The sequence below is a fragment of the Curtobacterium sp. 9128 genome (assembly GCF_007673775.1).
Lineage (GTDB): Bacteria > Actinomycetota > Actinomycetes > Actinomycetales > Microbacteriaceae > Curtobacterium.
Map to the genome: position 1 here is coordinate 342,489 of NZ_VEAF01000001.1, position 57,671 is coordinate 400,159.

A 57,671-nucleotide genomic window follows, 5' to 3' on the forward strand; every position below is an offset into this window, starting at 1 on the left:
GCCCGGCGGGACGACCTTGAAGTCCTCGAACGCGGTCTGGCCCCAGCGCAGGAACTGGTAGCGCTCCCCGTTGCGCTCGTACTCCAGGTCGGTGTTGCGCTGGAGCGCGTCCTCGCGACCGAACAGGTCGGCGATGACGGAGTGGTCGATGACCATCTCGGCCGGCGACAGCGGGTTGATCTTGTTCGGGTCGCCGCCGATCTCGGCCATCGCCTCACGCATCGTGGCGAGGTCGACGATGCACGGGACGCCCGTGAAGTCCTGCATGACCACGCGGGCCGGCGAGAACTGGATCTCGGTGTCCGGGTCGGCCTCGGGGCGCCAGGACCCGAGCGAACGGATCTGGTCAGCCGTGACGTTCTTGCCGTCCTCGGTGCGGAGGAGGTTCTCGAGCAGCACCTTCAGGCTGTACGGGAGCTTCTCGTGGCCGGGGACCGTGTCGATCCGGTGGATCGCGTAGTCGACACCCCCAACCGACAGTGTGTCCTTCGAGCCGAAGCTATTGACTGCAGCCACCGTGCCGCCTCCCTACTGATCGGTTTGCCCTCATCTTCGCGGGCCGGGGACCGTCCCACCAGCAAGGCAAACCTAAACCCCCGACGCTGCGGTGCCCCGGGGAAAGTGTCTTGATGTCAAGACAACGCTACACCGCGGCGGGACCCTCGTCGCGCCGGAACACGGTCCGGACCAGCAGCCACGTGACCCAGAGCAGCGCCGCGTAGAGCGGCACGCCCGTGATGAGCTTGATGCCGGCGAGCAACTCCACCTGGGCGGTGAGGTACAGCGGGATCTCGATCACCAGCCGGAGGGCGAACAGGCCCGCCCACATCCAGGTCGCGACCGTGAGCACCCGGCGCTTCGCGGGGTCGGATCGCCAGTCCATCGGCCCGCCGTCCTCCCCCTGCGCGAGCAGGCCCACGACCAGCCCGATGAGCGGCCGTCGGATCGCCAGCGTGACCAGCAGCACGAGCAGGCACACCAGGTTGATGACGATGCCCGGGATGAAGTTGCTCTCGGCCTTCCCGGTGATCAGGGCGAGACCGGCCGAGATCGCCACGCCGAGGATGCCGGCGAAGGACATCGCCAGCGACTGGCGCTGCACCAGCCGCAGCACCACGAACACCAGGCCGACGACGACGGGGATCACGACGCTCGGGACGAGTTCCTTCGTGACCGCGTACACGACGAGGAACGCGAACCCGGGCAGCACCGACTCCGCCAGGCCGCGCGCACCGCCGACCGCGGTGAGCAGCGCCCGGCCGGACGGCGCCTCGCCTGGGGCGACCTGGCCGATGCCGGCCTTCCGAGCGGCGGCGCGGAGCTGGGCCGTCAGCGACAGCTGCTCCTCGGACTCCGCCTGGTGGTCATCGTCGTGCTCGGGCACCTGGCGCTCCAGATCGTCGGCGGAGGGTGTCAGATCGCGGACTGCGTCGACTTCGGCATGTGCAGCGGGATGAGGTCGCGCGGCGGCATCGGGGTCCCGCCACGGACCACGACGACGCTCCGGAAGAGCTCCTCGATCTCCTCGGCGTCGTCCGGGTCGTCCGCGGCCTTGCCCGCGATCACGCCGCGGAGGAACCAGCGGGGACCGTCGACGCCGATGAAGCGGGCGGGACGAGCCGCGGCAGCGGGGCCGTCGCCGCCGTCGACGACGACGGGCACCGACGCGCGGAGCTCCGGACCGAACGGCCCGTCCACCTCGGTCACGTCGCCGCCCTGACGCTCGATCTGCTCGGCGATCTGCGCGCGGATCTCGTGCCAGAGCCCGGTCGACCGCGGCGCCGCGAACGGCTGGACCTGGAGCGTCGAGTCGTCGAAGTCGAGCCCGACCGCGACGACGCGCTGCGAGCCCTCCTCGACCTCGAGCCGGAGGTGCAGGCCCTCGCGCGGCAGGATCTTCACGCCGCCGAGGTCCACGTACGGACGGACCGGGTTCGCCTCGGTCTCGTCGAGCGGGCCCGCTTCCTCGCGGTCGACGGGAGCGGACTTGCCGGTCGGGGCGAGTGCCACGACCTCGTCGAGTCCCGCGTCAGCCTCGTCGGCGAGGTCGACCTCGGGGCTGGTGTCCGCGACCTCGATGTCGGCGGCGACCTCTGCGGCCACCTCGACCTCGTCGCGCTTGCGTCGGCCGATCCTCATCGCTGCGTTCCTTCCTGCTGGTTCGTGTCACCGTAGCCCGAGGAGCCGAATCCGCCCTGGCCGCGGACGCTGTCCGGCAGCGCGTCGACGCGGGAGAACGTCACACGGGGCACCGGGAGCACGATCATCTGTGCGATCCGGTCGCCCACGCGGACCTCGTACGGCTCGGTGGCGTCGGTGTTGAGCAGTGCGACCTTGACCTCGCCGCGGTAGCCGGCGTCGACGGTGCCCGGCGCGTTCACGATCGTGATGCCGTGCTTGGCGGCGAGGCCGCTGCGCGGGACGACGAACGCCGCGTGGCCCTCGGGGAGCGCGATCGCCAGACCGGTCCCGACCAGGCGACGCTCACCCGGCGCGAGCACGAAGGCCTCGGTCGAGACGAGGTCGGCACCGGCATCACCGGGGTGGGCGTAGCCGGGAGCGTTCTCCCCGGTCCAGAGGACGTCGACTGGTTCGGTCACGTGTCGAGGGTAGTGCAGACCGTGACCGTTCCGTGACCTGCCCCGAGTCGTGATCGAATGGGGTCGTGACCCTGTACCGCGAACGACTCTGGGCGCCGCCCGGTCTCTACCTGGCGACCGCGCTCGTCATCCCCGCGAGCCTGCTCGTCTTCCTGCCGATCAACGCCACGACGGGCGTCGTCGTCGCCGCCTGCATGGAGGCCGCCGTGCTGGTCCTCCTGTGGTTGCTCGCCCCCGTCATCGAGGTGACGGAGACCGAGTTCCGCGCGGGACGGGCGCACCTGCCCCGGAACCTCGTCGGCGAGGTGGCCGCCTTCACCGGCGCCGAGGCGACCACGCAGCGCGGACCGAAGCTGGACGCGCGGGCGTGGACGCTGTTCCGCGGCTACGTCCGGGGCGTGGTGCGGGTCGAGGTGCGCGACGACGCCGACCCGACGCCGTACTGGCTCGTCAGCGCACGCCACCCGCAGAAGATCGTCGAGGCGCTGCGGTCCTGACGCGCCCGCGCCGGTCGTCCTGCGACACCAGGTCGTGTCCGTCGAAACGTCTCCGCCGGGTCGTCTCCGCCGGAGCGACGAACGGCCCGCCTCCCCGTGTGGGGAAGCGGGCCGTTCGTCGTTCGCTGCGCCCTACAGGGCCGCGCACTCCGCACAGACCGGGCCGAGCTTCGACTCGTGGTCGAGCTGCGAGCGGTGCTTCACGAGGAAGCACTCCACGCACGTGAACTCGTCGACCTGCGGGGGGAGCACGACGACGTCGAGGTCCACGTCGCTGAGGTCCTGCCCGGCCAGCTCGAAGCTGCCCGGGTTGTCGGAATCATCATCGACGACCCCCGACATCTTGTCGGGCACGCGCTCCTTGAGGGCCTCGATCGACTCCGAGTCGGAGTTGTCGTCGGTCTTCCGGGGGGCGTCGTAATCGGTGGCCATGCCCATCCATTTCTCGTATCGAGAGGTCGTCGCCGGAGATCGGCGGCGACAGTATCCAACACGCGCCGCCCCGATGCAAACTGAACGTCCGAGTGGCTCGTCGTGCCCGTCCAACCCGCCGTCGACGTCTTCCATTCCCGCCGGTCGAACGCACTGCGGCTCGTGGACAGGACCCGTGTCCGGCTGATGACGGCGCGCGGCGCGCGCCTCCCCGGGATCCGGCCGCTCGCGCTGCATACTTCCCGGGTACGAGGCACGACCGTGCGACGCTGGGAAGGCGGAACCATGCAAGACGTCAGAGTCATCGGGGTGGAATCCGGGGCACTCCTGCTCGCGACCGACGGCGGCAGCGAGTTCCGGTTGCCCGTCACCTCGGCGCTGCCGGGACAGGTCCGACAGGCGAACCCGGACGGTACGCCGCAGAAGCGCGTCTCCCCCAAGGACGTCCAGGCCCGCATCCGCGGTGGTGCGGACGCCGCCGACGTCGCCGCAGCGCTCGACGTGGACGTCGAGTACGTCCGGCGCTTCGAGGGTCCCGTGCTCGCCGAGCGCGCCTTCATCCTCGACGCCGCCCGCCGCGTCCCGGTCACCCCGGTCGACGACACCACCCCCGACGTCTTCGGCGAGGCCATCGCCGCCCGCCTCGAGGCCGGGGACGCCACCGACGTCGCCTGGTCGAGCTGGAAGCACGTCGAGAACGGCTGGGTCGTGCAGGTCCGCTACACCGCCGCGGAGGTCGAGCACGACGCCCAGTGGCTCTTCGACCCGAAGACGTCGACACTGACGGCGGACACGAGCGACGCGCACCGACTGTCCCACACCGAGGACGAGGGACTCGCGCCCCGGCTCCGCGCGGTCGAGTTCGACCAGCAGGACACCGACGGCACCCGGTTCGACTCCGGTGCGTTCCGGGTCGACGAGCCGGACGAGTCCGTCACGAACCCGGAGGTCGCCGAACGCGCACCGCTGCGTGCGCCGCTCCCTCGCATCGGTGCGGCGGCGATCGAGGAACGTGCTCCGGGGAACGAGACCGCCGACCTGCTCGAGGCGCTCCGTCGTCGCCGCGGCGAACGCGAGTCGGTGTCGATCGCAGACCAGCACCAGGACGAGACGCGCGGGTCCGTCAGCGTCGTGGACATCCCGCTGCAGGGCTTCGAGGACCAGTCGGACACCGCGCCGCAGCCCGACCAGCGGCCCTCCTCGGCACCGGACGGCGAGAGCCGTCAGGAGCGCAAGAAGCGCGCTCGCCGGTCGATGCCGAGCTGGGACGAGATCGTGTTCGGTACCCGTCCCGACGACGACATGGCCTGACCCCCGGCCGCCTGGAGGCTCGTCAGGACCCCGCCACGCACCTTGCGTGGCGGGGTCCTGACGTTCCGGCGCGGCGCGCCGGTGCAGGCGACGAGGCGCCGGCTCAGTTCGCGAAGGCGCCGGCGAGGCGCAGCGGCACGCCGGTCTCCTCGTCCGTCATCGCACCGTGCTGACCGACCATCCGGCTCGGCGTCCGGCGCGGATCGAGGTCGCGGTCGTCGTTGAACGCCCACGAGCCGCGCGCCACCACGACGACGTCGCCGATCCGCGGCAGCACCTGCTCCGACACCGGGCCGAACCAGTTCGCGTCGATCGCCTCGTCCTTGCTCGCCACCCAGGCGCGCTTGCCGACCGCCGCACGCCAGGCCTCGACGAGCGCCGGCACGTCGGTCCCCGGCGCCACGGTGAGCTGGCGGCAGCGGGGGTCCCCAGCGACCCCGACGACGTCGGCGAGGAGCTCGGGGGCGATCGTTACGTTCGACTCCGCGGGGACGTCGAGGATGCCGTGGTCGGCGGTCACGAGGACGCCGACGTCCCGGGCGACGCCGGTGTCGAGGCGCGCGAGCTCGCCGTCGAGCGCCTCGAGCGCCGCCGTCCAGCGGTCCGACTGCCATCCGTGCTTGTGGGCGATCGAGTCGAGCTCGGGCACGTAGAGGTACACGAGCGACCGTCCGCCCGCCGTCTCGGCGATCGCGGCGTCGACCCGTTCGGGGATGCCGTCGGCAGCGACGTACCGGGCACCGCCGAGCACGTTGGCGGTCATGCCGGACGTCCGGTACCGCGTTGGGCCGACGACGACGGGGTCGATCCCCAGCGCGGCGGCCTCGGTGAACAGCGTCGGGGTGAGCAGCCAGCCCGCCGGCACCTCCGAGTCCCATCCGCCGAGGAGGTTCATGACGGTCCGGGTGTCGGGGTTCCACCCGCTGTAGCCGACCACGCCGTGGACGCCGGGAGCGCGACCCGTCGTCAGGGTCGTCAGCGCCGCGGCGGTCGTCGTCGGGAAGCCGCTCCGCAGCCGCTTCCTGGTGCCCGTGAGGAACCGCGCGTGCCCCGCGCGCGCGCCGAGCGCGCCGGCTCCCAGGCCGTCGACCAGGACGACGACCGCGGAACGGGCGGGACGGAGGGCGATCCGGGCCTCCAGGCCGTTCGCGCGCACCCACGCCGCGTCGGCAGCGCCGAGCGCCACCAGGCAACTCGGGAGCACGTCGGCGAGGTTCGCGGAGTCGTCGGGGGCCGTCGGTAGGCTCTGTGTCACCTCCCGATCCTCCCAGAAAGGTCCCATGGCACGCACGGACGCAGTCGGTCTCCCCGACGGTGAGCGCATCGAGGACGTCGACGTCTCCGAGGAGATGCAGGGCTCCTTCCTGGAGTACGCGTACTCGGTCATCTACTCGCGTGCCCTCCCCGACGCCCGGGACGGCCTGAAGCCGGTGCAGCGACGGATCCTGTACCAGATGTCGGAGATGGGACTCCGGCCGGACCGCGGCCACGTGAAGAGCGCCCGTGTCACCGGCGAGGTCATGGGCAAGCTGCACCCGCACGGAGACGGCGCGATCTACGACGCCCTGGTGCGGATGGCGCAACCGTTCACGATGCGCGTCCCGCTCGTCGACGGCCACGGCAACTTCGGCTCGCTCGACGACGGCCCCGCCGCGGCCCGGTACACCGAGGCGCGCCTGGCCGAGCCGTCCATGGCGATGACCGAGGGCCTCGGCGAGGACGTCGTCGACTTCGTCCCGAACTACGACAACCAGATCATGCAGCCGGGTGTGCTCCCCGCCGCGTTCCCGAACCTGCTCGTCAACGGCGCCTCGGGCATCGCGGTCGGCATGGCCACGAACATGGCCCCGCACAACCTCGGCGAGGTGGTCGAGGCGGCGAAGCACCTGCTGATGAACCCGCAGGCGCCCCTCGAAGAGCTCATGGAGTTCGTGCCGGGGCCCGACCTGCCGTCCGGTGGCACGATCGTCGGGCTCTCCGGCGTGCGCGACGCCTACGCCACCGGTCGCGGCACCTTCCGCACCCGGGCGAAGGTAGCCGTCGAGAACCTCACGCCCCGCAAGACCGGCCTCGTCGTCACCGAGCTGCCGTACCTCGTCGGCCCCGAGCGGGTGATCGAGAAGATCAAGGACGGCGTCCAGGCGAAGAAGCTCGTCGGCATCTCCGACGTCAACGACCTCACCGACCGGAACCACGGTCTCCGGCTCGTCATCGGCATCAAGTCCGGGTTCAACCCGACGGCCGTGCTCGAACAGCTCTACAAGCACACGCCCCTCGAAGAGGGCTTCGGCATCAACAACGTCGCCCTGGTCGGCGGGTCCCCGAAGACGCTCGGGCTCCGCGAGCTGCTCGACGTGTACGTGCAGCACCGGCTGGCGGTCGTGACCCGACGCTCCGAGTACCGACTCGCCCGGCGTCGCGAACGCCTGCACCTGGTGGAGGGCCTGCTCGTCGCGATCCTCGACATCGACGAGGTCATCGAGGTCATCCGGTCCTCCGACGACTCCGAGGCCGCGCGCACCCGACTGCAGGACGTCTTCGACCTGTCCGAGGTGCAGGCCGAGTACATCCTCGAGCTCCGACTGCGGCGCCTGACGAAGTTCTCGCGCCTCGAGCTCGAGGGCGAGCGCGACCAGCTCCTCGCCGACATCGCCGCGCTCGAGGAACTGCTCGCGTCCGACGAGCGGCTCCGGGCGCAGGTCGCGCTCGAACTCACCGAGGTGTCCGACCGGTTCGCCACGCCGCGCCGCACGCTCCTGACCGAGGCGGACGCCCCCGTCCGCGGTGGGCGCAAGGCCGTGGTGGACCCGGAGGACCTGCAGGTCGCCGACTCGCCGTGCCGGGTCCTGCTCTCGACCACCGGGCGGCTGATCCGGGTCGACATCCCGACGTCGGAGCTCGGCATCGTCCGGGTCCCGAAGCGCTCGAAGCACGACGCCGTCCTCGCGACCGTGGTCAGCACGGTGCGCGGACAGGTGGGGGCACTGACCTCGACCGGGCGTATCGTGCGCTTCTCCCCCGTCGACGTCCCCGCCGTCCCACCCGCCGCGGTCCGGCTGGACGCCGGGGTGCGGATCAACGACTACCTCGGCATCCCCCGGTCCGAGGCCGTCGTGGCCATCGTCGACCTGTCCGGCGCGACCGAGCACTCCCTGGCCATCGGCACCGCGCAGGGCGTCGTGAAGCGCGTCGTCCCGGGGGCGTGGCCGGACAAGCCCGAGTTCGTCGCCATCGGACTCAAGGCGGGCGACACCGTCGTCGGCGCCGCACAGTCGCCGGAGTCGGACGACCTGGTCTTCATCACCTCGAACGCACAGTTGCTGCGCTTCGGCGCCGCGCTCGTGCGCGCCCAGGGGCTGCCGGCCGGCGGTGTCGCCGGGGTCTCCCTGGCCGCCGGTGCCAGCGTGATCTGGTTCGGGGCGGTGGCTCCCTCCGAGGACGCCGTCGTCGCCACCGTGTCCACGTCGTCCGCGGCGCTGCCCGGTACCGACACCGGGCGGGCGAAGGTCTCCTCGTTGTCGGAGTTCCCCGCGAAGGGCCGGGCGACCCAGGGCGTCCGGGCGCACGCGTTCCTGAAGGGCGAGGACGGGCTGACCGTCGCGTGGGCCGGCATCGCTCCGCCGCACGCGGTCGGCGCGGACGGCGCTGCCCGGACGCTGCCGGACTGGCTGTCGAAGCGCGACGGGTCCGGGAGCCCGCTCGAGGCCGTCATCGGCTCGATCGGCGGCAGCGCGGCGACGCTCGACGGCACGCGCGGCGAGGCGTAGGGCGCGCCGGCGCAGGGCGCCTGGCGCCGGCGCGCCTTCAGCGTCGGTGAGCGCGACGAGTCGCCGCCGGCGCTAGGCGTCGATGCGGTCGTGGTCGAGGCCCTCGCCCGCCAGGATGAACTCCTTGCGCGGGGCCACGTCGTTGCCCATCAGCAGCTCGAACACCTTCGCGGCGCCCTCGGCGTCGGACACGTTCACGCGCCGGAGCGTCCGGTGCGTGCGGTCCATCGTCGTCTCCGCGAGCTGGTCGGCGTCCATCTCGCCGAGGCCCTTGTACCGCTGGATCGGCTCCTGGTACTTCTTGCCCGACTTCTCGAGCTTCTTCAGCACCGACTGCAGCTCCTGCTCCGAGTACGTGTAGAGCGTGTCGTTCGGCTTGCCGCGGTTCACCACGACGACCCGGTGCAGCGGCGGGACCGCGGCGAAGACCCGACCCTGCTCGATCATCGGCCGCATGTACCGGAAGAACAGCGTCAGCAGGAGCGTCCGGATGTGGGCACCGTCGACGTCGGCGTCGGACATGATGATGACCTTGCCGTAGCGGGCCTGGTCGAGCTCGAACGTCCGGCCGGACCCGGCACCGATGACCTGGATGATCGAGGCGCACTCGGCGTTGCCGAGCATGTCCGACACCGAGGCCTTCTGCACGTTGAGGATCTTGCCGCGGATCGGGAGGAGCGCCTGGTACTCGCTGTTGCGCGCGAGCTTGGCGGTCCCGAGGGCGGAGTCCCCCTCGACGATGAAGAGCTCGGTGCCCTCGACGTCGTTCGATCGGCAGTCGGCGAGCTTGGTCGGCAGGGAGGAGTTCTCGAGGGCGTTCTTCCGCCGCTGGGTCTCCTTGTGCGCCCGGGCGGAGATGCGCGACTTCATCTCCGAGACGACCTTCTCGAGCAGTGTCGCCGCCTGGGCCTTCTCGGTGCGCTGCGTCGAGGTGAGGATCTCCGTCATGCGCTTCGACACGACGGAGTCGACGATCTTCCGGACCGCCGGGGTCCCGAGGACCTCCTTCGTCTGGCCCTCGAACTGCGGCTCCGGCAGCCGGACGGTGAGCACGGCGGTCATGCCGGCGAGGACGTCGTCCTTGTCGAGCTTGTCCTGCCCGACCTTGAGCTTGCGGGCGTTCGCCTCGACCTGCGCACGGACGGCCTTCATCACGCCGCTCTCGAAGCCGGCCTGATGGGTGCCGCCCTTCGGGGTCGCGATAATGTTCACGAAGCTCCGGAACACCGTCTCGTAGCCGCCACCCCATCGGAGCGCCAGGTCGACCTCGCACGAGCGCTCGACGTCGGTGGAGACCATGTGCCCCTTGTCGTCGAGCATCGGCACGGTCTCGGTGAACGTCCCCGTCCCCTGCACGCGCCAGACGTCGGTGATCGCGCTGTCCGGGGCGAGGTGCTCGACGAACTCGCTGATGCCGCCCTCGTACCGGAAGCGCTCGACGACCGGACCGGACTCCGCCGCCGTCCCGGTGGCCTCGGCGCGAGCCGCCGCGGCCTCGATCGCGGCGGGGCGTTCGTCGGTGATGGTCAGCCCGAGCCCGGGGACCAGGAACGCGGTCTGCCGCGCACGGTTCACCAGGTCGCTCATGCTGAACGCGGCGTCCTTCGTGAAGATCTGCCGGTCTGCCCAGTAGCGCACGCGCGACCCGGTGACGCCCTTCTTCACCTTGCCGACCACCCGGAGCTCGCTGCCCGACGTGAAGGGGCTGAACGGCGCGTCCGGGCCGATGCCGTCGGAGTCGTCGAAGATGCCGGGCTCACCGCGGTGGAACGACATCGCGTATGTCTTGCCCCCGCGGTCGACCTCGACGTCGAGGCGCTCGGACAGCGCGTTCACGACCGAGGCACCGACGCCGTGCAGGCCACCCGAGGCCGCGTAGGAACCGGACCCGAACTTGCCGCCGGCGTGCAGCTTCGTGAACACGACCTCGACCCCGGTGAGCCCGGTCTTCGGTTCGACGTCGACCGGGATGCCGCGTGCGGTGTCGGAGACCTGGACGGAGCCGTCCGGGAAGAGCCGGACGCCGATCTCGTCACCGTGTCCGGCGAGGGCTTCGTCGACGGAGTTGTCGATGATCTCCCACAGGCAGTGCATGAGCCCGCGGGAGTCGGTCGACCCGATGTACATACCGGGACGCTTCCGTACTGCCTCGAGTCCTTCGAGGACGGAGAGATGGCGTGCGGAGTAGTCGGAGCTCACCTCCCGAGCCTACCCAGCACCGACGACACCACCCGGCTGACACTCGCACTGGGGATGATCGGTCCGCGCTGAGCGAAATGGGCGCACACAATGCCGCACATCCAGGCACCACGTGTTGAAATGGTCCGACCATCAAGCGCCACCTGCAATCCGTGAGGAGCACAGCAATGACCCAGACCGTGCAGGACCTCTCCATCGACGACGTCAGCAACCACCAGCTCACCGCTGCCGACCGGTGTGACAGCTGCGGGGCGCAGGCCTACATCCGAGCCACCATGGCGAGCGGCGAACTGTTCTTCTGCGCGCACCACGGTGCCGAGTTCAAGGACAAGCTCGCAGCGACCGCCATCGAGTGGCACGACGAGAGCAGCCGACTCCACGAGTCGAAGTAGTCGCGCCCGACGCGACCACCGAACGGACGGGAGGCCCGGTACCAGCTGGTACCGGGCCTCCCGTCATGTGTGTGGCCGGCTCAGGCGATGCGCTTGAACGCCTTGTCGACGTAGCGGTCGACGGTGGCGCGCGCCTCGCGCGCGTAGCGGTCGATGTCCGCGGTGCGCTGCGGGTCCGGCGCGTAGTCGCGGCCGACCCGCGTGGTGGCCGCCGCGAGCACGGCGTCGGTCAGCGCCGGGTTCAGCGGCAGGAGCGGGCCCTGCGTGTGCGTCCCGAACGAGTTCCGCACGATCGCACCCTCGACGGGCGACCCCGCCTGGTTGCCACCGCCGGACACGACGTCGGCGAACGGCGAGACGCCGGCGCCGAGCTCGATCCGCGTGGCGTGGTCCTCGAAGCCGGCGAGACGCTTCGCCGCGCCGGGCAGGAGCGGGTACCGGGTCTCGAGCACGAAGTAGTTGACCCGACGCTCGGCGCCGCGGACGGCGCGGGCGTCGAAGACGCCGAACCCGGTGACCGGTGCGCCCTCGGTCGGGACGACCTCGTTGGTGGCGAGGTCGAATCCGCCACCGAGCGCGACGACGGGGACGCCGGCCGCGGCGAAGTCGCGGAGCGGTCCGGCGACGCGCTCGACGTCGGCACCGAGGGAGCGCATCGCGCTGAGCGGTCCGTTGCCGATCACGACGACGTCGGCCGCGGTGGGAAGCATGTCCCCGGGGGCGTACTCGACGACCTCGGTCGGGAGGTCGGCGGCGTCCGCACGGCGGGTCAGGGCGACCACGTTGCCGCGGTCCCCCGAGACCCCCATCTGGCGCGGGTAGACGTGCAGGATGGTCAGGCGATCGGCCGTCATGCGGTCTTCTCCAGGTCCGGGTGGCCGAGGGCCTTCCGGGCGATCATCATGATCTCGTAGTTGACGATGAAGTTCTTCGTGCCCGTCGTCGTCGTGCCGAGGCCCTGCATGAGCCGGATCGCGCGCTCGACGTCGGGTTCGACGGTCCCGATGCGGACGCCCGCGTGCTCGAGCGCGATGGCGATCTGCCAGGCCTTGTCCCCGGAGACGACGTCGACGTGGTCGAGCTTCGAGAAGTCGATGTCGTAGATCCACGAGATGTCCGGCGTGCCCTCGTCGATCGCCATGAGCACCTGCTCCGGACGGTCGGGCAGCGCGTCGAGGTTGAGCTGCAGGCTCGCGGCGTTCTTGAACATCGTGAACTCGGCCGACTCCCCCGCGATCGGGAGCCGTTCACCGCGGCCGTACGCCGGCTTCATCGTGGTGAACGCCCGCGTCACGGCGTCCGTGCGGAACTGAGCACCGAGCGCGGCACTGGCCGTCGCGGTCGCCGCCGCTGCGTCCACCGCGTAGTGCAGGCCGCGCGCCGGGAGGCGGACCGGGATCGACGCTCCCTCGAAGGCGATCGTCGCCGCGTCGCCGCGGTTCTCGACGACCTCGGCGTCCGCGGTGGTGGTCGCCCGGTCGGCACGAGCGAAGTCGTCGGCGTTCTGCAGACCGTTCGGCGCGGCCGCCACGACCTCGGCGCTCGCACCGAAGCGGAGCACACGCTGGCCGTCCACGCCCGCGTACGCGTCGAGGAACTGGTCGTCGTGGTTCGTGATGACGTTCGCGCTCGACAGCGCCGCGGTGTCGAGCATCATGGTCGCCACACGCTCGGTCTCGAAGAACCGGTACAACTGGTCGACCTGCACGTTGAGCATCGTCACCGTCGACGGCGACAGGATGCCCGCGAGTTCGACGGCGAACGCCTCGTCCACCTCGAGGATGCCGATGTCCGCCTTGAGACGACCGGTCAGCGACACCTCGGACAGGAGTGCCGACGCGATGCCCTGGGGCAGGTTCGCGCCGGAGGGGTTCGTGAACACGCGGAGACCGTGCGCACGGACGATCTCGGAGATCATGTGCGTCGTCGTCGACTTGCCGTTCGACCCGAGGACGAAGACCACGCCGTTCGGGAACTGCTCGGTGACGCGCTGCAGGAAGTCGGGGACGAGCTTCAGGACGATGAACCCGGGGTACGCGGACCCCCCGCCCCTCGCACGTGCGAGGGCGCGGAGGATCCGCCCGATGAGGATCGGGATGAAGAAGCGCACGTGCGGCCTACTCGAGGTAGTCGCGCAGCGACTGCGACCGCGACGGGTGACGGAGCTTCGCCATCGTCTTGGACTCGATCTGCCGGATGCGCTCGCGCGTCACCCCGAACGTGTCGCCGATCTGGTCGAGCGTCTTCGGCTGACCGTCGCCCAGGCCGAAGCGCATGCGGATCACGCCCGCCTCGCGCTCGGAGAGGGAGTCGAGCAGGCTCTCGAGCTGCTTCTGCAGCATCGTGAAGCCCACCGCGTCGGCCGGGACGACCGCCTCGGTGTCCTCGATGAGGTCACCGAACTCCGAGTCGCCGTCCTCGCCGAGCGGCGTGTGCAGCGAGATCGGCTCACGGCCGTACTTCTGGACCTCGACGACCTTCTCGGGCGTCATGTCGAGCTCGCGGGCGAGCTCTTCCGGGGTGGGCTCGCGACCGAGGTCCTGCAGCATCTGCCGCTGGACGCGGGCGAGCTTGTTGATGACCTCGACCATGTGCACCGGGATGCGGATGGTCCTGGCCTGGTCGGCCATCGCACGCGTGATCGCCTGGCGGATCCACCACGTCGCGTAGGTGGAGAACTTGAAGCCCTTCGTGTAGTCGAACTTCTCGACCGCACGGATGAGGCCCAGGTTGCCCTCCTGAATCAGGTCGAGGAACTGCATCCCACGACCGGTGTAGCGCTTGGCGAGCGAGACGACGAGGCGGAGGTTCGCGCCGAGCAGGTGCGACTTGGCACGCTGGCCGTCACGGGCCACCCAGCGGAGCTCGCGCTCCTCGGGCTTGGACAGGCCGGTCGAGTGCTGCAACTTGTCCTCGGCGAACAGGCCGGCCTCGATGCGCATGGCGAGCTCGACCTCCTGCTCGGCGTTCAGGAGCGCGACCTTGCCGATCTGCTTCAGGTAGTCCTTGACCGGGTCGGCCGTCGCACCGGTGATGGTCGTCGAGTAGACCGGGGCCTCGTCGTCGTCGGACTGCGAGATGACGAGCGCGCCGGCGGCGACCGCGGTCGCGGCGTCGGCAGCGGTGGACTGCTTGGGGGTCTCCTCATCGGCGTCCTCGGCCACCTCGTCGACCGCGTCGGTCGGGTCGATGGCGTCCTCGTCGACGTCGGTGTCCTCGTCGGCGGCCTTCTTCGTGGTCGCCTTCTTGGCAGGCGCCTTCTTCGCCGCGGCCTTCTTGGCCGGGGCCTTCTTCGCTGCCGCCTTCGCGGGTGCAGCGGTGCCGTCGGTGTCCTCGGCCGTGGCCTGGTCCACCGCGTCGGCGTTGTCCTTCGTGGGATCGATCGTCGTGCTCCGGGCAGCCATGCGATCACCTCTCTCGTCGTGCCACGTTCCTGGGGTCGTGGCCTCCCTCGCCGCCGAGGGCCCGCGCCGCAGTTCCCCCACGTCACCGGCTTCATCGTTCCTGGCGGCCCTGGTCGTCCCGGGCCACGCCTGGTCGTCCCAGGCACTCCCGGTCCGTCCAGATGCTCCTGGTCGTTCCAGACGCACCGCCCGTTGCGGGGCAGCACTAGGACCCATGTCAAGTCCCCCGACGAAACCGGCGCTCCGGAAGAGCACCTGCACACGGGGAACCCGAACGGGTCCGGCTCTCATTATTGCACGGTCCGCTTCCGCAGACGTGCAACCAGTGCAACCCACAGCGGGCCCACGCGTATTCCGTCCTCGGCGTGCAGCACCGCCCGCGTCCGTCGGCGCGCGTGCAGGAGCATCGCGACCCCCGCCCCGACGACGACGTACTGCACGGTGAGGGCGATCCGGAAGTTCGACCAGGCGAACACGGTGTCGCCCGTGGCCCGCGACACGGCGTCGAGCAGGACCCCGATGCAGAACATCATCACGAACGCCGCCAGGAAGCCCCCGACGTTGACGACCCCGTTCGCAGACCCGAGGGAGCCGGTCGGGTTGAAGGACCGCGCGAAGTCGAAGCCGATCAACGAGCCGGGTCCCCCGACGCCCATCGCGACGACGAGCAGGACGAGCAACCACGTCGGCGGGTGACCGGGCCAGAGGAGCACGGCGGTCCACACCACGCCGAGCAGCACCACGACCCCGAGCACGAGGTTGGACCGGCGGAACGGGAACCGCGCGCAGAGGACGCCGAGCACCGGCCCCACGACGAAGCCGACGACGACGATCACGGTCAGGAACGCCGCGGCCTCGGTCGAGGTGTAGCCGAGGCCCCGCAGCATCGGGACGCCCCAGAGCAGGCTGAACACGGTGCCGGAGGACTGCGTGACGTAGTGCGACCAGAACCCGAGCTGGGTGCCGGGACGCCGCAGTGCGTGGCCGAAGGTCCGGAACGCCGCGCCCCAGGAGTGCGGCAGCGGGATGGTGTCGGTGCGCACCGGGACCGGTCCGTTCCGGACGAAGACCACCGCGAGCACGAGGCCGACGGCGCTCGCGGCCGCGGCGACGCCGAACGCGGCCGACCAACCGGCGGTGTGCAGGAGCAGGGCGAACGGGAAGGCGGACGCGATCTGACCGACCTGCCCGAGGTTGCCGGTCCACTGCGAGATCTGCGGCAGGATCCGGCCGCTGAACCACATCGGCAGCAGCCGCATCACCGAGATGAAGGTCATCGCGTCACCGGCGCCGACGAGCACCCGGCCGACGATCGCCGGCCCGATCGTCGGGGACACCGCGACGACCGCCTGCCCGACGGTGAGGAGCAGCGCGCCGAGCAGGACGAGCCGACGCGGCCCGATGCGGTCGAGTGCGATGCCGACCGGGATCTGCAGCCCGGCGTAGACCGCGATCTGCACGACGGCGAGCGTGGAGAGCACCGCGGCGGACACCGCGAAGCGGTCCTGGGCGTCGACGCCGGACACGCCGAGCGACGACCGCTGGACGACGGCGAGGACGTACGCGAGCACCGCGACACCCCACACGAGGAAGGCACGGCGGGAGTTCACCGGACCAGGCTAGCCGCGCGCCACCGGCGCCAGGACGGGCTGTGGAGAACGCGCGGTGCGGGAACGACGTGTGCACGGCCTCCAGGCCGGGAGGCGGTGCGCAACCACGCGACGGCCGTCGCGGTCGACGCGTGTGGGGACCTCAGTCCTCGGGCGCCTCGCCGTCACCGCGGCGGTCCGCCAGGAACCGCTCGAGCTCGGCGGCGATCGAGTCCGCGGTCGGCACCTCGCCGTCGACGTTCGTGAGGGGCGACGCCACGGCGTTGCCCTCCATGTACGTGTCGTGCCGTTCCTCGAGCGCGCCGACGAGTCGCTGCAGCTCCGGGTTGCCGGCCACCTGCTCGTCGACGCGCGCGATGAACTCGCGCCCCTCCTCGCGGAGTGCGTCCGTCGGGAAGATGAGCCCCGTGGAGGCGGAGATGCCGGAGAGCGCCGCGACCGCGGCGTCCGGGAACTCGGTGTCCGACAGGTAGTGCGGCACCAGCAGGACGAGGCCGGTGACCTGCTGGTCGAGCTCGCTGAGCCGGTGCTCGACGAGGTGCAGGACGTTCGCCGGGGCCTGGGTCTGTGGCTTCCAGACGCTCATCGACTCGACGAGGTCGGCCCGGGTGCCCGAGACGGTGAGGTTGATCGGACGGGTGTGCGGCACGGGCATCGGGATCGACTGCACCCAGGTGGTGTCGGCGACCTGGAGCTCGGCGGCGAGGTCCGTCACCGCGCGGACGAACCGGTTCCACTGGAAGTCCGGCTCGTACCCGGAGAGGAAGAGGAAGGGCTGCCCGAGTTCGTCGCGGACCAGGTGCAGCGCGAGGCGCGGCGGCTCGATCGCACTGATGTGGTCGTGCTCGAAGGTGATCACGGGCCTGCGGGCGCGCCAGTCCAGGAGCACGTCGGGGTCGAACTCGGCGACGAGCCGGGTGTCCAGGGACTCGAGGATCGCCGTCGTCACCTGGGCCACGGCGGATCCGGCGTCGGCGAACCCGGTCAGGCCGGCGACGAGGTGCAGGCCGGCAGGCACCGTCGGGGCGGACTCATCGAACGTGTAGAGGTCCTCGGGGCGGTTCACCGTCCCCATGCTAGGCGGGCGGTTCGTCCACACCTGCCGCGCATCCCACGCCGACAGCGAACAGTGCGTGGATAGGGTTGGGACATGGTCCGACCGACGCTCTCCACCGACAGTTCATCTCCCTCCTCGATCTCCGCCGACGTGCTCGTGGTCGGTGTCCGCCCGGGGTCCGACGGTGGCCCCGCGACCATCGCCGCGCCCGCCACGGCGCCCTTCTCCGCGCTCGACGACCTCGACCTCGCGGCGATCGGGGCCACCGGCGCCAAGGACCAGCTCGTGCGCATCCCGGCCGTCGGCGTCGAGGCCGCGAGCATCGCGCTCGTCGGGCTCGGCTCCGCCACCGACGCCGCGGCGGTCCGGAGCGCCGCGGGCAGTGCCGTCCGCCAGCTCCCCCAGGCATCGTCGATCGTGCTGGCACTGCCGACCGACACCGACGAGCTCGTCGACGCCGCGCTCGAGGGCGCCGCACTCGGGGGCTACTCGTTCACCCGACATAAGGGCACCGGCACCACGGGTCCGCAGCGTGGCGACCAGGCGATCACGGTGCTCGCGCCGTCCGCCGCCGCCGACGCCACCGTCCGTCCCGCCGTCGTCGCCGACGCCGCGGCGCTCGTCCGCGACCTCGTCAACACCACCGCGGGTGACCTCGGACCCGCCGAGGTCGCCGAGCGCGCCACCGAGCTCGCCTCGGACCTGCCGATCTCCGTCGAGGTCCTCGACGAGACCGCCCTCGCCGAGCAGGGCTTCGGGGGCATCCTCGGAGTCGGCGCCGGCTCGGTCCGGCCCCCGCGGCTCGTGGTGGTGCGTTACGCGCCGGAGGGTGCGACGAAGCACCTCGCCCTGGTCGGGAAGGGCATCACCTTCGACTCCGGCGGCCTGTCGCTGAAGCCCGCTGCGTCGATGCTCGGGATGAAGACCGACATGACCGGTGCCGCGACGGTCCTCGCCACGACGGTCGCCGCCGCGCGACTCGGACTCGACGTGCGGGTCACGGCGTGGCTCTGCCTCGCCGAGAACATGCCGTCCGGTTCGGCGACGCGCCCCGGGGACGTGCTCACGCTGAAGAACGGCAAGACCGTCGAGGTCACCAACACCGACGCCGAGGGCCGTCTGGTCCTCGGCGACGGCCTGGTCGCGGCGACGCTCGAGCAGCCCGACGCGGTCGTCGACGTCGCCACGCTGACCGGTGCGCAGGTCGTCGCCCTCGGCGACCGCACCACCGGGCTCATGGGGTCGGACGACCTCGTCGCACAGATCCGCTCGCTGGCTGCGAGCGTCGCCGAGCCGATCTGGCCGATGCCGCTCCCCGAGGAGCTCGATGCTCGGCTCGCCAGCGACGTCGCCGACATGGTGAACGCCACGGTCGGGAACCCGGCCGGCGGGATGCTCCTGGCGGGCAAGTTCCTGGAGCGCTTCGTCGAGGGCGACGTGCCGTGGGCGCACCTGGACATCGCGGGTCCGTCGGAGAACAAGGGCGGTGGCTACGGCTGGCTCGGCAAGGGCGCGACGGGCGTCATGGTGCGGACACTGATCGCACTCGCAGAAGAGCTCCAGTCCAAGTAGTAGGTTGGGTTCCGGCGGGGCGGGCGTGTTCTGCGCGTCCCCCGCCGGAAACGGACGGGACGGGACCGGAACCACACGGTCCGACCGTCGGGCACCGCCGCCGCGGTGTCCATGCGCGGGCCAGGATCCACCAGGGACGGGCCCGGCCTCACACGCACGAGGGAGTTGCACCAGGTGACGGAACAGACTTACGACGTCGTGGTCCTCGGTGGCGGGAGCGGCGGGTACGCCGCAGCGCTGCGGGCCGCCGAGCTCGGCATGAGCGTCGCGCTCATCGAGGGAGACAAGCTCGGAGGGACGTGTCTGCACCGCGGGTGCATCCCGACCAAGGCGCTGCTGCACGCGGCCGAGATCGCCGACGGCACCCGTGACGCCGAGAAGTACGGCGTCATCGCCGAGTTCGCCGGTGTCGACGTGCCGAAGGTCATCGAGTACCAGCAGGGCGTCATCAGCTCGAAGTACAAGGGCCTGCAGGGGCTCATCAAGGCCCGCGGCATCACCGTGGTGGAGGGCTGGGGTCGACTCACCTCGCAGAACACCGTGCAGGTCGGGGACCAGACGGTCACCGGTCGCAACGTGGTGCTCGCGACGGGCTCCTACTCGAAGTCCCTCCCCGGGCTCGAGATCGGCGGCCGTGTGATCACGTCCGAGACCGCGCTCCGCATGGACTACGTGCCGAACAAGGTCGTCATCCTCGGTGGCGGCGTCATCGGCGTCGAGTTCGCGAGCGTCTGGAAGTCGTTCGGCGCCGAGGTCACCATCGTCGAGGCACTGCCGCACCTCATCCCCGCCGAGGACGAGTCGATGTCGAAGCAGCTCGAGCGCGCCTTCCGCAAGCGCGGCATCGAGTTCTCGCTCGGTGTGCGGTTCCAGGGCGTCGAGCAGCACGAGAACGGCGTCGTCGTCACGCTCGAGGACGGCAAGACCTTCGAGGGCGACGTCCTCCTGGTCGCGGTCGGCCGTGGCCCGGTCACGCAGAACGTCGGCTTCGACGAGGTCGGCGTCGCGATGGACCGCGGCTTCGTCACCACGAACGAGCGGCTCGCCACGAACCTGCCGAACGTCTACGCGGTCGGCGACATCGTCCCGGGCCTGCAGCTCGCGCACCGCGGGTTCCAGCAGGGCATCTTCGTCGCCGAGGAGATCGCCGGGCTGAACCCGGTGGTCATCGAGGACAAGAACATCCCGAAGATCACGTACTCGGACCCCGAGGTCGCCTCGGTCGGCCTCTCGCAGGCCAAGGCCGAAGACCAGTACGGCGCCGACAAGATCGACTCCTACGAGTACAACCTCGCCGGCAACGGCAAGAGCCACATCATCGGCACGTCGGGATCGATCAAGGTCGTCCGCGTCGTCGACGGCCCGGTCGTCGGCGTCAGCATGATCGGCGCGCGCGTCGGCGAGCTCATCGGCGAGGCACAGCTCGCCGTGAACTGGGAGGCGCACCCCGAGGACGTCGCCCCGCTCGTCCACGCCCACCCGACGCAGAACGAGGCGCTCGGCGAGGCGTTCCTGCACCTCGCGGGCAAGCCGCTGCACGCCCTGTGATCGCGCGCACCATGACGACGACACCAACCACCACGAACAACCCCTGCGAAGAGGAGTCCACCCGATGAGCGAATCCGTCAACCTCCCGGCGCTCGGCGAGAGCGTCACCGAGGGCACGGTGACCCGATGGCTGAAGAACGTCGGGGACCGGGTCGAGGTCGACGAGCCGCTGCTCGAGGTCTCGACCGACAAGGTCGACACCGAGATCCCGTCGCCGATCGCCGGCGTCGTCGAGGAGATCCTCGTCCAGGAAGACGAGACCGTCGAGGTCGGGACGCCGCTGGTCAAGATCGGCGACGGCGCGTCCGGCGGATCGTCGGACGACTCGGCGAACGACGACGCCGCTCCGAACGAGGCCGCTGCCGAGGAGTCCGAGCCCGAGGCCGCTCCGAGCACCGAGCAGGAGTCCGAGACCCCCGCTCCGCAGCCGACCGAGCCCGAGCCGGCACCGGCCGGGCAGACGCAGCCCGCCGCGCCCGCGGCGCCGTCCGCTCCCCCAGCGGCAGCGCCGGTCCCCCAGGCGGCTCCGGTCCCGCCGCCCGCTGCCGCTCCGGCCCCGCCCGCTGCCGTCCCGGCTCCCGCCGCGGCGGTCTCGAGCGCCCCGACGGCATCCGCATCGGTTCCGAACCCCACCCAGACGGGTGCGGCGTCCGGCTACGTCACGCCCCTGGTCCGCAAGCTCGCGAACGAGCAGGGCGTCGACCTCTCCACCGTCACCGGCACGGGTGTCGGCGGTCGCATCCGCAAGGAGGACGTGCTCGCCGCCGTCTCGGCCGCTCCGGCAGCCGGTGGCTCGGCGGCCCCCGCAGCCGCGTCCGGCCCGTTCGTCGCCGAGGTCTCGCCGCTGCGCGGGACCCGCGAGAAGATGACGCGCCTGCGCAAGGTCGTCGCCGAGCGTGCCGTGCAGTCGATGACCTCGACCGCGCAGCTCACGAGCGTCGTCGAGGTCGACGTGACGAAGGTCGCGCAGTTCCGTGACGCGCACAAGGCCGAGTTCCTCGAGAAGACCGGCTCGAAGCTGTCCTTCATGCCCTTCTTCGCCCTCGCGGCATCGGAGGCGCTGAAGGCGCACCCGAAGATCAACTCCACGGTCGAGGGCGACGAGATCGTCTACCCGGAGACCGAGAACGTGTCGATCGCCGTGGACACCGAGCGTGGGCTCCTCACGCCGGTGATCAAGGACGCCGCGTCGCTCGACCTCGCGCAGTTCTCGAAGTCGATCGCCGACCTCGCCGAGCGCACCCGCAACAACCAGCTGAAGCCCGACGAGCTCGCCGGTGGGACGTTCACGCTCACCAACACCGGTTCGCGTGGCGCACTGTTCGACACCCCCGTGGTGTTCCTCCCGCAGTCGGCCATCCTCGGGACCGGCATCGTCACGAAGCGTCCGGCGGTCGTCAAGGTCGACGGGCAGGAGGCGATCGCGATCCGTTCGTTCGTCTACCTGGCGCTGTCGTACGACCACCGGATCATCGACGGGGCAGACGCCTCGCGGTACCTCGTCGCGGTGAAGAACCGCCTCGAGGAGGGCAACTTCGCGCCGAACCTCGGGTACTGACCGCGATCCTGCCGCTCGTCGACGGCCCCGCCTCCCCAGGGAGGCGGGGCCGTCGCCGTTGCATGCGGGTGTGCGGCACACCGGTCACGGTCCTGAACTGATCGCGAACACACCCGCCGCCGCGACACCGACCGCGACGACCACACCGATCAGGAGTCGGCGGACCGGGATGCGGCCACCACCCGGGAGCGGCACGCCGTTGCCGAGCAGCGCACCGAGCCGCTCACCCGGCGACGGCGGGGCGGGTTCCTGCTGCTCGACGAACGCGAACACGTCCGCCGGTGGCTCCCACCGCACCGGCCGCGGCGGAGCGGTCGCCCGCACGACGGACACCAGCCGCGTGAGCTCGGCGCTGCCGCCCCCGATCGCGTCGGCGAAGGCCGCATCCACCTGGGCACGGCACGGAGACCGGGGGTCGACACGTTCCCAGACCGTCCGTGCCGCGTGCAGCAGCGCCGTCGCACCGCTGGTCTCCGACGACCTCGTCGCCGCCGGCAGACCGTCGGCAGCGGACGAACCCGGGGGTCGGTCGACGAGGACCGGCGCCCCGGCGTCGTCGACGAGCACGTCGTCCGCCCGCGCCGTCCCGAGGACGAGCGATCCCGCGACGGCCTGGACGGCGACGTCGAGGAGCGGCACGGTCAGGGTCACGGCGACCCCGACGGTCGGGCCCCCGATCCGGTCGAGCGCGTCGGGCAACGGTGTGCCGTGCAGCGACTCCAGGTGCACGACGAGCGCGCCGTCAGCGCGCCGACCGACAGCCGCCACCCGCACGCAGTGCACCGGGTCCGCCGAGCAGCGGTCGGCGACCCACGCCGCGAACGGTCCGGAGTCCGGCCCGGTCCACCACCGGTCGATCGTGATCGCGTCCATGGCGACCATCGTGGCGGGCGCAGGACGCGCCTCCAGGCCGGTGGCAGCGGGTGTGGAGAACCGCGTTCGCCCACAGCCGGACCGCGAGCGGTCCACAGGGAGTCCACCAGGCCGTATCCTTGACGGCATGGCACGCAGCAGTTCACCGGACACGAAGGCGAAGGAGCCGGGGCGTCTCAAGCAGATGTACCAGGTCTTCCAGATGACGCGTCGGGCCGACCCGACGTCGATCTGGTGGTTCGCCGCCGCGTTCGTCGTCCCGGTCGTCCTCGGCATCCTGCTCGCCCTGCTGCTCCCCGGCCAGAACTGGCTCGCGGTGGTGCTGTGGATCGTCGCGGGTGTGCTGCTCGGCGTGCTGTTGTTCCTGATCGTGCTCGGCCGTCTCGCCGAGCGCGCCGCGTACTCGCAGATCGAGGGGCAGCCGGGCGCCGTCGGTGCCGTGCTCTCGAACTCGCTGCGTCGCCAGTGGCGGTCGAGCGAGATGCCCGTCGCGGTCCACGGTCGGTCCCAGGCGGCGGTCTACCGTGCCGTGGGGACCCCCGGCGTCGTCCTCATCACCGAGGGGCAGCGGGGCAACCTGACCCGGCAGGTCGACGAAGAGCGCCGCAAGGTCCAGCGCATCGTCCCGAACGTGCCGGTGCACGTCGTGCACGTCGGTGACGGTGACGAGGCCGTCACGCTGCACAAGCTCCCCCGGGCGATGAACAAGTTCAAGAAGTCGCTCAACCGCAACGAGGTGCTCGCCGTCGCGAACCGGCTCGACTCCCTCACGCAGAGCCCCGCGTCCGCGATCCCGAAGGGCATGGACCCGACGCGGGTCCGCGCCGGTCGTCCGCGCTGACCCACGTCGCACGCGGGCACGTCGCTCGAACGCAGAACGCCCCCGACCACCGCTGGTCGGGGGCGTTCTGCGTCTGGCCGGGCGTCCCGCGGGCGGTGCGGGCGCTCGCGTGCCGCCCGAGCGGTCACGTCGCGCACAAGTGGTCGAGCGGTCACGACACCCCGCTCGGGTTCGCCGGGTGGTCGGAGAACGTCGGCTGGGGACGAGCGCGCCGACGAGTACCGACCCGTCGACGGACAGCACGCGGGGCGTCGTGACCGCTCGGGGACGAGGAACGCCCAGCCGAGGAACGCCCGGCCCGGACGCCCCGCCGACGCGGGACCGACCGCCGGCCAGGGAACGCCCCGCAAGAGACTCTGCCGACGCCCGACCCGATGCCCGACCCGACAGCGGCCCTCCGTCAGCGACGGACGAGCACCGTGCCGGCAGCGGCATCGTGCAGAGGCCGACCGTCCTTCGCGTGGATGAGCACCGGCACGACGACGCAGAGCAGCACGGTGCGGACCACCGGACGCCAGACCCCGACGTAGCCACCGCGGACGGGCACCACCCGGAGTCCGACGCAGACGTGCCCGAACGACCCGGACAACAGCGCGATGAAGAGCACCTGGAGCGCGGCGAAGATGCCGAGCGTGGCGAAGTTGCCCGCAGCACCGTAGGTCCCGATCGCCAGCGAGATGACGGACGCCAGCGCCCAGTCGATCACGAGCCCACCGAGGCGCCGCCCGAAGCCCCCCATCGACCGCGGGCCGGACTCCGGCAGACCGAGGACCTTCCCGGGCCACTCCCCCGCACCGGGTGCGGCAGCGGCGGAGGACGACGAGGTGGAGCGGGCCATGTCACCAGGGTAGGCGACAGTCGGTGCGTAACACGCCGGAAACAACGCAGTCACGTCCGGGAAACCCCGTGTCAATAGCCTCGTCGGAGGTGCACCCGCGGCACCCCCACTTCACCCAACCCCCAGGAGATCGACACACATGTTCAGCGATTCCTCCGAGGTCCTGGCCTTCATCAAGGACACGGACGTCAAGTTCCTCGACATCCGCTTCACCGACCTGCCGGGCGTGCAGCAGCACTTCAACATCCCGGCCAGCACGGTCGACGAGGACTTCTTCTCGGTCGGTCAGCTCTTCGACGGCTCCTCGATCCGCGGCTTCGCGTCGATCCACGAGTCGGACATGCAGCTCATCCCTGACGTGACCACGGCGTACATCGACCAGTTCCGCGCCGAGCGCACGCTGATCATGATCTTCGACATCTACAACCCGCGCAACGGCGAGATCTACGGCCGCGACCCGCGCCAGGTCGCCAAGAAGGCGGAGAAGTACCTCGCGTCGACGGGCATCGCGGACACCGCGTTCTTCGCCCCCGAGGCCGAGTTCTACATCTTCGACGACGTGCGCTACTCCGTCACGCAGAACAAGTCCTTCTACTCGGTGGACTCCGAAGAGGGCGCCTGGAACACCGGCCGCGCGGAAGAGGGCGGCAACCTCGCCAACAAGACCCCGTACAAGGGCGGCTACTTCCCCGTGTCGCCGGTCGACAAGACGGCCGACCTCCGCGACGACATCACGCTCAAGCTCATCGAGGCGGGCTTCGTCCTCGAGCGCTCGCACCACGAGGTGGGCACCGGCGGGCAGCAGGAGATCAACTACCGCTTCGACACGATGGTCCACGCGGCGGACGACATCCTCAAGTTCAAGTACATCGTCAAGAACACGGCCGACCAGTGGGGCAAGGTCGCCACGTTCATGCCGAAGCCGCTCTTCGGCGACAACGGTTCGGGCATGCACACCCACCAGTCGCTCTGGAACGACGGCAAGCCGCTGTTCTACGACGAGAACGGCTACGGCGGCCTCTCGGACACCGCTCGGTGGTACATCGGCGGCATCCTCAAGCACGCCCCCGCGCTGCTCGCCTTCACGAACCCGTCGATCAACTCGTACCACCGCCTGGTGAAGGGCTTCGAGGCGCCGGTCAACCTGGTCTACTCGGCCGGCAACCGCTCGGCGGCGATCCGCATCCCGATCACGGGCACCAACCCGAAGGCCAAGCGCATCGAGTTCCGCGCGCCCGACGCCTCCGGCAACCCGTACCTCGCCTTCGCCGCGCAGCTCATGGCGGGCCTCGACGGCATCCAGAACCGCATCGAGCCGCACGAGCCCGTCGACAAGGACCTCTACGAGCTCCCGCCGGAGGAGGCCAAGGGCATCCCCCAGGTCCCCGGCTCGCTCGACGAGGCACTCGAGGCGCTCGAGGCGGACCACGAGTTCCTCACGAAGGGCAACGTCTTCACCGAGGACCTCATCCAGACGTGGATCGACTACAAGCGTGAGAACGAGATCCTCCCCCTCGCGCAGCGTCCGCACCCGTTCGAGTACGAGCTGTACTTCGGCGTCTGAGCACGCGCGACGCGCTCGCACGGAAGGCCCCGCACCGGATCCCGGTGCGGGGCCTTCCCGCGTGCACGGCACTTCGCGCTCAGCGACGGTTCACGGGCGGGCACGCCCGTGAACCGTCGCTGAGGGCGTGAGGAGGCAGCGGCGCGTCCCGCCGGGATCCACCGCAACCGCCTGGAGGCCCGGTGCCGGTCCGTCGGACCGGCACCGGGCCTCCAGTGCGGTGCTCAGCGCGCCGTGACCAGCACGTCGCTCGCGCCGGCGGCCATGCTCGCGGGCGTGTCCACGACCGGGGTCGGACGGCCGAGCGAGCGGACGGTCCACCCGGAGCGCACCCAGTCCTCGACCGGCAGGCAGTTGCGCGCGTCGATCACGACCTGGCGGCCGACGAGGGCGGCCAGCTCCGACGGGTCGGCGCCGACGATCTCGTCCCACTCCGTGAGCACGAGCACGACGTCGGCGCCCTCGAGCGCCTCCGTCATCGACCCCGCGTAGCTCAGCGTCGGGAACAGGCGCTTCGCCGTCTCCACCGCCTCGGGGTCCCACAGCGTGACCTGCGCACCGCGGAGGTGCAGCGCAGCGGCGACGTTGAGCGCCGGGGAGTCGCGCACGTCGTCGGTGAGCGGCTTGAACGCCGCGCCGACGACCGCGATGCGCCGGTTCAGCACCGAGCCTCCGGCGGCGTCGATCGCCATGTCGATGACCCGCTGCCGCTGGCCCATGTTGATCTCGTCGACCTGCTGCATGAGACCGACGACCTGCCCGGCGCCGATCTCGTTCGCACGGTGCATGAGCGCGCGGATGTCCTTCGGCAGGCACCCGCCGCCGAACCCGAGTCCGGCGTTGAGGAACTTCCGGCCGATGCGGGCGTCGTGCCCGAGCGCGTCGGCGAGCGTCGTGACGTCGGCCCCGGTGATGGCGCACATCTCGGAGATGGCGTTGATGAACGAGATCTTCGTCGCGAGGAACGCGTTCGCGCTCACCTTGACGAGCTCCGCGGTGGCGAGGTCGGTCGTGATGACCGGGGTCCCCTCGCTGATCGGTGCCGCGTAGACCTCGCGGATCACCGCGTCGGCAGCGGCGGATGCCCCACCCCAGACCAGCCGGTCCGGGTGCAGGGTGTCCTCGACGGCCTTGCCCTCGCGCAGGAACTCGGGGTTCCAGATGAGCTCGGCGGTGATCCCGCTCGGCGCGAACTCCCGGACGATGCCGCGCAGCCGTGCCGCGGTGCCGACGGGCACGGTCGACTTGCCGACGATGAGGCCCGGGTGGGTGAGGTGCTCAGCGACGCCGCGGGTCGCGCTCTCGACGTACGCCAGGTTGGCGGCGTGCGATCCGGCCTTCTGCGGGGTCCCGACGCACACGAAGTGGACGTCAGCCGCGGCCACCGCCGCGGCGATGTCCGCCGTGAACCGCAGTTTGCCGCTGGCGACGTGCTTGGTGATGAGCTCCGGCAGGCCGGGCTCGTAGAACGGCACCTCGCCGGCGGAGAGCGCGGCGAGCTTGGCGGGGTCGACGTCCACGCCGATCGTCTCGAAGCCCATCTCGGCCATCGCTGCCGCGTGGGTGGCACCGAGGTAGCCGGTGCCGATCACGCTGATGACGGGTGCCGGACGGACGTCCTCGGCGGTGGAGGTCACGGTGTTCTTCTTCGGAGTGCTCACGGGGTCACCTTCTGCAGGTCGTAGTCGATGTCGGTGCGCGCGATGCCCTGGGCGAATGCCTGCAGGCTGTCGGAGCGCGAGTTGAGTCGCCAGTCGTTGGTGGAACGGGTGCCGTCGACGATGGTCGTCGCGGTCTCGCTGAAGTACGCGAAGCCGATGACGTCGTCGTTGGCGGGGTCGGCGAGGGCGTCGAAGAGGGACGTGATCCACTTCGCCTTCTGCCCACCGGAGGCCGAGCCACCGGTCTCCGTCGCGCCGATCTCGCTGAGCAGGACGTGCTTGTCCGGTGCCACCTGCCGGAGCTGCGCGAGCGTCCGGCCGAAGGTGTTCGCGAAGGTCGGGTCCTCGGTCACGGTCCGGTAGTAGCCGCTCATCCCGACCCAGTCGACGTCCGCCGATCCGGGGTAGTACTCCTCGAGGTAGTCGAGCGTCTGGTACTTCGTGTTGCCGAGCTTGTCGATGCGGCTCGGGGACCAGTTCCAGACGACGTAGTCGTTCGCGCCGTTGGCCTGGAAGACGTCGTGCACGTGCTGCCACATCGCCACGTAGGAGCCCGCGGCGTTCTGCTGCGCCGACCCTTCGGACCAGTTGTACCAGGAGCCGTTCATCTCGTGGTCGAGACGGATGACCATGGGCTGTGCGTTCGCCGCGACCGCCTTGGCGTACCGGGTCAGGTAGTCGTCGAACGCACCGGACGCGATGTCGTGGTTGGTGTAGCCGGCGACGTACTTCGCGTCGTTGCCGGTGCCGGCGGGGACGGTCTCCCAGGTCATCATCGGCAGGCGGCCGTTCGCCCACGACCGCTGGACGGCCCCGGCGTTGAAGTCCTGGTCGAAGCCCTGGAAGAAGCCGACCATGTTCGTGGCCGTGCCGACCTGTTGCGACACCTGGTCGTACTCGGACCAGTTGAACGGCGACTGCTCGGTGTAGAGGCCGTACCAGCGCGTCGGCTGGTCGAGGATCTGCTGCTTCGTGGGCACGGCCACCGGTGCGGGGCCGGGGTCCTTCGACGGGCCGGTGTTCGGCTTGGTCGCGGCACCACCGGAGGCGACCGTGTGGGTCCCGGAACCAGAGCCTCCGGACTTGGACGCACCGGACGAACCGCCGGCGGACGAGCCGGACCGGCTGGCGGCCGCGGCCTGCGCTGAGCCGAGTTGCGACTGCAGTGAGCTGATCTGCGCCTTGAGCTGCGCGACCTGGTCGCCGCGCGAGCCGGACTGGGCCGTCGTGGACTTGAGCTGCCCCTCCAGCTTCCAGATCTGCTGCTGCGCCGCGGTCAGCTTCGTCTGCAGCGCCTCGGCGTCTGCGGCCTTCTTCTCGGCCTTGGTCTCGACGCCGAGGGCGTGGTGGACGGCCGTGGCGACGGGGCTGGACGGCGAGATCCAGACCGACCAGGTGATGAGTGCGAGCGCCAGGACGATGGCCGTCGTGCCGATGGCGGTGCGCTTGGCGTGCTTGCTCGACGGGGCCCACCAGGAGCCGTTCGAGCGGAAGAGGTCAGACAATGGTGAGGGCCTCCAGGACGAAGATCGCGATCCCGATGCCGTACGGGATCGCCGCGTAGGGGTTGTAACGACGGGCCTTCGCCCGCGCGCCGGCAGCGACCGGAGCAGCCGAGACCGCTGGTGCACCCGCGGCGGCGGCCGCGGCCGACCGGCGCGTGGCGAGCACCGTCGTGGTCGAGTTGGTCGTGACGTCGAGGCCGTCGAGACCGCGTGCTGCCGGTCCGAACAGGTCGTCGAACGCCCGGTCCGCAGCGAGCTGCTCGTCGTCCACGCGGCCCGTCCCGTGCTGCCCCTCGGCACCGAGGCGGTCCACGGACCGGTCGACGGGGCTGACCGGCGTCTGGGTCGCGACGGCCTGCGGCTGCGCGGGATCGGTCTCCATCGGACCGCCGGCGTAGGCGCCGGCTCGGGTCCCCCAGCCGCTGGCGTGTGCCAGACGGAAGAACCCGATGAGCCGGATCGGCATCAGGAAGAACGTCGACACGATGATGAACATCGGCAGGCGGAAGAAGTCGCTCGGCTTCTCCGCCAGGTGCCGCATCTGCCGGATCGCCATGCTCAGCACGCTCGACACGACCATGAGCGCCGCGACGTAGACGAACCCTGTCGAGAAGCCGTACTGGTGGAGGATCCCCTGGTACAGGTTCTGGCCCTGCCCGGTCAGTGCGCGGTAGACCCACCCGGCGATCACGCCGAAGAGCATGAACGGCAGGATGATGTCGGTGATGAAGAACAGTGCCAGCACCGGCGCGTGGCCGAGCATCCACGGCATCATCCGCAGCGTGTTGTACTGCGAGCCGCGTGCCCATCGGAGCTGCTGCTTGAACAGCTTCTTCACCTGCAGGGGCGCGTCCGTGTAGACGAGCGACGTGTACTGGTAGACGGTCCGGTAGCCCTCCTTGAGGGTCAGGTTCGTCAGGGTGCGGTCGTCGGAGACCTCGAGGAAGACGCCGAGGAACTCCTCGTGCATGAACCGGTCCATCACCCGGGCGAGGATGCTCCGGCGGAAGGCGATCGTCCGACCGGGCAGGCAACCGATCTGCCCGAGGACGCTCTGCGCGGGCATCGAGTACAGCGCGCGGGAGTTCTCCAGCCAGTCGGCCCAGCGGGTGATCCAGGAGCGGGTGGGCTCGAGGATGCGCTGGCGGGTGGTCACACCACCGACGGACTCGTCGGCGAACGGCTTGAGCAGTTCCTCGAGCGTGCCCGGCGTCCACACCGTGTCCGAGTCGACGAGGACGGTGATGTCCCCGGTGGACATCTCGGTGCCGACCTTGACGGCGTTGCGCTTGCCGGGGATCGGCGTGTGGGTCCAGCGGACGAGGGGCGCGAACTCGTCGCAGACCTCCTCGAGTGCCTCGTTCCGCTTGCCGTTGATGACGACGATGATCTCGCCGGGGCGCTGCTCGACCATGCGGCCGATCACGTCCCGGAACAGGTCGAGCGGCTCGTCCACGACGGGGACCACGACGCTCGTCGTGCCGGTGTAGGTGCCGGTGAAGGGGCGGTACCGGGCGGACAGCACGACCTTGAGCAACCAGAGCAGCCAGATCACCGCGGAGTACACGGCGAAGAGGTAGAACTCGGGGTGCCCGTCGACCATCTGCCGGATCTGCAGAATGAAGGTGAACATCGATCCCTGCTTCAACGTTCGGGGTGGAGATTCCGCGTCATCGGGAAATCGGGGGTCGGTTCGGGTGAGGTCCATTGATGCACCTCACGAACCCCCTCGGCAACGTGCCCCCCATCCGGGGGCAGACACTCCGACGAACGGGGTACACGACGGTCCCCCTCTCGGACCACAGGGCGTGTCCCCCCGGGTGCTGTCAGCACATGTGCGGACCGCGGGGATCCTGCGGGTCCGCCCAGCACGGCCCGTCATCTGCCGGGAGGCTCGCAGCACCTCCGCAGGAAAACCCAGGTCAGCGACGGGTCACCTGTGGCACCGTCGATGCGTCGGGAACGTCCACGGGTGTCGGTCCGGCATCGGGTCGCCACCTGTCCGACAGGTGATGCCGAGTTGGCCGGCGGGGTACAGCCGTCCGCGAACGGGGGACGATCCACGAAACGGAGATTTAACCTCCGACGACATCTCGACTTCGACCCGACGAGCTCACCTCGGGCGTGTCGCGGCCGGCGTCAGACGCCGTAGAACTCGCGCTCGAACACCTGGCGGGCCCGCCGGGTGACGCCGAGGTAGTCCTCCTCGAGCTGCGACGCCGACCCCGGCGGGTACTCCATCAGCCGGGCGACGCCCTCGAGCTGGGTGCGCTCGACCGGCAGCACGTCGGTCGTCCGGCCCGACCAGAGCACGAGCGCGCTGCGGGTCCTGGACGCGAACCGCCACGCAGCCGCGAGCCGTTCCCCGTCCTCCGGAGCGACGAGACCGGCCGCGACGGCGCCGTCGAGCGCGTCGAGCGTGGAGGTCGTGCGGAGCGACGGGACCGTCAGGGCGTACTGCAGCTGCAGGAGCTGGACGAACCACTCGACGTCGCTGAGCGATCCACGACCGAGCTTGAGGTGGCGGGCGGGATCGGCGCCACGGGGCAGCCGCTCGGACTCGACCCGTGCCTTGATGCGTCGGACCTCGCGGACCTCGCGCTCCTCGATGTGGTCCGGGTAGCGCGTCCGGTCGGCGAGGTGCTCGAAGTCCCGGAGCAGCCGTTCGTCGCCGACGGCACCCCGGGCGCGCAGGAGCGCCTGGGCCTCCCACGTGAGCGACCACCGGGCGTAGTAGGCGCCGTAGGACTCGAGCGTGCGGACGACCGGCCCGTTCTTCCCCTCCGGCCGCAGGTCGATGTCGAGGTCGAACGGGTAGATCGCGTCGTCCGTGAGCCGCCCCAGTTCGCGGACGATCTGCTGCGCGGCGCGCGGCGCGGTGTCGGCGAGGTCCTCGGGAGCGCGGTACACGTACAGGACGTCCGCGTCGGAGCCGAACCCGAGCTCGCGGCCGCCGTACCGGCCCATGGCGATGATGCCGAACTCCAGACCAGCGGGAGCGTCACGACGGGCGAGTTCGAGTGCGCCCGTCAGGGTCGCCTCGGTGATGTCGCTGAGTGCCGGACCGAGCTGGTCGACGTCGAGGCGTCCGAGCGTCGCCGCCATGCCGAGCCGCAGGGTCTCCCGGCGCCGCACCGACCGGATGAGCGACGCGGCCGCCGCGACGTCGTCGCCGTGCCGGGCCGTCGTCGCCCGGACCTCGGACAGCAGCGACGCGATCGGCCTCGGCTGCAGGAGCGACTCCGGTTCGTCCAGCCACGCGACGGCCTCGGGGAAGCGTTCCAGGAGCCCGGAGAGGAACGCCGACTCGGACAGCACCGTCGTCAGGCTGTGGGCCGCCCCGGACGAGTCGCGGAGCATCCGGAGGAACCAGCTCGACTCCCCGAGGGTGTCGCTCAACCGCCGGAAGGCGAGCAGCGCCCGGTCCGGGGCCGGTCCCTCCGCCATCCAGCGGAGCAGCACCGGCAGGAGGTTGCGTTGGATGGAGGCGCGACGGGACGTGCCGAGCGTCAACGCCCGGATGTGCGCCAGGGCGCCGTCCGGGTCGGCGAACCCGATCGCCCCGAGGCGGTCACGCGCCTGGTCGCTCGTCAGGACGATGTCGCCGTCGGACGCCGCCACGGCCGACAGCAGCGGGCGGTAGAACAGCCGCTCGTGCAGCCCGCGGACCTCGAGCTTCACGGCCCGCCACCGGGTCTCCAGCGCTGCGGCCCCCGCCGCGAACCCGCTCGAGCGCGCCAGGACCCGGAGCTCGTCCTCGTCGACGGGCATCAGGTGGGTCCGCTGCAGTCGGCGGAGCTGGATCCGGTGTTCCAGCACGCGCAGCAGGGCGTAGTCGGGCCCGAACCGCGCCGCCTCCGGTCGCCCGACGTACCCGGCGGCGGTGAGGGCGTCCATCGCCTCGAGCGTCGAGCGGACCCGGACGCTCTCGTCGTCCTGTCCGTGCACCAGCTGCAGGAGCTGCACGGTGAACTCGACGTCGCGGAGGCCCCCTGGTCCGAGCTTGAGCTGACGGTCGACCTCGGCGTCCGGGATGTTGTCCGTCACGCGCTCCCGCATCCGCTGCACGGACTCGACGAACCCCGGCCGCTTCGACGAGTTCCAGACGAACGGGGCGACCGCGTCGGTGTACCGCTCCCCGAGGTCCGCCGACCCGGCGATCGCCCTGGCCTTCAGCAGCGCCTGGAACTCCCACGCCTTCGCCCAGCGCTCGTAGTACGCCACGTGGGAGTCGAGCGTCCGGACGAGCGCACCGTCCTTGCCCTCCGGGCGGAGGTTCGCGTCGACCTCCCACAGCGCGGGCTCGACGGCGAGGTCGGTGATGACGTGCGTCGCGGCGATCGCGATCCGGGTGGCGATGCGCACGGCCTTGTCGGTGTCGACGGTGTCGTTCGGTTCCGTCACGAAGATGACGTCGACGTCGCTGACGTAGTTCAGCTCGCGCGCTCCGGCCTTGCCCATCGCGATGACCGCGAGCGGGGTGGCGGCCACGTCGGCGGCGGGGAACGGGACCTCACGGCGGGCGACGTCGACCGCGACGTCGAGCGCCGCGCCGGCGAGGTCCGCGAGTCCGGCGGCGACGGCGGGGAACGCCGCGGTCGGGTCCGCGTGCAGGACGTCGAACAGCGCGATCTGCGCGAGGTGGCGTCGGTAGCGGACCCGGAGGCGGAGGCGGGCGTCCTCGCCGGTGGCACCGTCGACCGCCTCGGTCAGTGACGCGGTGTACCGCTGCTGGGTCCACGGAGCCCCGACCGGCTCGAGGAACAGCGCGAGCTCGGCCGGACGACGCTGCAGGAACTCCCCGAGCCCGACGGACGCGCCGAGCAGCCGAACGAACCGCTCCGTGGCGGCGTCGTCCGCCAGGACGGCGCCGACCTGGGTCGGGTGCTGCTCCATGAGCCGCTCGGCACGGCGGAGCGCGCCGTCGGGATCGGCCGTCGCCTCCCACAGCGCCGGCCGGTCGCTCACCGGCAGCCGCATGGCGGAGCCGAACCGGGCCTCCAGGGCGGCGAGCCGTTCCAGGCTCTCCGAGAGCTCCGCGAAGCCCAGCCGGGCGAGCTCGGAACGCGACGTCGTCAGTCGCCCTGGTGACACGAGTCCTCCTGGTGGTGCGCCCGGCGCTGCGCTGCCTGTGTGGGCTAGAGCATGCCGAGGTTGGTGTCCAGCTCGAACGGCGTGACCTGGTCGCGGTACCGCTTCCACTCCTGCCGCTTGTTGAGGAGCACGTAGTTGAACACCTGCTCGCCGAGGGTCTCCGCGACGAGCTCGGAGTCCTCCATCAGCGACAGCGCGTGGTCGAGGCTCGCCGGCAGCTGCGCGTACCCGAGGGCCTTGCGCTCGGCGTCCGTCAGGCTCCAGACGTTGTCCTCGGCCTCGGCGGGGAGCTCGTAGCCCTCCTCGATGCCCTTGAGCCCGGCCGCGAGCATCAGCGAGTACGCCAGGTACGGGTTCGCGGCGGAGTCGATGCCGCGGTACTCGATGCGCGAGGACTGGCCCTTGTTCGGCTTGTACAGCGGGACACGGACGAGCGCGGAGCGGTTGTTGTGGCCCCAGGTCACGAAGGACGGGGCCTCGTCGCCGCCCCAGAGACGCTTGTACGAGTTCACGAACTGGTTCGTGACCGCCGTGATCTCGGGCGCGTGCCGGAGCACACCGGCGATGAACTGGCGGGCCGTGGTCGAGAGCTGGTACTCGCCGCCGGCCTCGAAGAAGGCGTTCTGGTCGCCCTCGAACAGGGAGACGTGCGTGTGCATCCCGGAGCCGGGCTGGCCGGAGATCGGCTTCGGCATGAACGTCGCGTAGACGCCCTGCTCGATCGCGACCTCCTTCACGACGGTGCGGAAGGTCATGATGTTGTCCGCCATCGTCAGGGCGTCGGCGTAGCGGAGGTCGATCTCGTTCTGCCCTGGACCGGCCTCGTGGTGGCTGAACTCCACGGAGATGCCGAGGTCCTCGAGCATGCGGACGGCACGGCGGCGGAAGTCGTGCGCGCTGCCGCCGGGGACGTTGTCGAAGTAGCCGGCCTGGTCGACGGGCTTCGGGCCGCCGTCCTTCCAGTCGCGGTCCTTGAGCAGGTAGAACTCGATCTCGGGGTGCGTGTAGAACGTGAACCCGCGTTCGCTCGCCCGCGCCAGGGTCCGCTTCAGGACGTTGCGGGGGTCGGCCACGGCGGGCTGACCGTCCGGGGTGGCGATGTCGCAGAACATGCGGGCGGTTGGGTCGATCTCCCCGCGCCACGGCAGGATCTGGAACGTCGAGGGGTCCGGGTGCGCGAGCACGTCGGCCTCGTACGAGCGGCTCAGGCCCTCGATGGCGGAGCCGTCGAACCCGATGCCCTCGGCGAACGCGCCCTCGACCTCGGCAGGGGCGATCGCGACGGACTTCAGCGTCCCGATCACGTCCGTGAACCAGAGTCGGATGAACTTGATGCCCCGCTCCTCGATGGTGCGGAGCACGAAGTCCGTCTGCTTGTCCATGCACGCCCTTTCCGCGTTCCACCACGGTCGTCTGGCGACCGTGGTCAATAGGCTAGTGCTCATGCCCCGTCTCCGCTTGGCACTCGCCCAGACGAACCCGGTCGTGGGCGCCTTCGCCCGGAACGCCGCCGAGGTCCTGCAGGCAGTCCGCTCCGCGGCGGCCCGCGGCGCCGACCTGGTGGCCGTCGGCGAGATGGCGATCTCCGGGTACCCGATCGAGGACCTCGCGTCCCGGCCGTCCTTCCTCCGGGCCGCACGTGCCGCGGTGGAGACGCTCGCGGTGCAGCTCGCCGACGCCGGACTCGGTGCCGTCCCCGTCGTCGTCGGTCACCCGGACGGGCCCTTCGAGCCCCGCGCGGTCGACGTCAGCACGGCGCCGACGGCGATCGCGAAGAACTGCGCCAGCGTGCTGCAGCACGGGCGCGTCGTGGCCACCACGGCGAAGTACCACCTGCCGAACTACTCGGTGTTCGACGAGTACCGGGTGTTCATCCCGGGCGACGACCTCCTCGTCGCCCGGATCGCGGACGTCGACGTGGCGATCATCATCTGCGAGGACCTCTGGCGCGACGGCGGCCCCGTCGCCCGGGTCCTGGACGCCGACGCCGGACTGCTCCTCGTCGTGAACGCGTCGCCGTGGGTGGCGGACAAGGACGAGGTCCGGCTCCCGCTCGTCACCCGGCGCGCGACCGAGTCCGACACCGTCGTCGCGTACGTCAACATCGTCGGCGGGCAGGACGACCTGGTCTTCGACGGCGACTCGGTGGTCGTCGACGAACACGGCACGGTCCTGGCCCGGGCGCCGCAGTTCGCCCCGCACCTGCTCGTGGTGGACATCGACCCCGCGCCGGCCACCGACCCGGTGGTCACCGAGCGGGTGCAGCGGGTGTCGCTCGACACGCCGGACACCACGCCCGGCGGCCGGTTCCCCGAGGGCGGGCGGCCGGCGCTCCCCCGCGACGTCGCCGTCCCGCTCGACGACACCGCGGCCGTGTGGGAGGCGCTCGTCCTCGGCACGCGCGACTACGTGGTGAAGAACGGCTTCCGGTCGGTCGTGCTCGGCCTCTCCGGTGGGATCGACTCGGCGGTGTGCGCGGCGATCGCCGTCGACGCCCTCGGACCGGCGAACGTGGTCGGGGTCTCGATGCCGTCGCGGTGGTCGTCGTCGCACTCGCGGTCGGACGCGGACGACGTCGCCGCGCGGCTCGGACTGCGGTACCGGACGGAGCCGATCGCCGACCTGGTCGCCCCCTTCGACGCCCAGCTCGGACTGACCGGCCTGGCCGCCGAGAACATCCAGGCGCGCGTCCGGGCGCTGATCCTGATGGGGCTGTCGAACCTCGACGGCCACCTCGTGCTCACGACGGGCAACAAGACCGAGCTCGCGGTGGGCTACTCCACGATCTACGGGGACTCCGTCGGCGGCTTCGCCCCGATCAAGGACGTGCCGAAGACGATGGTGTGGGAGCTCGCCCGGTGGCGGAACCGGCTGGCGGCGTCCCGCGGCGAGACCGAGCCGATCCCGGAGAACTCGATCACGAAGCCCCCGTCGGCCGAGCTCCGCGACGGGCAGGAGGACCAGGACAGCCTGCCGCCCTACGAGGTGCTCGACGCGGTCCTCGACCTGTACGTGACACAGGCCGAGGGCGCGGCGGACATCGTCGCGCGCGGCTTCGACGCGGCGACGGTGGCCGAGGTCACGCGGCTGGTGGACCGCTCGGAGTGGAAGCGGCGGCAGGGAGCCATCGGGCCGAAGATCTCGGGCATGGCCTTCGGACGTGACCGGCGCCTGCCGATCACCTACCGGCCCTGACCGGGCTGGTCGGCGGACCGATCACGTCCGGATTGCGCCCCGCTGCGCACATCGCACCCCGTCGCGACGGGGTGCGATGTCCGCGCCGGGGTGCGACGCGTCAGGCGTCCTCCTCGTCCCACTGCTCGTTGTTGGCCTTGATGCGGTCGAGGGCGTGCTCGGCCTCCTCGCGCGTCGCGAACGGGCCGATGCGGTCACGCTGCGGGGACTGCGGGCCCTGCTCGACCGTGTGGGTCTTGTCGTTGAACCACCACTGGGACTCGATGCGCTCGTCGCTCATGCCGCCCACCGTACCCACCGACGCGCACGTCGGCTCGGACCCGGGTGCCCGCCTGGAGGCCCGGCGCCGGTCCCGCTGACCGGCACCGGGCCTCCAGGCGGTCGCCTGCTGCGCACGCGGCGACCCCGACCGCGACCGGTCCGTGGCCTGACTAGACTCGTGGACATGCCCCGGGACGAACACGGACACCTGACCGCCGGCCGGATCGGACCGCAGCGGAGCGTCCCGAAGGACATCGAGCGTCCCGAGTACGTCGGCCGGGTCGAGCCGCACGAGCACGGACTCGGCGACACCTACTCCCCAGATGAGGTCGAGCGCATCCGCGCCGCGGGACGGATCGCCTCGCGGGCGATCGACGCCGTCGGTGCCGCCATCCGGCCCGGGGTCACCACGGACGAACTCGACCGCATCGGGCACGAGTACGTCGTCGGCCACGGCGCCTACCCGTCGACACTCGGCTACCGGGGCTACCCGAAGTCGCTGTGCTCCTCGCTCAACGAGGTCATCTGCCACGGCATCCCGGACGACACCGTGCTGCAGGACGGTGACATCGTCAACATCGACATCACCGCGTACAAGGACGGCATGCACGGCGATACGAACCGCACGTTCGTCGTCGGGACCGCGGCACCCGAGGTGCAGGACCTCGTGACACGCACCGAGGAGGCGATGAACCGCGGCATCCGCGCCGTCGCTCCCGGTCGGCAGGTCAACGTCATCGGCCGCGCGATCGAGTCGTACGCCAAGCGCTTCGGCTACGGCGTGGTCCGCGACTACACCGGGCACGGGGTCGGTCGTGCCTTCCACTCGGGGCTGATCATCCCCCACTACGACGCGCCCCAGTACGACACCGTCATCGAGCCCGGCATGGTGTTCACCATCGAGCCGATGCTCACGCTCGGCGGGATCGACGCCGACATCTGGGCCGACGACTGGACCGTCAGCACCCGTGACAAGTCCTGGACCGCACAGTTCGAACAGACCCTCGTCGTCACGGAGCGTGGCGCCGAACTCCTGACCGTCTCCTGAAAGGCACCGCTCCTCATGACCTCACTCGCAGTCGGCGTCGACATCGGCGGTACGGGCATCAAGGGCGCGATCGTCGACACGACGACCGGTGAACTGACGACCGACCGCATCAAGAAGGCCACCCCCGAGGGCGGCAAGCCCCACGACATCGTCGCGGTCGTCGTCGAGATCCTGCAGGAGCTCGGGCCGGACCAGGACGTGCCCGTCGGCGTCTGCTTCCCGGCGGTCGTCCGCGAGGGCAAGACCATGTCGGCCGCGAACGTGTCGAAGAAGTGGATCGGCTTCGAGGCCGAGGCGCTCTTCGAGAAGGAGCTCGGCCGCTCCATCCACTTCGTCAACGACGCCGACGCCGCCGGGTTCGCCGAGCAGCAGTTCGGTGCCGCGAAGGGTCGGGACGGACTGGTGATAATGACCACGCTCGGCACGGGCATCGGCACGGCGCTGATCAACGACGGCGTGCTCATCGTCAACGCCGAGCTCGGTCACCTGGAGATCGACGGGGTCGACTACGAGACGAAGGCGTCCTTCGCGGCGAAGGAGCGGGACGACCTCTCGTGGAAGCACTGGGCGAAGCGCCTGCAGAAGTACTACTCGCGGCTCGAGGCCCTGCTCTCCCCGGAGCTCTTCGTCGTCGGTGGTGGGGTGTCGAAGCAGTACGAGGAGTTCCTGCCGCTGCTCGACCTGCAGGCGGACATCATCCCCGCCACGCTCCGCAACAACGCGGGCATCATCGGCGCGGCGACCCTCGCGGAGATGTCGAAGTAACGCTGCCGGTCCGGGGCCACGGCGCGGGTCGGCGTGCGTCGGACGTTGTCGTCGCCCGTCGCCCGCTGCCCGCTGCCCGCTGCCCGTCGCCCGCTGCCCGTCGAGGTTCCACGACTCACCGCCCGCGCTCCGTCCAGGTTCCACAACTCGCCGGCCCGGCCCGTCGAGGTTCCAGAATTACGGAACCTCGACGGGCGACGGGCCAGGGCCCGGGCCAGCGCGATCGGGTGGGGTCCCAGAATTACGGAACCTCGACGTGCCACCGGTAGACTCGGGCGTGCGAACGGGTCGGTGAGACGGTCGCGTCGCTCCCCCGGGAGCGCCGAGGAACGTCCGGGCTCCACAGAGCAGGGCGGTGGGTAACACCCACCCGGAGCAATCCGCGAGACAGTGCCACAGAAAGCAGACCGCCGGTGGCGACACCGGTAAGGGTGAAACGGTGGTGTAAGAGACCACCAGGGATCCGGGTGACCGGATCCGCTCGGTAAACCTCGCCCGGAGCAAGGTCAGACAGAGGACGTCGAGGCTGCTCGCTGAGTCCTCGGGTAGACCGCTGGAGGCCGACGGCAACGTCGGTCCGAGAGAGATGGCCGTCACTTCCGTCAGGAAGGACAGAACCCGGCGTACGGCCGGCCCGTTCGCATCCACGGACACGACAGGAGGCCCGGTGCCAGCTGGCACCGGGCCTCCTGTCCGCCCCGGCGTCGGTCTACAGACCGGACTCCTTCGTCCGGACCAGGATCGCCTCGCTGTCCGGGCAGAGGACGACGTCGTCCGGCGCCGCTGCCCGGACCGCCTGCAGGTCGGCGCCCGTGAGCGTCACCCCGGACGCCGTGGACACGCCGCCCTGCAGCAGCGACGCTCCGAAGCCGTACCGCGCGCGCTGCCGCTCGTACAGCGCCAGCAGGTCCTCGGGGACCTTGGCCGCGACGTCCGCACGGCTCTGGGTCACGGCCTCCCGGTCGGCCTGGAGCCGCACGATCTCGGTGTCGCGTTCGGCGACGAGGGCGCTCCGCTGGGCCTCGACGTCGGCGAGCTCCGCCTCGACGTCACCGACCCGCGCGCGGAGTCCGTCGAGCGTCTCCATGATCTCGAGCTCGGACGTCTCGAGGTCGCCGATGCGCCGCTGCAGGGACTCGAGTTCGCTCTGCAGCCCGGCGGCGTCCTTCGCACTCGAGACGTGCTGCAGCATGGTCGTGTCCCGCTCGATCCGCGCCTGCGCCGTGGCGGTGTCGGACTCCAGGCGCGCGAGGTCGCGCTCGGCGTCCTCGACCCGCCCGGTGGCGGCGACGAGGTCGCTCCGGAGGCCGGCGGCCCTCGTTCCGAGCTGGGTGAGCTTGTCGCCCTTCTGCAGCGCGCTGATGCGGTGGGCGATGCGGGTGATGTCGTTGTCCAGACGCTGGACGTCGAGGAGGATGACCTGGTCCTCGGGTGCTGCCTTCATGGTCAGGCTCCTTCGCTGTGGTGCTCGGTGGTGGGGGCTGGTGCGTTCGGCAGGACGGCGAAGTCCCACGGGTCGGTGCGGAGGTCGCTCACGGTGACGCGGACCCCGGCCGCGCGCCGGAGCTCCGCTGCGGCGACGTCGAGCCAGAGCCACTCGGTCGCCCAGTGCGAGGTGTCGATCAGTGCGGGACCGTCGGCGAGGGCGGCCTGTTCGCGGAACTCGGACGCGGGGTGGTGTCGGAGGTCACTCGTGACGTAGACGTCGGCGGCCTGCACGAGCGGGTTGCCGAGGAGCGAGTCACCGGCGCCCGCACACAGTGCGACGGTGCGGACGGGCTGGTCGTACGCGCCGGAGACCCGCACGCCGGTGGCGGTGGGCGGGAGGACGTCGACGATCCGCCGGGCGAGCGCCCCGAGCGTGATCGGTTCGGCCAGGACGCCGACGCGCCCGAGACCGACCCCGGGCGACGCCCCGGGCTCGAGCGGGCGCTGCTCGGTCAGACCGATCCGGTCGGCGAGCACCGCGGACGTGCCGGTGGCGACGACGTCGGCGTTCGTGTGCGCGGCGAGGAGCGCGCAAGCGCCGCGGATCAGCGTCGCCAGGACGGACCCCTTCGCGGTCGTCTCCGCCACGGTCGTCACGCCCCGGAGCAGCAGCGGGTGGTGCGTGAGCAGCAGGTCCGCGCCGACGGCCACGGCTTCACGCGCGGTGTCCGGCACCGCGTCGACCGCGAGGTGCACGTGCTCGACGCCCTGGTCCGGGTCTCCGGACACCAGGCCGACGGCGTCCCAGGACTCCGCGCCGGAAGCAGGCCAGAGGGACTCGATCACGGCCTGGAGATCGCGGAGCGTCGGCATCCGGTCAGTCTACCGAGGAGCGGCGGACCGCCGGGTTCAGCGGCGGAACAGGCGGAGCACCGCGGCGACGGTGCGCGCCCACCAGCCGGACGGGCGATCCGTCTCGGCGACGTCCGCCCGAAGGGCCGCCTCGGTGGTGACGACGGTGGGGAGCTCGGCCGCCTGCTCCTCCGGGAACACGACGGGCGTACCGTCCGTCGCCGGCACGTGCGCGCGGAGGACCGCGGCGAACGCGTCCCGGTCGACGACCGTGGGTCCGGTGACGGGCTGGACGAGCGGGGTGGGTCGCGTGTTCGCGGACACCGGCGACACGGCCGGGAGGCGCAGCACCGGCCGTGCGGGCTCGTCGCCGCGGGCAGACTCCACGTCCAGGTCCTCGATCCGGTCCGGCGCGACGGGTGCGGCAGTCGGCTGCACGAGTTCGACGGGCACGAGCGCCGGAGCCGCGGTCGGGACGACGACGGTGGTCGGGGCGGTGACGGTCGCCAGGGCTCCGGTGGCGACAGCCCGGCGGCGGGCGGCGCGGTCACGACGGTCGGCCTCGTCCGCGGCGTCGGCGAGCAGGTCGGCGAAGACGGTGCGGGCGTAGGCGCGCGCAGCGTCGACCTCGGGGTCGGCGACGTCGGCGACGTCGGCCTCCCACGCGGTCAGCCGCGCGAGGTCCTCGTCGCGTCGACGGATCTCGTCCTCGAGGACGACGATGCGTTCGAGCACCGGTCGGCCGCTCTGTGCCGAGACCTCGAGCGCGAGCTCGTCGATCCGCAGCGCCAGACGCTCCGGCGGTTCGGGGAACGACGGCGCACAGACCGAGGCGTGCCGACCGCGGTCCCGCGGGCGTCGGAACGCGGTGTCGTCGGAAGCGATCGCGGCAACGGTCGCGGTCGCGTCAGCGGCGTCCGACTCGTCGGTCTCGGACCCGGCGCTGTCGACACCGGTGAGGTCCGGACGCTGCACGGGGCCGGTGACGGGCGGGACGACGAGGTCCGCCACGTACGGCGTCCGGGTCGCCGGTGCGTCACGGAGCCACTCCTCGAGCTCGCGACCGAACGGGTCCACGAGGGGGCTGCGTGCACCGGACTGCGTCTCCATGAGGAGAGTATGAATATCGCGGCGACCGGAAGCGCGGACATCCGCGGAGTGTCGCGGCATCGGGTGGCATGTCGGGCCGAAGGTGAACGGCGTGTCGGGGCGTGCTGCCGGCGATGTCGTACCCGGGCCTCAGAGCGCGGCGGCGAACTCCTCGAGCAGGCGCCGACCGTCCGGCCACTCCCCCACACCGCTCGCCACGTTGACGTGCTGGAGCGGGCCGATCCTGACCACGGACGCGCCGAGTGTCGACGCCATCGCGAGCGCCCGCTCGGCGCTGCAGTACGGGTCGTCGTCGCTGACGACCAGCGTCGTCGGCGTACGGACGACCCCGGTCGGCGCCGTGAACCCCGCGGCGGCCACGGGGAACCCCGGTGCCGCCGGGTCCGGCGGCGCGACGAGGAACGCGCCGGCGACCCGGCCGTCGTCGTGCTCGGTGAGCCAGGACGCCACCGCGAGGACACCGAGACTGTGCGCCACGAGCACCGGCGGCTCCGCGGATGCGGCGACGGCACGGTCGATCGCCGCGGACCAGTCGCGCGGGTCCGGCTCGGACCACGACGTCGGCGCGATCCGGACGGCACGGTCACCCTCGGCACGCTGCCAGTGCGACTGCCAGTGGTCCGCGTCGGAGTTCCAGATGCCGGGCACGATCACCCACGGTCGCGGTCGAGTCACCCGTGCAGGCTACGGGCCGGGACCACCTGGCCGGGGTCAGCGCTGCAGCGTGTCCCGCGGGTACTCGCCGAAGCGGGAGGCGTACGCGGCCGAGAACCGTCCGAGGTGCGCGAACCCCCACCGCACCGCCACGGATGCCACCGTTGCCTCACCGGGGCTGCTGCGCACGAGCTCCTGGCGGATGCGGTCGAGCCGGATGCCGCGGAGCATCGCGTTCGGCGCGGTCCCGACCTGACGCTGGAACGCCTGCTGGAGCCCGCGGACGCTCAAGCCGACCTGGGCGGCGACGTCCGTCGTCGAGATCGGCGTGTGGGCGAAGGCGTGCATGTACTCGACAGCCTCCCGGACCCGGCCCGTCGCTCCCTGGGGCAGGCTGACGTCGGGAGCGAGCACCCGGTGCGGGAAGGTCCGCAGCAGCGCCGCCGCCGTCTGCCGGGACGTCTCGGCGAGCACGAGCGGAGACACGGGTCCCGACCCGAGCACCGTCGCCGCCGCGTCCTGCACCTGGCGGTTCCAGCTGCGGACGTCCTCGGAGGCGAGCGCGGCCGTGTGGTCGAACACGAGCGGCGCCGGCTGCACGCCGTGGAGCTCCGCCGCGACGCCCTCGAGGAACGCGCGGTCGAACTGCACGAGGCTCTGGCGGATGTCCGCGAGCTCGAACGCCCACGGACGGCCCGTCGGGAACATCATCGGCGAGCCCGGCGCCAGCCCGACCTCCTGCTGCCCGATGTCGATCCGTCCACCGCCCTCGGTGGTCCACATCACGACGTACTCGTCGCCGATCTCGACCTCGCCGCGGACACGGGCGTCGAACCGGGTCGACCGGAAGGACATGGCGTCGTCCCCCACGACGCGGAAGCGGTACGAGAAGTCCCGGCCGGTGTGCTCCGCCGCGAACCCGGTGCCCTCGTAGGCGTCCTGGTACATGCGGAGCGCGCTCCCGAGGTCGTCACCAGACGTCTCGAAGCGCATCCTGGGGTCGGACTCGACTGTCATCGACCGGATCGTGACACGACTCGGCCGTCTGAACAGAATCGTTCGGTTTGGCCTGCGGAATCCGGCCCTTCGTGTGCGGTTTCCGGACAGTCAGACCGCGGACCGGCCGCGGCGGACGGTCCAGCGGTTCCGGTCATCGGCACGCTCGTACCGGAACTCGTCGACGACCATCCCGACCAGCGCGAGACCGCGACCGCTCTCGGCGGACGCGTCCGGCAGTGCCGCACCGGCCACGTCGACGTCCGCCGGTCGCCCGTCGTCGGTGAGCCGTGCCTCCAGTCCGTCGGCGGAGACCGCGAGCGCGAGCGAGCAGGCGACGCGCCCGCCACCACCGGCGTGCTCGACGACGTTGGAGGCCAGTTCGACGAGGGCGAGCTCGAAGGCCATGCGGTCCTCGGGGCCGACGGAGGGCTCGGAGCCCCACACCGCGGCGAGGAAGTCGTGGACGGCGTTCACGTCGTCCGGCGGCGAGGCGAAGTCGAGGAGGTGCTCGGCCACGGCGGACCCGCTCATCCCCAGTTGGACACCGCAGCGTCCCCGTCGGGGTACGTGCGGAGGATCTTGTCGATGTTGGACAGCTTGAGCACCATCGAGACCTGGTCGGACGGAGCGGCGATGCGGAGGTCGCCTCCGGCCTGCCGCGCCGTCTTCAGGCACCCGACGAGCGCGCCCAGGCCGGACGAGTCCATGAAGTCGACGGCCGAGAGCTCGACGACGACGCGGTGCCGTCCCTCGCCGACGACCTTCGCGACGGCCTCGCGGAATGCCGGGGCCGACACCATGTTCAGGCGCCCCTTGCACTCCAGGACCGCTGCGTCGGTCTGTGCCTCGTGTACGACGATGTCCATGCCGGTGGTCCTCCCCAGGTCGGTGCACGTACTCACCGGAGACTATCGGTTCCACCCCGTCCGCCGTCGGTGGTTCAGCGACTTCGTCGCGTGGCGACCGCCTGCACGACGACCGCAGCGGCCATCAGCACCACCATCACCGAGCCCATCGCGACCGCCGTGCCGCCGAGGAGCCCCGCGAGCGGCGTGCCGAGCCCGCCGAGGCCGAACGAGAGTCCACCCTGGAGTGCGGCTGCCGTCCCGGGGTGTCGCGCGCCGACGTGCTGCGTCCGGGTCATCGCGGCCGGCAGGACGAACCCCCACGCGCCGGTCACGACGGCGAGCGAGCACCAGACCGGGACCGGGCCGAGGCCGACCAGCGCCGACACCAGGACCCCGGCACCGCCGACCGTGCCGACGACGAGACCGAAGGTGAGCAGGCCGTCCTCGGAGAAGCGCCCGACGACACGGCGGAACACGAGCGTGGTGACGATCATCATCGTCGCGTTCGTGGCGAACACGATCGTGTACAGCCCCTCGGAGAACCCGAACTGCGTCTGGAACACGAACGAACTCGTCGCGATGTACGCGAAGAACCCGATCGTCGAGAGGACCCCGGACACCAGGTAGGCCCGGAACCGCCGGATCGCGAGCAGCTCGCGCATCCGCTGCCAGTTCGCACCGAGGCCCACGCCGCCGCGCACCGCAGGGTCGAGCGTCTCGCGGAACCGGGCGAGCACCATCGCGAAGAACACCGCACCGAGCGCCGCGAGCACGACGAACATGACCCGCCAGGAACCGACCTGCAGCACCGCGCCGCCGGCGAGGGGTGCGACCACCGGGCCGATCGCGTTGATCGCGGCGAGGGTGCCGAACACCTTGGCCATCACGGGCCCCTCGGTGACGTCGGAGACCATCGCCCGACCGGCGACGGCGGCGGCGGCGCCGGCGAGACCCTCGACCACCCGGGCGACGACGAGCGTGACCACGTCCGGTGCGACGGCGCAGCCGAGAGACCCGACGGCGAACAACGCGGTCCCCCAGAGCAGCATCGGGCGGCGGCCGATCCCGTCGCTGACCGGTCCGGCGAGCAGCTGCCCGACCGCGAAGGCGACGAGGAACGCGGTGAGCGACAGCTGGACGGCGCCGGGCGAGGTCCCGAGGTCGCGCGCGATCGCCGGCAGCGCGGGGATGTACATGTCGGTCGCGAAGGGCGAGACGCCGACGATCAGGGCGAGCGGGACGATCGGCGGCAGGGTCGTCGAGATGGTCCTGGGCCGCATGCGCTCCGTCGTCACGGGCGCCACGCTACCCGTCCCGAATCGATTCGACCAGGGCCGGGGTGGGTGCTCGGCCGGGCCGGGCCGGGCCGGGCCGGGCTGGGCCGGGCCGGTCGACTCGGAACGACGTCGTCGCTGTCGTACGACATCGACGGTGTCGTTCCGAGTCCGGGCAACGGGCACGTGCGCGCGGGGCGACCAGCGCACACGAACGAAGCGACGCGGTCGCTGTCGTACGACATCGACGGTGTCGTTCCGAGTCCGGGCAACGGGCACACTCGCGCGACGCCCCCGCGCCGGGGATCAGCCGGTGTTCTGCAGGCCGGCCGCGACCCCGTTGACGGTCAGGAGCAGCAGACGGTGGTCGGCGTCCGTCGGGTCGGTGCTGCCACTCGTGCGGATCGCGCGCAGCGCACGGAGCTGCAGGTGCGACAGGGCGTCGACGTACGGGCTGCGGAGCCGGACGGCACGGGCGAGCACCGGACGGTCGGCCAGGACGTCCTCGCCGCCGGAGATGCGGAGCACCCACTCGCGGGTGCGGAGCATCTCGTCGAGGACCTTCGCCGCCAGGTCGTCGCGGTCGGCGAGCTCGAGGTACCGCCGGGCGATCTGCTCGTCCGTCTTCGCGAGCGACATCGCGACGTTCTTGATCATCGCGCCGAACAGCGGCCACTCGGCGTACGCGGTGCGGAGGAGGTCCTCGTCCCCCACGGCCTCGAGTGCCGAACCCAGGCCGTACCAGCCGGCGAGGTTGATGCGCGCCTGGGTCCAGGAGAACACCCACGGGATGGCTCGGAGGTCCTCGAGCGACTCCACCGAGAGCCCGCGGCGGGCCGGACGCGAGCCGAGCGGCAGGAGTCCGATCTCCTCCATCGGGGTGACCCGGGCGAACCAGGGCGCGAACCCGTCGGCCTTTACGAGGTCGTAGAAGGCTCCACGGGAGACGTCGTCGAGCTGCTGTGCGAGGTCGGCGAAGCGGTCGGCAGCCGCGGCGGTCCTCGCCTCGTTCGACGGCGACGACGCGAAGAGCGTCGCGGACGCCATCTGCTCGAGGTGCCGGGCGGCGATGTCCTGGTCGCCGTACTGGGCGAAGATGACCTCGCCCTGCTCGGTGAGCTTGAGTCGACCGTCGATCGACCCCGGCGGCTGCGCGAGCACCGCCTCGTTCGCGGGGCCGCCGCCGCGCCCGAGCGAGCCGCCGCGACCGTGGAACAGCGTCAGCTCGACCGCGTTCCGACTGGCCCACTCGGCGATCTTCGCCTGCGCGTCGAAGAGGGCCAGGTTCGCCGACACCGGGCCGACGTCCTTCGACGAGTCGGAGTACCCGAGCATGACCTCGAGCTTCCGGCCGGTAGCTGCCAGACGCCGGCGGAACGGCTCGGTCGCGACGGCCTCGTCGAGGATGCCGACGCTGGCGTGCAGGTCGGCGAAGGTCTCGAACAGCGGGATCACGTCGAGCACGGGTGCGGCCTCGACCGACCCGAGCGCGGCCACGGCGAGCTCGTGCACGTTCGCCAGGTCGGCGGCCGACTGGGTGAACGAGACGATGTACCGGTTCGCGGCACGGACCCCGTAGCGGCGCTGCAGCTCGGCGATCGTGCGGAAGACGGCCAGGACCTCCTGGGTGGTCTCGCTCAGCTCGCCGCCGGCGCGGACCTCGGCGAGGGCCGTGCGGTGCACCTGCGAGTGCTGCCGGACCTCGAGCTCCGCGAGGTGGAACCCGAAGGTCTCGACCTGCCAGATGAGGTTCTGCAGCTCGCCGTACGCCGGTCGGGCCGCACCGGCGGCGACCAGCGACGACTGGATCGTGCGGAGGTCGGCGAGGAACTCCTCCGGGCCGCCGTAGGCGAGTCCTGCATCGCCGCGCCGCGTGGCGTCGACCCGCGCCGCGGTGAACAGCAGCGCTCGGCGATGGGTCTCGTTCGGCGCGCGGATGCCGATGCGCTCGGCGATGACCGGGTCGAGGGCCTCCTGCGCGGCAACGAGCGCGGTGAGCCCGGCGTCGGCCGGCGTCTCGGTGCTGTCGAGCGTCAGGGTGCTCCCGATGCGGGTGGCGGCACGGGTGAGGCCGAGCAGGACGTGTTCGGCCGCGATCTCGGCGGCCTGCCGGGTGACGTCGGCCGTCACGTGCGGGTTGCCGTCGCGGTCACCGCCGATCCAGGTCCCGAAGCGCACGAACGCCGGCGCCTTCGCCGGGACGCTGCCGGCGTCCTCGCCGAGGATCCGGTCGTCGAGCAGCCGGTAGACCTGCGGCACGATCTCGAACAGGGTCTGGTCGAAGACGCTCATCGCGGTGCGGACCTCGTCGAGCGGCGTCGGGCGGGTCGTGCGGAGCGGGGACGTGCGCAGGAGCGTCGTGATCTCCTCGAGCAGCCGGCGTTCGTTCTCGGCGAGGGCCGTGGCGTTCTTCGCGCGGTCCCGCTCGTCGATCAGGTCCGTGATGCGGCGGACCCCGGTGGTCACGGCGCGGCGTCGGGCCTCGGTCGGGTGGGCCGTGAGGACGGGGTGGAAGCGCAGCGCCCCGAGCCGGGCAGCGGCTTCGTCGGCGCCGACCTCGTCGACCAGCTCGGCGAACGTCGCGGGGAACGAGTCACCCGCGACGCCGCCGTCGTCACCACGCAGGCGGAGGACCCGCACACGGTGGTGCTCCTCCGCGAGGTTGGTGAGGTGGAAGTAGGTGGTGAAGGCCCTGGCGACCTCTTCGGCACGCTCGGCCGACATCCCGGCGACGACCGCTTCGGCCCGTGCAGCGCCGTCCGCGTCGGAGCCCTCGTACGCCTCGATCACCGCGGCACGGAGCGCCTCGACGTCGCGCAGCAGGTCCTCGCCACCGCTCTCGCGCAGCACGCGTCCGAGCAGCCTGCCGAGGTAGCGGACATCGGCGCGGAGGTCGCTGTCGACCGCGCCGCTCACGTCGTCGCGCGCGCTGCCGAAGCGCGTCGATCCGTCGATCGCCGTCATGGGGTCCTTTCGAGGGTCGCCCGGGCACCACCCCGGGTTCCCAGCAGCGTACTGGCAGCGGAGCGCACGTGACGACGACCGTCCGGCCGGTCTGCCGGTCGGCACCCGCGCAGACGACGACCGTGCAGCGACGCCAGCAGGCGGTCTGCCGATCGGCACCCGCGCAGACGACGACCGTGCAGCGACGCCAGCAGGCCGTCTCCGGACTCCGGCTCAGCGCACCCCGGCGCGCCGGGTGCCGACCGGACCGCGTCGTGCGTCGAGTCCGGCGAGCAGCCCGCGGTCGAGCGTCGACGCGAGCGACACCTCGGCGAGCACACGCTGCCGCTCGACGTCGTCCCACGGCGCCGCGTCGAGCTCCGCGCGGTAGGTGTCCTCGAACGCGTCCGGGTCGGCGACCTGGTCGAAGATGAAGAAGAGCACGCCGTTCGTGTCGAACCCGAACTGGTCGGCGAGGAGCTCCGCCGTCGCCCGGCCACCGGACAGGTCGCCGAGGGACCGCGTGTAGTGGTGGGCGACGAACCCGCCGGGCCAGTGCGCGGCGACCTCGTTGAGCCGACGGACGTACGCAGTGGTCGCGGGCATCGGGCAGACCAGCTCCGACCAGTCAGGCCCCACGAGGTACTCGAGGTCGGCGCGGATGGCCGGCATCCTGGTCAGCTGCGGCGTCACGAAGGGCGCCGCCACGGGGTGGTCCGCCATCCGTTCGGCGGCGCGCTCGAGGGCGTCGTAGACGAACGCGTACTGCCCGAGCAGGTCGGCGTAGTCGGCGACGTCGCACCGACCGCCGACGAGGTCGTCCATGAAGCCGTTCCCGGTCGCAGAACCGGGCGATCGACGAGCGCGCTTCCGCAGCAGCTCGGAGAACGGGGTGACCGGGGCGTCCATGAGGTAAGGCTAACCTCAGTACGCTGGACGTCAAGCGTCGTGGCCGCACCTCCCAGGCGATCGCGACCACCCGAGAGGAACCTGCACCACGATGAGCAAACCGAACCGTCCCCAGCACGTCTTCGTCGTCGACCGGACCGAGCGCCTGTCCCCGCACATGGTCCGCGTCCACCTGGGTGGCCCGGCCTTCGACGACTTCGTCGCCGGAGCCGACCCCGAACGCCTGGCCGCGACGGACCGGTACGTCAAGCTCCTGCTCGCGAAGCCGTCGCTCGGCCTCCAGCCGCCGTACGACCTCGAAGCGCTGCGCGAGACCCTCCCGAAGGCGGACCGGCCGTCCCGGCGCACCTACACCGTGCGGGCCGTCGACACCGCCGCGCGGACCATCGCCATCGACTTCGTCGTGCACGGCGACGAGGGGCTCGCCGGTCCGTGGGCCGCCGCCGCGGCGCCCGGCGACCTGCTCGCGCTCTCCGGGCCCGGCGGCGGGTACACGCCGAGCACCGACACCGCGGTGACCCACGTGCTGCTCGGGGACGACAGCGCCCTGCCCGCGATCGCCTCGGCCCTCGCGGCGATGTCGACGGACGCGACCGGCGTCGCACTGGTCGAGGTCGCCGGGCCCGCCGACGAGCAGGACCTCCCCCACCCCGCCGGTGTGGCGCTCCGGTGGCTGCACCGGGACGCCACCGGCGCCGAGCCGGGCACGCTCCTGCTGGAGGAGACCCGACGACTGCCCCGTGCCTCCCGGCCGGTGCAGGTCTTCGCGCACGGTGAGCGGACCGCGGTCAAGGCGATCCGACGGCTGCTGCAGGACGAGTGGGAACTCGACAAGGCGGACATGTCGCTGTCCGCCTACTGGGCGCTCGGCCGGGCCGAGGACCGCTTCCAGGAGGAGAAGCGCGAACCGATCGGCGTCATCTTCGACTGAGGGGCGGCCGGACTGGAGGCCCGGCAGCGTCGGACGTCGTCGGTAGCGTTCCGCGCATGGTCACCTCCTGCTGCGTCCCCGGGTGCGCGGAGCCGGTCGCGTCCGGCGCATCGGTCCCGCTGTGCGAGTCGCACGTGCTGCTGGTGTCCGACTTCCGTTCCGAGCGGGTCGGTACCGAGGACGCCCTCCCGGGGCCGTGCCTGGTCTGCGGGTCGCGGCTCGGCGTCCGCTGGCCCTCCGCCGCACTGTGCGCGGTCTGCGAGTGGCCGTACGGGGACGTGCCGGACGGTGGCCTCGCTCCCCCACGGGTCGACGTCGTCTACTACCTGCGGCAGCGGGACGACCTCGGTGACCGGGTCAAGATCGGCACGACGGCGAACCCACGGCAGCGACTCGGTCGCATCAGCCACCAGGAGCTCCTGGCGTTCGAGCGCGGCGACCGCGTGCTCGAGCGGCGGCGACACGCGGCGTTCGGGGCGCTCCGGTACCCGGGGACGGAGTGGTTCCGGACGTCGCCGGAACTCCTCGCGCACGTCGCGGTCGTGGCCGCGGGGGTCGTCGACCCGTGGGCGGTCCACGCGCGGTGGACGAGTGAGGCGCTGGCGCTCCGGGGGTGAGCGGCGGCGCGCACGGTGCCCGCTGGGCGCCGGACCGGCAACGTGCGGTGGTCGCCGGATCGGCGGCGCGCACGGTGCCCGGTGGCGCGCACGGTGCCCGGTGGAGCGCACGGTGTGGCGCGCTCGGCGCCCGGCGGCGTCAGCGGGCGTAGGCGTCGACGAAGAGGGCGCCCCGGAGGTCACGGAGGGTGTCGACCAGCTGCGTGATCGTCCGACCGGAGATCCCGGAGACCTGCAGGTCGTGCGGCCCGAGCGCCGGGAGCCGTCCCGTCCGGATGCGGACGACCTCCCACCCGACGCCGCGGACCGCGCGGTCCTTCCGACGGTCCGAGTCCTCGCGGGGGCCGACGTGCTCGAGTCCGTGCCGGCCGGTGGAGTCGTACTCGATCGCGACGCGGAGCTCCGGCAGGACGATGTCCGGCCACGCCTCGACGTGGTCGTGGAAGGGCCGGTCGAGCCGGATGGCGTTGCGGTCGAAGGTGAAGTCGAACCGGTCCGACAGGGCCTGCCGGAGTTCCGCCTCGACCGCGGAGGCCGTGGCGGGCGCGCACACGCTGACGAACGCCTCGCCGGAGGGGACCCGTGGCGTCTTCGGACAGATCCGACGTTCCGGGTCCCGGCGCCCGGTCGCCCGCGCGGCGCCTCGGCCGGTCGTCCGCGCGGCGCTCCGCCCCGTCGTGCGTCCGGCGGTCGGTGCGACGCCGGTCGGCAGCGCGGACACACCGGTGGCCCGGGAGGCGCGGGCGGCGGGCAGCGTCTGCCGTCCGGTGGTGCGCACGGCGCGCTGCGGCACCGGGACGGCGCTCGGCCACTCCTCGGGCAGCGTCGGCCAGCGCTGCGGCTTCGCCAGCACCGCGCACTCCGGACACCACACGGAGCGTCGACGCTCGCGGCCGGGTCGACCGCGCTGCTCGGCGGGTGTGGCGACGAAGACGTGTCCGACGTCGCACTCCCACGTGAGCAGCACCTCGGCCGCCGGTGGGATCTGGGTCAGGACGACGCCGGCGTTCCACTCCGGGTGGTACTGCCGGATCAGGACCGGGTACGACGCCCACGCGGCCCGGAACTCGCCGACGGCGTACGGCACCGGCTCGCCGCGCGACCACTGTCGGCGACGCCACCACGCATCGACGGACTCCACCACGTCGGTCACGCTAGGTCGGACCACCGACAGCGGACGCGGCCGCGGCCGCGGATCCGGTGTCAGTCGGCTGGCGGCCGGATGATCGTGAAGCGGTCCGGCGCGGCCGTCGACCCGTCCTCGAGCACGCGGATGCCCGACTCCAGGCAGGCGGTGACGCCGTCACGGTGCACCCGTTCTGGTCGCGGGCGCCGCGGGACCCCGGCGTCACCGAACACCGCCCACGCGTTCGGGGCCGATGCACTCGTGAAGCGGGTGCTGTACCGGACGCCGGCGAGGCCGGCCGCGTCGAATGCCCTGGCCCAGGCCTGTGGGACGCGGTAGTCCCCCATCGTCTGCAGCTCGGCGCCGACCCCGGCCCGCACCGCGTCGGGATCGGTGACGTCCGCGAAGCGTCGCCCCCGCGAGGCACGTGCTGCGACGACGACCATCTCGCGGGCACGACCGACGAAGACGGTGTTCGTCCGGAGCGTGTGGTGCGCCAGCCGTTCGCGGACCGCCACCTCGACCGAGTCAGCCCAGTAGCAGGTGCCGCGGGGGTCGGCGAGGTCGAACCGTCCGCCGGTCGCCCCGTCCGCGTCGGCGGGGGTGCTGGCGAACCACCAGGCGCCACGGTCGTGCCGCTTCGCCCGGTAGAAGGTGGTGCCGCGCGACGCCACGACCGGGAACCCGGACAGGTCGAGGTCGTCCGCCGGGGCACGCTGACCGACGTCGCTGCGCTGGTCGGTCACGCGTCAGCCAGCCAGGCGTCGGCAGCGCGACGCGCGGCGCGGAGCACCTGCTCGTGCCGTCCGTCGCGGAGGGCGTCGGCCGCCGTCGTGCCGCCGAACTCGTCCGCGACGGTGTTCAGCCACAGGGCGCTCCCCCAGGGGTCGATGCGCTCCGGGTCGAGGAGCGCGAGCACCTCGCGCAGCCGGGGCAGCGGGGCACCGGAGGCTCCGAACTGGAACGACGGGAAGATCCGGCTGCCGTCGCCGATCTTCAGCCCGAGCAGGTCGCCCTTCGTGCTCGCCTTGCTGATCGCCTGCCGGGTGACACCGCGCCACGCGGCGAGCGACGACGCGTCGTAGAACGGGCCGATGAGCGCGTCGGCCTCGTGCTTGACGCTCGGGAGCGCCGCGACCATGCGGTCGGCCAGGGCGCCGACGTCGGTGGCACCCGTGAGCGTGTCGTCGTAGCCGCCCGCGTGGAGTCGGTCGCGGATCGCGTCGAGCAGCGCGGCGGCCGCCGGCTCGGTCGCGCGCTGGGCCGATGCTCGTTGTGCCGCTGCCATCGGTGCCACCCTCCTCGTTGCACGGGGCCGGGAAGGTTCCCTCCGGCTGCAACCGTGTCAACCGATCGTACGGCCGACCTGTCAACCGCGTCAACCACTCGCAGCGAGTGGCATACCCTGGCGGGGTACCACTCGACAGGAGGCGTCATGACCGACCACCACCACGGGTACATCTCGTCGAAGGACGACTACCTCAAGCGCTTGCGACGCATCGAGGGTCAGGCACGCGGGCTGCAGCGCATGGTTGAGGACGAGCAGTACTGCATCGACATCCTCACCCAGGTCTCCGCGATGACGAAGGCCCTCCAGTCGGTCGCGTTGGGACTCGTCGAGGACCACCTCAGCCACTGTGTCGCGGACGCGATGGCCGACGGCGGCGACCCCGACGCGAAGATCAAGGAGGCCTCCGAGGCGATCGCCCGGCTCGTCCGGTCCTGACCGCACCCCTGGCGCGCGGGGACGTGGTCGTGCCAGGGTCGTCGTCGTGTACACGGACATCACGGGGCCGGAGCTCCTCGCACACCGCGGCAGCGTCATCGAGCCCGACGACTTCGACCGGTTCTGGTCGACGACCCTCGACCAGGCCCGACAGCACCCGATCGACGTCGAGGTCGACCGGGCCGACACTGGTCTCAGCACCGTCGACACCTACGACGTGACCTTCGCGGGGTGGGCCGGACAGCGGATCCGGGCGTGGCTGACCGTCCCGGCCGGGTCCACGGCGGACGCACCGCTCCCCGCGGTCGTCGAGTACCTCGGGTACGGCGGCGGGCGCGGCCTGGCCACCGAGCACCTGCTCTGGGCCTCAGCCGGGTACGCCCACCTGCTCATGGACACACGTGGGCAGGGCTCCGGGTGGTCCGTCGGCGACACCCCGGACCCGGACGGCTCGGGACCCTCGACGGGTGGGTTCATGACTCGCGGCGTCGAGTCGCCCGAGACCTACTACTACCGGCGGTTGACGACCGACGCCGTCCGCGCGGTGGACGCCGCCCGCGCCGTCGACCTCATCGACCCAGCACGGATCGCCGTGCTCGGCACCAGCCAGGGCGGCGGCCTCGCGATCGCGGTGTCCGGCCTGGTCGACGGACTCGCCGGGGTCTTCCCCCGCGTGCCGTTCCTCTGCGACTTCCCCCGCGCGACCGTGATCACGGACGCGTTCCCCTACCGCGAGATCGCGCAGTACCTCACGGTGCACCGGACCGACCGCGACCGGGTGTTCGGCACGCTGGCGTACTTCGACGGTGTCCTGCACGCGGCACGAGCGACCGCGCCCTCCTGGTGGTCGACGGCGCTGATGGACCCGACGTGCCCGCCGTCCACCGTGTACGCCGCGTACAACGCCTACGGCGGACCGAAGGAGATGACGGTCTGGGAGTTCAACGGCCACGAGGGCGGCGGCCCCCACGAGGACGTCGCGACGCTCCCCCGGCTGCGGTCCGTGCTCGGCTGACGGAGGCGCTTCCTCCCGTCCACGCTCCGACGCGGGGCGACGCTGTCGATGTCGCACGACGACGACAGCGTCGTTCCGAGTCGACCTCTTCGCCCACGGCCGAGCCGTTCTGCCACGATGACCGGATGGTCTCCTGCTTCCTGACCCACGCCGAGGTGGTGATCGACCCGGCCGTGCCCATCGAGACGTGGCACCTCTCGCCGGGCGGACGGCTCCGCGCGGCTGCGGCACACCGGGTCGCGTGGCACGCCGGCGTCGCGCGGATCGTGTCGAGCGACGAGCGCAAGGCCGTCGAGTCCGCCGAGCTCCTGGCCGGGGCCGTCGGACGGACCGCCTCGACCGACGCCGCACTCGGTGAGATCGACCGGAGCGCGACCGGGTACCTGCCCCCACCCGAGTTCGAGCCGGTCGTCGACGCGTTCTTCGCCCGACCGACCGAGTCGGTCCGCGGATGGGAGCGTGCCGTCGACGCGCAGGCCCGCATCGTCGACGCGGTCCGTCGCTGCACCGCGGACGGCTCCGACGTGACGATCGTCTCGCACGGTGCGGTGGGAGCACTCCTCCTGGCGCACCTCACCGGGGCACCGATCTCCCGGAAGCTCGACCAACCGGGCATGGGCAGCGTCTTCACCTTCGACCCGCGCGCGTGGCGCGCGGCCTCCGGGTGGACGCGCGTGACGCCCTGAGCCGTCGTTCCACCGGACGGGAGGCTCGGTGCCGGGCCGCCACGCGCCTCCAGTCCGTCGTTCCGCCGGACGGGAGGCTCGGTGCCGGGCCGCCCCGCGCCTCCGGTCCGGGTCAGCCCGCGGAGGTGACCGGGGTCGCCCAGGCGCTGACCGTCACCGTCGCGTCGGCTGCGAGGTCGGTGTCCGCCGCGAGCGGCGTCCGTGACGCACCGGCGTACGGGGCGATCCAGAACGTGGCGACGGCCTCGCCGGTGCCGCCGGCACCCCACGCGAGGGCTGCGACGGCACTGCCACCCGGGGCGACGGTGACGGCCGACGGGGTGGCTGCTCCGCCGAGGTAGGACGCACCGTGGTCCAGCGGGACGGGGACCGCTGCGCCGTCCTCGGCCGCGAACGCGACGTCGGGGAAGCCGTCGACGACGCACGCCGACGTCGAGCGGTTGAGGAGCACGACGGACATCGCGCGGTGGCCGAGTGCACCGTCGACCGCCGAGAGCGAGAGCTGCACGTCGTCGGTCGCGCACCAGTCGGCGCCGGGTGCCTCGGCGTCGGTCGCGACGGGCGCGGGCGGGGCCGGTCGCGGGGTCGTCGTCGGCGTGGCGGTGGGTTCGCCGTCGGGTGTGCCGCCGGCGGCGACGCGGGCGTCGCGGTCGATCGTCGGCTGCACCGCGACGAGGACGACCGCGAGCACGAGCGCCACGGCACCGGCGACGATCCCGGGCGTGCGGCTCGTCGTGACCGGTGCGGTGTCGGTGCTCGTGCCGGTGTCGTCACGGAGTGCCCACAGCGCGGGCAGCCAGCCCCAGACGACGCCGAACCAGCCCGTCGCGAGCATGGCGGGGACGGCGTCCCGCAGCGCCCAGACGTACCCGTTCGGACCGGGCACGGCCACTGCGGTGCCCACGGTCCACAGCGCTGCCGTCACGTCGGCGGCGACGACCACGACGAGCCAGACGGCGCA

The 57,671-nt window shown here is 71.7% G+C and carries 51 protein-coding genes and 1 other RNA gene (2 of these 52 cut by a window edge); 18 read left to right on the forward strand and 34 right to left on the reverse strand.

Annotated elements, in window-relative coordinates; translation table 11 throughout:
- From FS641_RS01615 to dut, 4 genes are all read right to left on the reverse strand, one after another.
- A protein-coding gene (locus tag FS641_RS01615) for an aconitate hydratase (protein ID WP_144758915.1) crosses the window boundary here: on the reverse strand, positions 1-516 show its start. The gene continues 2,322 nt to the left of window position 1, outside the view; 516 of the gene's 2,838 nt are visible here — the first part of the coding sequence; the start codon lies at positions 514-516; the stop codon falls past the left edge of the window.
- A gap of 127 nt (positions 517-643) precedes the next feature.
- On the reverse strand, positions 644-1,384 hold the full coding sequence (locus FS641_RS01620) for a DUF3159 domain-containing protein (protein ID WP_260855589.1): 741 nt from the start codon (positions 1,382-1,384) through the stop codon (positions 644-646).
- A gap of 29 nt (positions 1,385-1,413) precedes the next feature.
- Positions 1,414-2,139: a DUF3710 domain-containing protein gene (locus FS641_RS01625; protein WP_144758921.1), complete on the reverse strand. Its 726-nt coding sequence runs from the start codon at positions 2,137-2,139 to the stop codon at positions 1,414-1,416.
- Positions 2,136-2,600, reverse strand: a complete 465-nt coding sequence (dut, locus tag FS641_RS01630; RefSeq protein ID WP_144758924.1) for a dUTP diphosphatase — start codon at positions 2,598-2,600, stop codon at positions 2,136-2,138. The genes FS641_RS01625 and dut overlap by 4 nt, the downstream gene beginning before the upstream one ends.
- Before the next feature lie 65 nt (positions 2,601-2,665).
- Here dut and FS641_RS01635 point away from each other — a divergent pair, with 65 nt between their 5' ends.
- Positions 2,666-3,097 carry a DUF3093 domain-containing protein gene (locus FS641_RS01635; protein ID WP_144758926.1) on the forward strand — a complete coding sequence of 144 codons (432 nt, stop codon included), beginning with the start codon at positions 2,666-2,668 and terminating at the stop codon, positions 3,095-3,097.
- 132 nt (positions 3,098-3,229) lie between these two features.
- Here FS641_RS01635 and FS641_RS01640 read toward each other — a convergent pair whose 3' ends face one another.
- Entirely contained in the window at positions 3,230-3,529 is a 300-nt protein-coding gene (locus tag FS641_RS01640; RefSeq protein ID WP_031263038.1) for a DUF4193 domain-containing protein, read from the reverse strand.
- A 285-nt stretch (positions 3,530-3,814) separates the two neighbouring features.
- Between FS641_RS01640 and sepH the strand changes: the two genes are divergently transcribed.
- Positions 3,815-4,840, forward strand: a complete 1,026-nt coding sequence (sepH, locus tag FS641_RS01645; RefSeq protein WP_186317525.1) for a septation protein SepH — start codon at positions 3,815-3,817, stop codon at positions 4,838-4,840.
- Between the two features lie 103 nt (positions 4,841-4,943).
- Here the strand turns inward: sepH and FS641_RS01650 are convergent, their stop codons facing one another.
- Positions 4,944-6,095 carry an alkaline phosphatase family protein gene (locus FS641_RS01650; protein ID WP_260855591.1) on the reverse strand — a complete coding sequence of 384 codons (1,152 nt, stop codon included), beginning with the start codon at positions 6,093-6,095 and terminating at the stop codon, positions 4,944-4,946.
- 25 nt (positions 6,096-6,120) lie between these two features.
- Here FS641_RS01650 and FS641_RS01655 point away from each other — a divergent pair, with 25 nt between their 5' ends.
- The gene (locus FS641_RS01655; protein ID WP_144758935.1) at positions 6,121-8,607 is read left to right on the forward strand and encodes a DNA topoisomerase (ATP-hydrolyzing) subunit A; all 2,487 of its coding nucleotides are present in this window, start codon (positions 6,121-6,123) and stop codon (positions 8,605-8,607) included.
- A gap of 72 nt (positions 8,608-8,679) precedes the next feature.
- Here FS641_RS01655 and FS641_RS01660 read toward each other — a convergent pair whose 3' ends face one another.
- Complete coding sequence (locus FS641_RS01660; RefSeq protein ID WP_144758938.1) at positions 8,680-10,806, reverse strand: type IIA DNA topoisomerase subunit B; 2,127 nt, start codon at positions 10,804-10,806, stop codon at positions 8,680-8,682.
- Positions 10,807-10,973: 167 nt separating this feature from the next.
- Here FS641_RS01660 and FS641_RS01665 point away from each other — a divergent pair, with 167 nt between their 5' ends.
- The gene (locus FS641_RS01665; RefSeq protein WP_144758941.1) at positions 10,974-11,198 is read left to right on the forward strand and encodes a hypothetical protein; all 225 of its coding nucleotides are present in this window, start codon (positions 10,974-10,976) and stop codon (positions 11,196-11,198) included.
- Between the two features lie 80 nt (positions 11,199-11,278).
- Here FS641_RS01665 and FS641_RS01670 read toward each other — a convergent pair whose 3' ends face one another.
- From FS641_RS01670 to FS641_RS01690, 5 genes are all read right to left on the reverse strand, one after another.
- Positions 11,279-12,052: a type 1 glutamine amidotransferase gene (locus tag FS641_RS01670; protein ID WP_144758943.1), complete on the reverse strand. Its 774-nt coding sequence runs from the start codon at positions 12,050-12,052 to the stop codon at positions 11,279-11,281.
- Positions 12,049-13,308: a MurT ligase domain-containing protein gene (locus FS641_RS01675; RefSeq protein WP_144758946.1), complete on the reverse strand. Its 1,260-nt coding sequence runs from the start codon at positions 13,306-13,308 to the stop codon at positions 12,049-12,051. The genes FS641_RS01670 and FS641_RS01675 overlap by 4 nt, the downstream gene beginning before the upstream one ends.
- Before the next feature lie 7 nt (positions 13,309-13,315).
- Entirely contained in the window at positions 13,316-14,674 is a 1,359-nt protein-coding gene (locus FS641_RS01680; protein ID WP_395878861.1) for an RNA polymerase sigma factor, read from the reverse strand.
- Between the two features lie 218 nt (positions 14,675-14,892).
- Entirely contained in the window at positions 14,893-16,212 is a 1,320-nt protein-coding gene (locus tag FS641_RS01685) for a nitrate/nitrite transporter (RefSeq protein WP_144758952.1), read from the reverse strand.
- A gap of 142 nt (positions 16,213-16,354) precedes the next feature.
- The gene (locus tag FS641_RS01690; protein WP_144758955.1) at positions 16,355-17,287 is read right to left on the reverse strand and encodes a proteasome assembly chaperone family protein; all 933 of its coding nucleotides are present in this window, start codon (positions 17,285-17,287) and stop codon (positions 16,355-16,357) included.
- A gap of 75 nt (positions 17,288-17,362) precedes the next feature.
- On the opposite strand from FS641_RS01690, the gene FS641_RS01695 reads away from it, so the two are divergent.
- The 3 genes from FS641_RS01695 to sucB all read left to right on the forward strand — a co-directional run bounded on the left by FS641_RS01695 (position 17,363) and on the right by sucB (position 21,947).
- A complete protein-coding gene (locus tag FS641_RS01695; protein WP_144758959.1) occupies positions 17,363-18,841 on the forward strand; it encodes a leucyl aminopeptidase in 1,479 nt (492 codons plus the stop codon).
- A 174-nt stretch (positions 18,842-19,015) separates the two neighbouring features.
- A complete protein-coding gene (gene lpdA / locus FS641_RS01700; RefSeq protein ID WP_144758962.1) occupies positions 19,016-20,389 on the forward strand; it encodes a dihydrolipoyl dehydrogenase in 1,374 nt (457 codons plus the stop codon).
- A 64-nt stretch (positions 20,390-20,453) separates the two neighbouring features.
- Positions 20,454-21,947 (forward strand): 2-oxoglutarate dehydrogenase, E2 component, dihydrolipoamide succinyltransferase, encoded by a 1,494-nt coding sequence (gene sucB / locus FS641_RS01705; protein WP_144758965.1) that lies wholly within the window; start codon positions 20,454-20,456, stop codon positions 21,945-21,947.
- 84 nt (positions 21,948-22,031) lie between these two features.
- On the opposite strand, the gene FS641_RS01710 is transcribed toward sucB, so the two are convergent.
- Positions 22,032-22,820 carry a hypothetical protein gene (locus FS641_RS01710; RefSeq protein ID WP_144758967.1) on the reverse strand — a complete coding sequence of 263 codons (789 nt, stop codon included), beginning with the start codon at positions 22,818-22,820 and terminating at the stop codon, positions 22,032-22,034.
- 127 nt (positions 22,821-22,947) lie between these two features.
- On the opposite strand from FS641_RS01710, the gene FS641_RS01715 reads away from it, so the two are divergent.
- Positions 22,948-23,661, forward strand: a complete 714-nt coding sequence (locus FS641_RS01715) for a DUF4191 family protein (protein WP_144758970.1) — start codon at positions 22,948-22,950, stop codon at positions 23,659-23,661.
- Positions 23,662-24,061: 400 nt separating this feature from the next.
- Here FS641_RS01715 and FS641_RS01720 read toward each other — a convergent pair whose 3' ends face one another.
- Positions 24,062-24,499, reverse strand: a complete 438-nt coding sequence (locus tag FS641_RS01720) for an RDD family protein (protein WP_144758973.1) — start codon at positions 24,497-24,499, stop codon at positions 24,062-24,064.
- Between the two features lie 139 nt (positions 24,500-24,638).
- Between FS641_RS01720 and glnA (FS641_RS01725) the strand changes: the two genes are divergently transcribed.
- A complete protein-coding gene (glnA, locus tag FS641_RS01725; RefSeq protein WP_144758976.1) occupies positions 24,639-26,063 on the forward strand; it encodes a type I glutamate--ammonia ligase in 1,425 nt (474 codons plus the stop codon).
- 224 nt (positions 26,064-26,287) lie between these two features.
- On the opposite strand, the gene FS641_RS01730 is transcribed toward glnA (FS641_RS01725), so the two are convergent.
- The 5 genes from FS641_RS01730 to glnA (FS641_RS01750) form a co-directional block, all read right to left on the reverse strand.
- A complete protein-coding gene (locus FS641_RS01730) occupies positions 26,288-27,724 on the reverse strand; it encodes a UDP-glucose/GDP-mannose dehydrogenase family protein (RefSeq protein ID WP_144758979.1) in 1,437 nt (478 codons plus the stop codon).
- A complete protein-coding gene (locus FS641_RS01735) occupies positions 27,721-29,229 on the reverse strand; it encodes a glycoside hydrolase family 26 protein (RefSeq protein ID WP_144758982.1) in 1,509 nt (502 codons plus the stop codon). The genes FS641_RS01730 and FS641_RS01735 overlap by 4 nt, the downstream gene beginning before the upstream one ends.
- Positions 29,222-30,862, reverse strand: a complete 1,641-nt coding sequence (locus tag FS641_RS01740; protein WP_144758985.1) for a glycosyltransferase family 2 protein — start codon at positions 30,860-30,862, stop codon at positions 29,222-29,224. Before FS641_RS01740 ends, FS641_RS01735 begins: the two co-directional genes overlap by 8 nt.
- 506 nt (positions 30,863-31,368) lie before the next feature.
- Positions 31,369-34,323, reverse strand: coding sequence for a bifunctional [glutamine synthetase] adenylyltransferase/[glutamine synthetase]-adenylyl-L-tyrosine phosphorylase (locus FS641_RS01745; protein WP_186317526.1), 2,955 nt, complete (start codon positions 34,321-34,323; stop codon positions 31,369-31,371).
- A 44-nt stretch (positions 34,324-34,367) separates the two neighbouring features.
- Positions 34,368-35,705, reverse strand: coding sequence for a type I glutamate--ammonia ligase (gene glnA, locus FS641_RS01750; RefSeq protein ID WP_144758988.1), 1,338 nt, complete (start codon positions 35,703-35,705; stop codon positions 34,368-34,370).
- 61 nt (positions 35,706-35,766) lie between these two features.
- On the opposite strand from glnA (FS641_RS01750), the gene FS641_RS01755 reads away from it, so the two are divergent.
- Positions 35,767-37,518 (forward strand): NAD+ synthase, encoded by a 1,752-nt coding sequence (locus tag FS641_RS01755; RefSeq protein ID WP_144758991.1) that lies wholly within the window; start codon positions 35,767-35,769, stop codon positions 37,516-37,518.
- Between the two features lie 100 nt (positions 37,519-37,618).
- On the opposite strand, the gene FS641_RS01760 is transcribed toward FS641_RS01755, so the two are convergent.
- A complete protein-coding gene (locus FS641_RS01760; protein WP_144758994.1) occupies positions 37,619-37,798 on the reverse strand; it encodes an SPOR domain-containing protein in 180 nt (59 codons plus the stop codon).
- 165 nt (positions 37,799-37,963) lie between these two features.
- Between FS641_RS01760 and map the strand changes: the two genes are divergently transcribed.
- The 3 genes from map (at position 37,964) to rnpB (ending at position 40,233) form a co-directional block, all read left to right on the forward strand.
- Positions 37,964-38,827: a type I methionyl aminopeptidase gene (map, locus tag FS641_RS01765; RefSeq protein ID WP_144758997.1), complete on the forward strand. Its 864-nt coding sequence runs from the start codon at positions 37,964-37,966 to the stop codon at positions 38,825-38,827.
- A 15-nt stretch (positions 38,828-38,842) separates the two neighbouring features.
- Positions 38,843-39,592 (forward strand): polyphosphate--glucose phosphotransferase, encoded by a 750-nt coding sequence (gene ppgK, locus FS641_RS01770; protein WP_144758999.1) that lies wholly within the window; start codon positions 38,843-38,845, stop codon positions 39,590-39,592.
- A gap of 284 nt (positions 39,593-39,876) precedes the next feature.
- Positions 39,877-40,233: RNase P RNA component class A (rnpB, locus tag FS641_RS01775), an RNA gene on the forward strand.
- Positions 40,234-40,301: 68 nt separating this feature from the next.
- Here rnpB and FS641_RS01780 read toward each other — a convergent pair.
- The 10 genes from FS641_RS01780 to FS641_RS01825 all read right to left on the reverse strand — a co-directional run bounded on the left by FS641_RS01780 (position 40,302) and on the right by FS641_RS01825 (position 50,609).
- Positions 40,302-41,036 carry a zinc ribbon domain-containing protein gene (locus FS641_RS01780; RefSeq protein WP_144759002.1) on the reverse strand — a complete coding sequence of 245 codons (735 nt, stop codon included), beginning with the start codon at positions 41,034-41,036 and terminating at the stop codon, positions 40,302-40,304.
- Positions 41,037-41,038: 2 nt separating this feature from the next.
- On the reverse strand, positions 41,039-41,893 hold the full coding sequence (locus FS641_RS01785) for a Nif3-like dinuclear metal center hexameric protein (protein ID WP_144759005.1): 855 nt from the start codon (positions 41,891-41,893) through the stop codon (positions 41,039-41,041).
- Between the two features lie 36 nt (positions 41,894-41,929).
- Positions 41,930-42,982 (reverse strand): hypothetical protein, encoded by a 1,053-nt coding sequence (locus FS641_RS01790; protein WP_144759008.1) that lies wholly within the window; start codon positions 42,980-42,982, stop codon positions 41,930-41,932.
- Positions 42,983-43,111: 129 nt separating this feature from the next.
- Entirely contained in the window at positions 43,112-43,657 is a 546-nt protein-coding gene (locus FS641_RS01795; RefSeq protein WP_144759011.1) for an alpha/beta hydrolase, read from the reverse strand.
- Between the two features lie 36 nt (positions 43,658-43,693).
- Entirely contained in the window at positions 43,694-44,653 is a 960-nt protein-coding gene (locus FS641_RS01800) for a helix-turn-helix transcriptional regulator (protein ID WP_144759014.1), read from the reverse strand.
- A gap of 90 nt (positions 44,654-44,743) precedes the next feature.
- A complete protein-coding gene (locus tag FS641_RS01805; protein ID WP_260855597.1) occupies positions 44,744-45,151 on the reverse strand; it encodes an ATP-binding protein in 408 nt (135 codons plus the stop codon).
- Between the two features lie 11 nt (positions 45,152-45,162).
- The gene (locus FS641_RS01810; RefSeq protein ID WP_144759020.1) at positions 45,163-45,501 is read right to left on the reverse strand and encodes an STAS domain-containing protein; all 339 of its coding nucleotides are present in this window, start codon (positions 45,499-45,501) and stop codon (positions 45,163-45,165) included.
- Positions 45,502-45,575: 74 nt separating this feature from the next.
- Positions 45,576-46,778, reverse strand: coding sequence for a Bcr/CflA family efflux MFS transporter (locus FS641_RS01815; RefSeq protein ID WP_313957788.1), 1,203 nt, complete (start codon positions 46,776-46,778; stop codon positions 45,576-45,578).
- Between the two features lie 285 nt (positions 46,779-47,063).
- Positions 47,064-49,721, reverse strand: coding sequence for a phosphoenolpyruvate carboxylase (locus FS641_RS01820; protein ID WP_144759026.1), 2,658 nt, complete (start codon positions 49,719-49,721; stop codon positions 47,064-47,066).
- A 213-nt stretch (positions 49,722-49,934) separates the two neighbouring features.
- Positions 49,935-50,609, reverse strand: a complete 675-nt coding sequence (locus FS641_RS01825; RefSeq protein WP_144759029.1) for a heme oxygenase (biliverdin-producing) — start codon at positions 50,607-50,609, stop codon at positions 49,935-49,937.
- Positions 50,610-50,700: 91 nt separating this feature from the next.
- On the opposite strand from FS641_RS01825, the gene FS641_RS01830 reads away from it, so the two are divergent.
- Positions 50,701-51,540 (forward strand): siderophore-interacting protein, encoded by an 840-nt coding sequence (locus tag FS641_RS01830; protein ID WP_144759031.1) that lies wholly within the window; start codon positions 50,701-50,703, stop codon positions 51,538-51,540.
- 56 nt (positions 51,541-51,596) lie between these two features.
- The gene (locus FS641_RS01835; protein WP_144759034.1) at positions 51,597-52,157 is read left to right on the forward strand and encodes a GIY-YIG nuclease family protein; all 561 of its coding nucleotides are present in this window, start codon (positions 51,597-51,599) and stop codon (positions 52,155-52,157) included.
- Between the two features lie 139 nt (positions 52,158-52,296).
- Here FS641_RS01835 and FS641_RS01840 read toward each other — a convergent pair whose 3' ends face one another.
- From FS641_RS01840 to FS641_RS01850, 3 genes are read right to left on the reverse strand one after another with little or no spacing between them, the layout of a single operon-like run.
- Entirely contained in the window at positions 52,297-53,301 is a 1,005-nt protein-coding gene (locus tag FS641_RS01840) for a hypothetical protein (protein ID WP_144759037.1), read from the reverse strand.
- Positions 53,302-53,360: 59 nt separating this feature from the next.
- Complete coding sequence (locus FS641_RS01845; protein WP_144759041.1) at positions 53,361-54,029, reverse strand: RES family NAD+ phosphorylase; 669 nt, start codon at positions 54,027-54,029, stop codon at positions 53,361-53,363.
- Positions 54,026-54,571, reverse strand: coding sequence for a hypothetical protein (locus FS641_RS01850; protein ID WP_144759044.1), 546 nt, complete (start codon positions 54,569-54,571; stop codon positions 54,026-54,028). The genes FS641_RS01845 and FS641_RS01850 overlap by 4 nt, the downstream gene beginning before the upstream one ends.
- A gap of 147 nt (positions 54,572-54,718) precedes the next feature.
- On the opposite strand from FS641_RS01850, the gene FS641_RS01855 reads away from it, so the two are divergent.
- From FS641_RS01855 to FS641_RS01865, 3 genes are all read left to right on the forward strand, one after another.
- On the forward strand, positions 54,719-55,009 hold the full coding sequence (locus FS641_RS01855; RefSeq protein ID WP_144759047.1) for a metal-sensitive transcriptional regulator: 291 nt from the start codon (positions 54,719-54,721) through the stop codon (positions 55,007-55,009).
- 46 nt (positions 55,010-55,055) lie between these two features.
- The gene (locus tag FS641_RS01860) at positions 55,056-56,024 is read left to right on the forward strand and encodes an acetylxylan esterase (protein WP_144759050.1); all 969 of its coding nucleotides are present in this window, start codon (positions 55,056-55,058) and stop codon (positions 56,022-56,024) included.
- A gap of 125 nt (positions 56,025-56,149) precedes the next feature.
- Complete coding sequence (locus FS641_RS01865; RefSeq protein WP_144759053.1) at positions 56,150-56,710, forward strand: histidine phosphatase family protein; 561 nt, start codon at positions 56,150-56,152, stop codon at positions 56,708-56,710.
- Positions 56,711-56,822: 112 nt separating this feature from the next.
- On the opposite strand, the gene FS641_RS01870 is transcribed toward FS641_RS01865, so the two are convergent.
- Positions 56,823-57,671: the 3' portion of a DUF4232 domain-containing protein gene (locus tag FS641_RS01870; RefSeq protein WP_144759056.1), read on the reverse strand. Its footprint extends 336 nt past the window's final position; only the last 849 of its 1,185 coding nucleotides appear in the window; its start codon lies off the right edge, out of view; it ends in the stop codon at positions 56,823-56,825.

Coding starts and splice junctions, on each gene's coding strand:
- glnA (WP_144758976.1), top strand. CDS start 24,639: ATGTTCAGCGATTCCTCCGAGGTCCTGGCCTTCATCAAGGACACGGAC.
- sepH (WP_186317525.1), top strand. CDS start 3,815: ATGCAAGACGTCAGAGTCATCGGGGTGGAATCCGGGGCACTCCTGCTC.
- sucB (WP_144758965.1), top strand. CDS start 20,454: ATGAGCGAATCCGTCAACCTCCCGGCGCTCGGCGAGAGCGTCACCGAG.
- ppgK (WP_144758999.1), top strand. CDS start 38,843: ATGACCTCACTCGCAGTCGGCGTCGACATCGGCGGTACGGGCATCAAG.
- FS641_RS01800 (WP_144759014.1), bottom strand. CDS start 44,653: ATGACAGTCGAGTCCGACCCCAGGATGCGCTTCGAGACGTCTGGTGAC.
- FS641_RS01820 (WP_144759026.1), bottom strand. CDS start 49,721: ATGACGGCGATCGACGGATCGACGCGCTTCGGCAGCGCGCGCGACGAC.
- FS641_RS01670 (WP_144758943.1), bottom strand. CDS start 12,052: ATGACGGCCGATCGCCTGACCATCCTGCACGTCTACCCGCGCCAGATG.
- FS641_RS01695 (WP_144758959.1), top strand. CDS start 17,363: ATGGTCCGACCGACGCTCTCCACCGACAGTTCATCTCCCTCCTCGATC.
- FS641_RS01720 (WP_144758973.1), bottom strand. CDS start 24,499: ATGGCCCGCTCCACCTCGTCGTCCTCCGCCGCTGCCGCACCCGGTGCG.
- FS641_RS01715 (WP_144758970.1), top strand. CDS start 22,948: ATGGCACGCAGCAGTTCACCGGACACGAAGGCGAAGGAGCCGGGGCGT.
- FS641_RS01740 (WP_144758985.1), bottom strand. CDS start 30,862: ATGTTCACCTTCATTCTGCAGATCCGGCAGATGGTCGACGGGCACCCC.
- glnA (WP_144758988.1), bottom strand. CDS start 35,705: ATGGACAAGCAGACGGACTTCGTGCTCCGCACCATCGAGGAGCGGGGC.
- FS641_RS01790 (WP_144759008.1), bottom strand. CDS start 42,982: ATGGAGACGCAGTCCGGTGCACGCAGCCCCCTCGTGGACCCGTTCGGT.
- FS641_RS01825 (WP_144759029.1), bottom strand. CDS start 50,609: ATGGACGCCCCGGTCACCCCGTTCTCCGAGCTGCTGCGGAAGCGCGCT.
- FS641_RS01865 (WP_144759053.1), top strand. CDS start 56,150: ATGGTCTCCTGCTTCCTGACCCACGCCGAGGTGGTGATCGACCCGGCC.
- FS641_RS01810 (WP_144759020.1), bottom strand. CDS start 45,501: ATGGACATCGTCGTACACGAGGCACAGACCGACGCAGCGGTCCTGGAG.
- FS641_RS01710 (WP_144758967.1), bottom strand. CDS start 22,820: ATGGACGCGATCACGATCGACCGGTGGTGGACCGGGCCGGACTCCGGA.
- FS641_RS01785 (WP_144759005.1), bottom strand. CDS start 41,893: ATGCCGACGCTCCGCGATCTCCAGGCCGTGATCGAGTCCCTCTGGCCT.
- FS641_RS01830 (WP_144759031.1), top strand. CDS start 50,701: ATGAGCAAACCGAACCGTCCCCAGCACGTCTTCGTCGTCGACCGGACC.
- FS641_RS01655 (WP_144758935.1), top strand. CDS start 6,121: ATGGCACGCACGGACGCAGTCGGTCTCCCCGACGGTGAGCGCATCGAG.
- FS641_RS01665 (WP_144758941.1), top strand. CDS start 10,974: ATGACCCAGACCGTGCAGGACCTCTCCATCGACGACGTCAGCAACCAC.
- FS641_RS01640 (WP_031263038.1), bottom strand. CDS start 3,529: ATGGCCACCGATTACGACGCCCCCCGGAAGACCGACGACAACTCCGAC.
- FS641_RS01850 (WP_144759044.1), bottom strand. CDS start 54,571: ATGGCAGCGGCACAACGAGCATCGGCCCAGCGCGCGACCGAGCCGGCG.
- FS641_RS01835 (WP_144759034.1), top strand. CDS start 51,597: ATGGTCACCTCCTGCTGCGTCCCCGGGTGCGCGGAGCCGGTCGCGTCC.
- FS641_RS01690 (WP_144758955.1), bottom strand. CDS start 17,287: ATGGGGACGGTGAACCGCCCCGAGGACCTCTACACGTTCGATGAGTCC.
- map (WP_144758997.1), top strand. CDS start 37,964: ATGCCCCGGGACGAACACGGACACCTGACCGCCGGCCGGATCGGACCG.
- FS641_RS01780 (WP_144759002.1), bottom strand. CDS start 41,036: ATGAAGGCAGCACCCGAGGACCAGGTCATCCTCCTCGACGTCCAGCGT.
- FS641_RS01855 (WP_144759047.1), top strand. CDS start 54,719: ATGACCGACCACCACCACGGGTACATCTCGTCGAAGGACGACTACCTC.
- FS641_RS01755 (WP_144758991.1), top strand. CDS start 35,767: ATGCCCCGTCTCCGCTTGGCACTCGCCCAGACGAACCCGGTCGTGGGC.
- FS641_RS01625 (WP_144758921.1), bottom strand. CDS start 2,139: ATGAGGATCGGCCGACGCAAGCGCGACGAGGTCGAGGTGGCCGCAGAG.
- FS641_RS01760 (WP_144758994.1), bottom strand. CDS start 37,798: ATGAGCGACGAGCGCATCGAGTCCCAGTGGTGGTTCAACGACAAGACC.